Below are 55,987 nucleotides of genomic sequence, written 5' to 3' on the forward strand. Positions count from 1 at the left end.
CTTCTACCGCGTCTCCGACTTCCTCGAGCCGAAGCATTTCTTCGAGCCGATCCACCAGACCATCTTCGAGACCGCCGCGAGCCTGATCCGGATGGGCAAGATCGCCACGCCGGTGACGCTGAAGACCTTCCTGCCCGCGGATGTCGATATCGGCGGCATGACCGTCGGCCAGTATCTGGCGCGGCTCGCCGCGGAAGCGACCACCATCATCAACGCCCAGGACTATGGGCGCACCATCTACGACCTGTCGCTGCGCCGCGACCTGATCAATATCGGCGAGGACATGGTCAACGTGGCCTATGACGCGCCGGTGGATTTCACGCCGCGCACCCAGATCGAAGATGCCGAGCGCAGGCTCTATGAGCTTGCGGAATCCGGCCGCTACGACGGCGGCTTCCAGAAATTCTCCCAGGCGCTGACCATCGCCATCGACATGGCGGCCAAGGCCTTCCAGCGCGACGGCAAGCTGTCCGGCATCTCGACCGGCTTGCGCGACCTCGACGCCAAGATGGGCGGCCTGCAGCATTCCGACCTGATCATCCTGGCCGGCCGTCCCGGCATGGGCAAGACCTCGCTCGCCACCAACATCGCCTACAACGTCGCCCGAGCCTATGTGCCCGAATTGCAGCCGGACGGGACCAACAAGGCGGTCAATGGCGGCGTTGTCGGGTTCTTCTCCTGCGAAATGAGCGGTGAGCAGCTTGCCACCCGTATCATTGCCGAGCGCTCGGGCATCCCCTCCAGTCATATCCGGCGCGGCGGCATCAGCGAGGCCGATTTCGAGAAATTGCGGGAATGCTCCATCGAGCTGCAGTCCCTGCCCTTCTACGTCGACGAGACCGGCGGCATCTCGATTTCGCAGGTGATGGCCCGCGCCCGGCGGCTGAAGCGGCAGAAGGGGCTCGACCTCCTGGTCATCGACTACATCCAGCTTCTGGCGGGCTCCGGCAAGCGCGGCAACGACAATCGCGTGCAGGAAATCACCGAGATCACCACCAGCCTGAAGGCGCTGGCCAAGGAGCTCAACGTTCCCATCATCGCGCTGTCGCAGCTGTCGCGCCAGGTCGAGAACCGTGACGACAAGCGTCCGCAGCTGTCGGACCTGCGCGAATCCGGCTCGATCGAGCAGGACGCCGACGTCGTGCTGTTCGTGTACCGCGGAGAATACTACCTTGCCGCCAAGGAGCCGCGTCCAGGGACCGAGGAGCATGCCAAATGGCAGCTTGAGATGGACGCAGCTCTCGGCAAGGCCGAGGTGATCATTGGCAAGCAACGTCACGGACCGACCGGCACCGTCGAATTGCACTTCGAGGCATCGGTCACCCGGTTCGGTGACCTCGCTCACGATGGCACGGTGCCTTCGCATGATTACTGACGCGGCCCATGGTTGAACGCCGGCCGCGGCCCGCGTAAAAAGCGGATCATGACAGTTCCCCATCCGAAACCGGCCGATGAAGCGAGCGCGCCCGCGCCCGAGGCCGACCTCGTCCCGCCGAGCGCCACCGGCGTGCTGACCGTCGATCTCGACGCACTGGTGGCCAACTGGCGCAGACTCGAGAAAACGGCGGTGCCGGCGGAATGCGCTGGAGTCATCAAGGCCGATGCCTATGGCTGCGGCACCGCACCGGTGGCGCGCGCGCTGGCCGCCGCTGGCTGCAAGACCTTCTTCGTCGCTACGCTGTCGGAAGCGCGGGCCGCCCGTGCGGCGCTGCCGGATGCGGCCGCGCTCTATGTACTGAACGGCTTCTTCCAGAACACCGGCGACGACTACGCGAAACACAATTGCCGTCCCGTGATCGGCGACCTCCATGAGCTCGCCGAATGGGACTTGTTCTGCCGCCGCACCGGCTGGACTGGCGGCGCCGCCATCCACATCGACACCGGCATGAACCGGCTCGGCCTGACCGTCGACGCGGCACAGAGCATCATCCCGCGCATCCATGCCGGCGACCACGGTATCACGCTCGTCATGAGCCACCTCGTCTCGGCCGAGCAGCTCAACGCGCCGGTCAACGCGCGCCAGCTTGGTGCCTTCCGTGCGATCGCCAGCGAATTCGCCGGCGTGCCGGCCTCGCTTGCCAATTCGTCCGGCATCTTCCTCGGCGCGCCGTTCCAGTTCGACCTGGTCCGACCGGGAGCCGCACTCTATGGCGTCAACCCGACGCCCGAGGCCGACAATCCGATGCAGCCGGTCGCCGAGATCAAGGCCCGCATCGTCCAGCTCCGCGACATCGAGCGCGGCGAGACCGTGGGCTATGGCAGCACCTGGACCGCGCGCCGCGCGACCAGGATCGCGATCATCTCGGCCGGCTATGCCGACGGCTATTTCCGCGCGGCCAGCTCCAATGACGGCACCCGCGGCGCCGACGTCGTCATTGGCGGCAAGCGCTGCCCGATCGCGGGGCGGATCTCGATGGACCTGATCGCAGTCGACATCACCGACCTGCCGCCCAAGAGCGTCAAGCGCGGCCAGATGGCCACACTGCTCGGCGACGGCATCACCGTCGACGAGCTCGCGCATCATTTCGGCACCATCGGCTATGAGGTCCTGACCAGCCTCGGCAAGCGCTATACGCGGATCTACAAGGGCGGTCCGGTGGCGGCGGAGTTGGCGCCGACCGCTGGCGCGCAGCAAGTGTAAGAGCGCATTCAGCGGCCCAATCGTCCTTGCGAGCGCCAGCGACGTGTCCGCCCTAGCCCGAAGGGCGACAGCGGAAGCAAGCCGGATTGATGTGCGCAGCTCCGGATTGCTTCGTCGCCGAAGCCTGTCGTTGGGCTCGCCGGAGGCGAGACCCGTGGGCTCCTCGCAATGACGATCCCGAAACATGAGTAGTCTTTCTCGCGGTGCATAGCGCCCGAGTTGTGCATCTCGTATTCACCCTCTTGATCGTCGAGGGCGCAGGGAATGCCGGGTGCTGGCCGCAACCCATGGCCCGCCTGCAGCAAAGAAGCAGGCGGCAGTCACCACAGGTCCAGCCGGTCATCCGGCATTCCCTGCGCGATGGATTTACGCCTTATGCGTACTCTCCCCGGGGACCGGGCTTTCTTGCCCCCGTGACCGGCGGATCATCATCACCACCGGCGTAGCATCAGCGTCGGGATGCCAGGACCATACGTTTTCGACGTGCGCCTTGTGCCGTTCGTCCACACGACCCCAGGCCATGTTGCGATCCAAAACGCCCACCGCATCCCACCCCGCGTGTCGTGACGATCGCGATGCGCCCCTCGTGCCGAGGCGGGACGGCGAGAGAAAACCACAATTTCTGAAAAACAGAAAGAAGAATATTTTTGGCGGGAGGACTGGACAGGGTGAGTCGCCTTGAGATTGCTGGGGAAATTGGTGTTTTGCGCACGGAGTGCGCATGGAGTATGTCGGCTTTGCATGATCTCCGGCCGACGAATGCCATGGTTCATACGTCGTCTGACACGAGGCCATTGTGCTGTAAGCTCACTGCAGTGATCACTCCGAAGGAGCTCGCGACATGACGTTGGAACATCCGTACCCAAGAGGCCTTCTGCACAACGCGGCATTCTCGCAGGTCGTCGTCGCCTCAGGAGCGCGCACAATCTACACGGCGGGGCAGGTCTCCGTCGACGAAAGCGGCGCAACCATTGGCGTTGGTGATCTCGCCGAGCAGACAGCGCAGGCGATGCGCAATATCGGTCTCGCCCTCGCCGCAGCCGGTGCGAGCTACAGCGATATCGTCAAAATCACCACATATGTTGTGAACTATGAGCCCGAACACCGAGCCATCGTTGGCAAGGCACGAGCACCCTTCTTCGCAAAGAAAATACCACCGGCCAGCACCCTGATCGGTGTCACCGCGCTCGCAATGCCGGAGTGGCTCGTCGAGATTGAGGCTGTTGCTGTGATCGACTGAGATACGCGCGGACAGATGATGTCCGCACATTGAAACTGCTGCTCGAAGTCTCCACTGGACCGGACAATTTGGCTGGTCCTTGTTGCCCCCCGCCCCATGACGCTGAAGCAAGCGTAGCCCGGATGAGCGCAGCGACATCCGGGGCGCCAGCCCCGAGGCCATCCATCGGTCAGCAGACCCGCATATCGCTGCGCTTATACGGGCTACGCTCGTTGGACACGCCGAGTCGCATTGAAAACGCTGACTAACTTCGTGTTTCGGCGCGGCCGTTTAGAAGGACTTTTCTCCGGCCGTCCCCGCGATGTCGAGCCAGCAAGAACCACTGACGAGCCCACCGATGACATCGTCGGCCACGCTTGATACGCTCATGAAAGCCTGCACTGTCAGGCAGTAATAAGTAATAGGCGTGCAGCGATGAGTCGGATTGAGTCTGAGATTCTGGTGGCCCGCGGCAGGATACTCAAATCCGCGCAAGAGATGCTGGCTGGAACGCTGTCGTATATCGAAGGCGCACGGAATATCCTTGCGGCCTGGAAGACAGCACGATTTGATGAACGGGATCCCGACCTCCTGCCCTTGGTCGGAATCGATTCCGAGACAGACGCGCTACCCTTTGGGGAGATGAGGGAGCACTGGCAAGCGGCGGCGCTAGAAGCGCTTCAGCCGGAAATCGACCAAAAAGAAGCTTGGGCCCGCGGATTTGGCGAACCTCACTGCCGAAGTCTCGTCGAGCGCTTTTCAAATGGCTAAATCGAAGTCGGCACTCGGGTCCAGCAAGCGTAGCCCGGACGAGCGCAGCGACATCCGGGGCGCCAGCCCCGAGGCCATCCATCGGTCAGCAGACCCGCATATCGCTGCGCTTATGCGGGCTACGCTCGCTGTTTCATTTTTTAAGCGCATCACGAGTCGTTGTGTCGGCATGAGCCAGTTTCGATCGTCCTTGGATAGACACATCTCAGAGGAGCTGTGGATGGAACTGCACAGGTGAAGGGACACGGTCACTTGACTTGTCAGAATCGGATGAGGAGCAATGTTGATGAGGATCACTGTCGAAACCAGCGTAGCAGCCCCGATCGATCAGGTCTGGCGTGCCTATACGACGCCTGCAGACATCATGAAGTGGAACGCCGCGTCCGACGACTGGCATACGACCAAAGCCACGGTCGACCTGAGAGAAGGAGGCGCTTTCTCATCTCGCATGGAGGCCAAGGACGGCAGCATGGGCTTTGACTTCGCCGGCACCTACACGAAGATCGTTGAACACAAGCGGATCGAATACGCGTTCGGCGATCGGAAGGCCGAAGTGGAGTTCGCACCCGGTCCGAAGGGCATTGTCGTCCGCGTTGTCTTCGATAGCGAACCGACGCACTCGGTTGAGCAGCAGCAAGGCGGTTGGCAGGCGATCCTCGACAACTTCGCACGATACGTGGAGACGAAGCCGCAACCCTAGCCCGGATGAGCGCAGCGATATCCGGGCGCCAGCCCAGAGGGCATCTATCGACCGGCAGACCCGCATGTCGCTGCGCGCATGCTCATGCTCGCTAAGTGCACCCCAACGCCTCAGGGCGTAGGGATCGCGATATCATCGCCATAACCAAGGCGCGGCGATCAGCGCGACAATGACGATAGCAGCGAGGATCGCCATCCATCCCCGAGCGTCAAAGTCAAAACCTGGACCCTTGAAACGCAGCTGATGGTCGGACATTACATGGCTCTCCATTTGAAGTCATGGACAAGCCGAAACAGTCGTAAGGGGATGGATTTGGCCCACAGATTCCAAATCTGTGCAACGCACCGACACAGAGCGCAGAAAAAGCTCAATAACATCAGGTCCCCTGAGAATCATCACTGACACAGAGGGTTAGAACTTGCCCTGGCTATGTGGGTAAGTCCTGCTGCCGTCGAAGATCTTTGCGATTATTTTAGCGGCGTGGTTCCTTGGTAGAGAACCAGGGGATTTTCAAATTCCTCAATGATTTCATCGTTCGGCGCTCATAGGAGAAGAGCGCAGTACAACAAAAATTTCCGCCCAGCCTATGAGCGAAAGTGGAAGCTCTCGTCGCGAACTTGATACGAGCTTCGGAGTTTCAGGACGGCACGACTTGACCGTACACATCGTAACCGTTCGCTGGTGATCTAGGATAAGGTTACAAGCGGCCCACGGTCCTTTCGCGTGATGAAGGAATAGGAGTGTCAAGCCATGATCGTTCTCGGCCGTCATCGCGCGCTCGTCGACGAGGCCTGGAGCGACCTGGCAGCCCGGAACGCGATCGCCGACATCGTCAGCGACGCAGTCGCTGATTTCGATCCCGAGACGTTCTGGCCGGGCCACCCCGGCGATGATGGCGTCGGCGACGGTAACCCGAGTTTCTATTATGGCGCGGCCGGCGTGATTTGGGCGCTGGACTATTTGCATCGGATTGGCGCGACCCGCATCACTGCGGACTTTCGCCCAGTAATGCCGAAGCTCCTCGAGCGGACAATCACTCACTTCCAAACCCATTCGCCGACCGATTACGCCAAACATGGTTCTCTGCTGTTTGGCGACATGGGCGCGGCCCTTCTTGCCATGCGCATTGCTCCCATCTCGAGCCTGGCCGATCTGGTGCACGCACGCGCAGAAGCGAACAACGGACTTCCAGTCCGAGAACTGATGTGGGGCTTGCCCGGCTCGATGCTGGCCGCAATCCATATGGCGGAGATGACGCAGGAGCCGCGGTGGCGCCGGCTGTTCGAAATGCAGACAGCCCGGCTCCTGGCCGAATTGGAGGAGACGCCGCAAGGACCGCTTTGGACACAAGATCTCTACGGCACCAAAGATCGTTGGCTCGGGCCCGTGCACGGCTTCGCCGGCAACCTCATTCCGTTGTTGCGAGGATGGGACTGGCTGACGCCGATGCAGCAGGCGCACGTGGTCGACTTTGTGCCAAGAGCCCTCGCGGCGAATGCATGGCAATCTGACGTTGGGGCGACCTGGGGCGCGAGAAGCAAGCGCGAGACGCCGCCGACCTTGTGTCAGCATTGTCATGGTGCGCCGGGCATGGTGACGACCTTTGCGGAGGCGCCGATCGCGAGCCCTGACTTTGACGCGCTTCTGCTGGATGCTGGTCGATTCACCTGGTCCGCCGGACCACTCACAAAGGGATCCAATCTCTGCCACGGCACAAGCGGGAATGGGTATGCATTCCTGAAACTCTACCGCCGCACCAACGATACGATCTGGCTCGACCGCGCGCGCCAGTTCGCCATGACGGCCATCGTCCAGTATCGCAGCACGCGCGTCGCGGTCGGCCGCGGACGCTATTCGCTTTGGACCGGCGACGTCGGCCTCGCTATCTACCTGTGGGATTGCATCACGGGAGAGCCGCGTTTCCCGACGATCGACGTGTTCTGATCCCCTGTTCAAAGACAGCAAGCTTGGCCCGGCTGAGCGGGGCAATTTCCGGGACCTTCAACACTCCGGTCAATGCTCCCAGGGCCATTTGCTCAGCTCCTGGCGCACTCGATGAAGTCCGAGATCCCGCTGTTCAATAGGAGAAAGCTCGGACAGCCTGCGCCGTGCAGCTGCGCGTCGAACCATGTCACGAAGGCCCTCGGCCAGCCCGACCAGTGCTCGGCCCACCAAGCGTGGCACTCGTATCAGCACAAGATCGCGCACGACGTCGCCTCCTCGGTGCAACGCCGACTGAAAACATGCTGTCCGCATCCAAGCCACCCGATTTGCGGAAAGCCTCGGGCCACAAGATCCCGGACAATTCCGCCACAAGCAAGCTGAGCTCCGGCCGATCGGCGCGATATCCGGACAGGTCGCTCATCGATCCATTTAACGCTGGATAAACGCTGCAAGGTTAGGAGAGTGACGCAGACTTATTGGAGCAGAGCAGCATGTGGCAGCAGGCGCGACATCTCGGAATTGTTCTGACGGCAATATCGACCCTTTGCCCATTCGGCGTACGCGCCGACGATGCAAGCCCTGGGCGCGATCGCACCGAAGCGAACGCGGAGCGACGCGAGGAGCCGATCCGGATACAGGTCAGCGTCAATTTGCTGTTTCCTGGACCTGCCGGGGAGAGTGAAGAAGCGGTGAAGCTGAGGGAACGAGCACGGCGCTCAGTTTATGAAATGGCGGCTGGCGAGTGCGCTCTGGTTGAGCAGGTGCTCGCGAAAACCTGCCGCCTCGAATCCGTTAGCGTCAGCCTCAACCGACAGTCCGGTGGACCGGCCGAAGGTTACGTCGCCGCCGGCAATTTCGTCCTCCGAACGACGCTGAAATAGCTCAGTTCACATACGCCAGGGTCGCATCGCGGCGCACCTCGTAGACATGCGCCCGCAAGGTCCCGTCCGCTCCCGAGCGGTTGGGCCGGTCGACCAGCAGGCAGGCGGCATAATCCGGCGCTGGCTCGCGGTCGGTTGCAGCAACGCGCTGGAGCGCAATGGTTGTGAGCCAGCGGCAAATGCGCCGCGTGAACGGCCGCATCCAGGGATCGCCATCGGCCAGTGCCACGCCGATGAGCATCGAGCCGGGCGATGTGCCCTTCCAGAAAACAACGCAGAATGTGCCGCTCTGAAAACTAAGCTGTCGACCGATCCAACCGAGTTCAGCGGGCGACATCGTGATGCACGTATCGGTCACAGCATCACGATCATCGAACTCGAAATATTGGGCGGAGAGTTTCTTTCCAAAACGATCCCTCAAATAGCGGACGCTTGGCTCCCCTTGCCTGCCAAAGGCTGGCGCCTCGTGCGGATCGATCTGGAACGGAAAGGTGCTTTCCAGCCGTCCCTGCCGGCCAATGACAAACAAGCCCCTGGCGTCAGAGAACTGACCGGGCGCGCGCTTTTCTTCGACGATCTTGTCGCCCACGCGCGTGATCAATCGAGGAGGCTGGGTCTCGAGAACGGTCTGCGCATCTGCACCATATTTTGTCTTCATGGCTTCGACCGCACGGTCATAATCCGCGATCAGGATCGAGACGCTGGTGGTGATGGCATGAACCTCGGCCAGCGAGGCGCGCGGCATGCGTAGGTCGAAGACGAGTTCGCCAATGGCGGCCGCGGCCAAGGCGGCAACCGCTCCGGCAACAATCATCAATTTCCGTTGCAACCGCATGGGCCAAATCCGATATCGATCCCTTCATATCACCCGGGCGGTTTATAAATTCTCTGAGCATCCATCGGTTTTTCACGTTATCGGCGGACCCGCTTGGGTATGGGGGCATGCGGCGTGTACGGAACCGTCGTGCGAACAAACTGCATCGCTTGACGCATATAACGTCAGCGGGTTAGCGTTGATGCCGCGTCGGCAGGGCGCATCGTGTCCGCGGAAAGGGACTCTCCCACCTGCCCGATATCAATCGCTTCCACAGACGAACCTCTTTTGCCCCATACAGCGCGGACCAGGGCAGTTTTAAAGGAGGAGTCGTCATGTCCCAGTCTGTTCTTCCCAACCGCTCGACTGCGCTGCGTGGTGCGCCATGACGCGGTTTTCTGTGGAACCGCTGCCGCCCCGGCCAAGCCTGGAGCATCAGCAGAAGCTCGCCAAGCGCTTGTTGCGCAATTGCTGGGCGCGTGATGCCGACGCGATTGAACGCGCGCGCACATTCCTCCCCGGCTCGCCAGATCCCGACGCGCTCAAGCTGCACGACGCGCAGCTCATCATCGCGCGCGGTTACGGTTTCGACTCCTGGGCAGCGATGAAGCGCAAGATCGAATCGCTCACCACGTCGCCGCTCGAACAGTTCGACATCGCGGTGCGCGAAGGCGATGCCGAACTGGCACGCGCACTCCTGCAGAGACACGCTGACATCCGGGCGCGCATCAACGAACCGCGCTTCGACTTCGACGCTCCGGCCGTCCATCAAGCGAGAAAGAATCTGGCGCTCGTCGATGTCTTGCTGCAGCACGGGGCAGACATCAATGCGCGTTCGCAATGGTGGGCGGGTGGCTTCGGCATTTTGGAGTGGGATTTGACGCCGGCGCAGGCGGCGCCACTGATTGATCGCGGGGCGCGGATCACGCCTTGGGCGGCGGCCGGGCTCGGATTATACGACGAGCTGAAGTCAATCCTGACGGCCCATCCGCATCTCGTGAACGAGCGCGGGGGTGACGGCAAGACTGCACTGCATTGTGCAGCTACCTGTTCCGTCGCCGAGTTGCTGCTCGACAACGGATCGGATCTGGAGGCGCGGGATGTCGATCACGCCTCCACTCCGCTTCAGTACAGAATTGCAGACGAGCCGATCGCGCGTCTGCTGGTGGCACGGGGAGCTGATGTCGACATCTTTGCTGCAGCCCGGCTGGGTGACAAGGGTTTGGTCGAGCGGTGCTTGCGCAACGATCCACGATGCGCCGAATCCCGTGTCAACCGCGCGCCGTTCACCGCGCCCGGTCTCCACATCTACGGCTGGACGCTCGGCTTCGATCTCACGCCTGCCGACGTGGCGCGGAAATTCGGCCACAGCGAGATCGCGGAGCTGATCGTGTCGTCGCTATCGCCGAAAGCGCGCCTTATCGATGCGCTCTGGTGCGGCGATGGCGAGCGTGCCCGTCGCGAGCTGGACCGGCATCCGACGGCGCTGAGGGAGATCGAACCCCACGAGCACGCTCTCCTGGCCTCTGCTGCCTGGTGGTACCGACCCGACAGCGTGCGACTGATGCTGGACTACGGCTTCGATCCCCACGCCACGGGGGCCCATAACTCGACGCCGCTGGACCGCGCCAGCTTCCACGGCTACGCCGACATCGTTGCAACCTTGCTGTCACGGGACCCCGATCCGCCTCTGACCTATCAAAACGAGTTCGGCGGCATACCGCTGGGAGCCTGCATCTACGGCGCGCTGAACGGCTGGACAACCGGCCACCCGCAAGATCATGTCCGCACGGTGAAACTGCTGCTCGACGCGGGCTCTCCGCTGGACCCGACAATTCTCCCCACCGGCCATGATGAGCTCGACACGGTTTTGCGAGCGTGGCTGAAGAGCAGCGGGAGATCATTGGCGTAGCGGGAGCAAGCGTAGCCCGATCAGCGCGGCGACACCTGAGGCCTCCAAGCCTTTGCGTATATGCACGCCCGAGAGACCCGCATGTCGCTGCGCTCATGCGGGCTACGCGCGGCTGCATGATCTCTGACATTCACACGCCCTCGCCCCGGCATCGTCGAACCGTCACCAGATCGTCATTCCTGCTTCGTCGCTCATTGCTCTGCTCGCCGCGCGAACGCGAGGCCTGCAATGAATTTCTTGGAGACCATGACGTCCAACCGCCGCTCGGTCCTGCGCGGCCTTGCCGCAGCTGCGATCGCACCACTAGCCTCGCCGGCGATGGCAGCCGAAAACTCGTCAATATCGGGCTTGCCGCAGCCACCGACCGGGCCTGCGGCCGAGATTGCCACCGACACAGCGTATTGGAGCGCGGTGCGCCGGCTTTATGCGGTGACACCGGACGTGGTCAATCTGGAGAACGGCTACTGGGGCGTGATGCCCGAGCCGGTGCGGCTGGAGTTCGTCCGGCAGTCCGACATGGTCAACTACCAGAACTCGTACTACGCGCGGCAGCGCTTCGGGGCGGATTTCGAGGCCGTGCGCGTCAGGGTGGCGCAGGCGGTGGGGACAGCACCTGAGGAGATTGCGCTGACGCGTGGCGCGACCGAGGCGCTGCAGCTCCTCATCGGCGGCTACAACAGGCTGAAGCCCGGTGACGCCGTGCTCTACGCCGACCTCGATTATGATTCCATGCAATATGCCATGAACGCGCTTCATGCCCGGCGCGGCGTCGACGTGGTCAAGTTCAACATCCCCGAGCCGGCGACCCGACAGGCCGTGCTGGACGCCTACGCCCAAGCGCTCGATGCCAACCCGAAGACGCGCCTGCTGCTGCTCACCCATGTCAGCCACCGGACCGGTCTCGTGATGCCGATCGCCGAGATCGTGCGCATGGCCAAGGCCAGGGACATCGACACCATCGTCGACGCGGCCCATTCGTGGGGCCAGCTCGATTTTAGGGTGGGCGAGCTCGCGGCCGATTTCGTCGGCTTCAACCTGCACAAATGGATCGGCGCGCCGCTCGGCATAGGCTTCCTCTATATCAGGAAGGACCGGCTCGACTGCATCGATCGCGACATGGGCGACGAGGACTTTGCCGAGACCGACATCCGTTCGCGCGTGCACACCGGCACGATCAATTTCGCCACCGTGTTGACGGTGCCCACGGCCATTGCCCTTCACCAGGAGATCGGCGCGACGGCCAAACAAGCCCGTCTGCGTTATCTGCGCGACTATTGGGTGAGCCGCGCCAGGGCGTTCAAGGGCATTGAGATCCTGACGCCGGACGAGGTGGGCGTCTACGGCGCCATCACATCGTTCCGGCTGTCCGGCAAGACCAGCAAGGCTGACAGCGACGCCATCGTGGCGAAGCTGAGGGACGACTACAAGGTGCTCACCGTGCGCCGGGCGGGCGTGGCCAATGGCCAATGCATTCGCGTGACGCCGGCGCTCTATACCGACGAGGCGGATCTCGACCGCCTGGTCGCGGCGCTCGCCCTCCTGACTGGCACAAAGAATGGCTGAGCGCTCCGTCGCAGTCCTATTTCGCCGCTGTCCGTCGGTCTATTTGTTGGAGTCGCACAAAGGCCGCCCACGCCTTTCGATAGTCCATGTCAATGGGATCGATCGTCAGGAGCGCCCTGCAGGCCTCATTGATCTCTTCCGATGAAGGTCGCAGCTTCGGATCTGCTGCGGCCTCCGATCGCTTCCAGCGATCCTCAACATCTTTCGCCAGGGCGAGAGCTTCGGATGGGCCGCGTTTCCGGGTTGGCTTCGCCAAAGGGTGACCTGCAGGGAATGTTGGCCAAGCCGCCGGGGGCTGATCGCCCCGCCAATCAACGGGGTCGCTGACGGCAGCCTTTGCTATCGCAACGACTTGCGGCCCGCTCGCCTGGTCCGACGGGATCGCCGTCCGTCCGGCCAGTTCACGGATCTGCTGCTCCATGCTTTGGTTCCCAGACGTTCCGCCGGCCGCGGGCGCCAGCTTGGTCAGCGCCGACAGCGTGGATGGATCGCCCTTGGGGATCAGCTTCTGGGCCGTCTTCACCATCGCCAATGTGCCAGGCGATATCGCGAAATCCGTTTGCGCTATTTTTGGCGCGTCGTCAGCGACCGGACAGGGTCTGAACGACGACTGTTTGCGCGTCATTCGGCCGCCATCGTCGATGTGAGCGAAATCGACAGCCACGGCGTAGACAAAGCCGGCATCGGCAAGGTTGCCGCTTCTGTCTCTCGCCTTGACAACACCGCAGACATATCGCGCGGCGTCCGCCGTGACCGAGCGCAATCCGTCGAACTGCGCTGAACCCGGATCGATCAGCATATCCCGAACAGCGGCGCGCGCTCTCATATGGTCTGGCGACAGACTGCTGATGACCAAATCCGGATTGATGAATGAGGGCTGAAAATACCACTTGAGCTCTGCAGCCAAGAACGCCGCGCCAACGCCCACTGCAATCAAAAGGGCAGGTACATTCATGATGTTATTCCAGGTAGCGTCAAGTAAAGATTGTTATTATGAATACGAGTAATCTCTGGTAGTGTTTCCGAACAAACCTCTGACCGCTGAACTCCGGGCTCGCCGTTTACGAGAGAGGTGGAATTATACATCTACCGATGTATGTACCGGTAGCGTGATAATCTCTGAGAGCGGGATAGGGTTAATCCACCCTTAAGTTGATCGGCCTGAACTGCCCAGGTCTTCCTCCGGGCCGCTCTGAAGCGTCGAGCAGCGCGTCGCCGCGACGAAGGCGCGGCGATTGGCTTTGGTGCGCCGGCGCTATTGGCCGATGCCAAATCCGCCGGGCTCGATATCGCCCGGCGCGACAGGCGGCGCGTAGGGGCTGGTGTCGACCCGGTCGTCCTCCGGACGATAGCGATAGCGCGGAACGATATTGTAGTCCGGCACCCAAGACGGGTCTCGCATCACCACGGGCACGCGCACGGGCGCCGTGATGACGATCCTGTGCGTCGGCCTTCGAACATCAGCTCTCGATCTGGCTTCGGCGGCAGCACTCAGCGCCACCACTATCCCCAGCGCCACCGCGACGGTCATCGTTTTCATGGTCTTGGATCTCCCCTGGCCAACAGCGACGTCAACGAGCAATGGTCATGATCGTTCCAGAGCGCCAGGCCCGTTCAATCCGTCCACGATCGCTCGCTTAGGATGGCTCACCGCGAACAAATAACGGCCGATCAGATGCCGAGCACACCTTGGTAGGCGAACAGAGCGGGGGCTCCGCCGGTGTGGATGAAAATGACGTCCGTGTCGGGCTGCAATCGCCTCTCCCGAACCAGCGCGATCAGGCCGGCCAACGCCTTGCCCGAGTAGACCGGATCAAGCGTCAAGGCTTCGAGCGCGCCGGCAAGCTTGATGGCGTCGATGGTGGCCGCGTGCGGCACGCCGTAGGCAGGACCTGCGTGTCCGGCGACGACCTCGACGTCGTCCTCATCGAAGCGGGCGCCAATCATTTCGGCTGCGGCGCTTGCGTAGGCGATGACATCGGAACGCACGCGCTCAGGTTCGGCATCGATATCGATGCCGATGATCCGCGTCTTGGGCATCGCGACCGACGCGCCGACGACAAGGCCGGCCTGTGTTGCCGCGCTGCCAGTGCAATGCACGATCGCGGCAGGCAGAATGCCGAGAGCCTGCGACTGCGCCGCGATCTCCACGATGGTCGATGCGTAGGCGATCGCGCCAAGCGGATTGGAAACGCCGTAAGGAACGAAATAAGGCCGATGACCTTCATCCCTGAGCCGGTGTCCCAGCTCCTCGATCGCCGCGTTGCGATTTCCTGTCCAGGGCACATCATGCAGGTGCGCGCCGAACAGCCGATTGAGGAGCGCGTTTCCCGACGTCTCGTACTCGGGCGTCGGCGGGGCGACACGCCCGTGATAGACCGCCAGATGACACGCCAGGCCGAGCTTGGCAGCCGCGGCAGCGACCTGACGCTGGCTGTTGGACTGGACGACGCCGCCAGACACCAGCACGTCCGCCTTCGCTGCGAGGGCGTCGTGAAGGATATAGTCGAGCTTGCGCAGCTTGTTGCCGCCAAAGCCGAGCCCGGTCGCATCCTCGCGCTTCACCCATAAGCGCGGCCCACCCAGATGGTGCGTGAGCCGCCTCATAGGTTCGAGCGGCGTCGGCAGGCTGGCGAGCCCGATGCGCGGAAACGCCGACAGCTTGGAGGCAAGCATCGTTGCACCTTCGGCGGTCATGTTGCCCGACCTATTTCTTGGCGGCCTTCAGGACCTTCTTGCAGGCGTCAGCGAGCTGAGCGTATTGCTTGTTGAGACAGGCGATGATGCGTCCGCCGCCCGGCGTGACACTTGCGCAGTATTTTTCGTAGTCCGCTTTGCATGCCGTCCGCTGTTCCGCGGTCAGCGCCTGGGCAAAGGCTGCTTGTGGCAACCCAACAAGGAGCGTGAACAAAATGGCGGCTGCGAGCTTGGACATGGAAGCCTCCCCGATCGTTCTTATGTGCGTCCCGCCGTCATGAATACCGCCATCCCATGAAGATCGCCACCTTCAACATCAACAATGTCAGGCGGCGGCTGCCCAACCTGCTGCGCTGGTTGCGTAGTGCGAAGCCCGATGTCGTCTGCCTGCAGGAGCTCAAATGCACGCAGGACGAATTCCCGGCTGAAGCGATCGAAAAGGCTGGCTATGGCGCGGTGTGGCGTGGGCAGAAGACCTGGAATGGTGTCGCGATCCTGGCGCGCAAGGCCGAGCCGGTGCTGATCCGCACCGCCCTGCCCGGCGATCCCAAGGACAATGACGCCCGCTACATCGAGGCCGCCGTGCGCGGCATCGTCATCGGCTGTCTCTATCTGCCGAACGGAAATCCGCAGCCGGGACCGAAATTCGACTACAAGCTCGCCTGGTTCAAGCGGCTGCAGAAGCACGCGGCCAAATTCATCAAGGACGATCTGCCGGTGGCGCTTGCCGGCGACTATAATGTCGCGCCAACGCCACGCGACATCTATCCAACGAAATCATGGGACAAGGATGCGCTGATCCAACCGAAGAGCCGCGCGGCGTTCAAGGCGCTGGTCGACCAGGGCTGGTGCGATGCGATCCGCACGCTCCATCCGGAGCAGCCGATGTTCACCTTCTGGGACTACAAGCGCAACCGCTGGCCGCGCGATGCGGGCTTGCGGCTCGACCATCTGCTGTTGAGCCCGCAGCTGACGCAGCGGCTCATTAAAGGCGGCGTCGACCGCAAGGTCCGCGGCGAAGACGGCGCCAGCGATCACGCGCCGGCCTGGGTGGTGCTGAAGTGATTGCTGTCAGACGGACAGCCGCCTGGCGTTGGCGGCGACATAATCGCGGTAGCGATCGACGATCGACGCGGGCGTAGCGCCCGCCATGAGGTTCGCGGTGGCCTCGAGCGCGGCGACGATCTTTTCGGTCACCATCAGCTCGACTTCCTCGTTCGCATCCACTTCGGCACGGGCGAATTTCTCCAGCCGCAGTCGGATTACCTCGGCCGCTTCCATCGCGAGCAGCGCGCTCGCAAGCCAAGGGAAGCTGTCGGCCGGATGCGCGCATTTGTCCTGCGCGTCGTATGAATCGTCGTCCATCGTCGTATCGCTCTCCATAAGCTACGCGACGAATACGCTTCAAACTCTAACGATCGGCGCGATCATCAGCGGTGTTTTTTGCCGTCTCAAACACCTGGCGTTAACGATGCGGATCACGGCGCTTCAAATCCTCGCGGGGGCGGCCGGTCCCGGCGCGCCATCACGTTCAGACGCCTTGGCGCTCCGGCCAGACCTGCTCGAGGTTGGTCGAGCGCTCAGGCCGCCCCTCGGTGAGAAACGCAGCTCCGCCGCAAACCGGCAGATGGACGATGAGGCTCGCCGCGTCCGGCACATCGGGGCGTGACGTGACATTCAACAACAGGATCTCCTCGGGCGTCCGCCTGATCTCCTTGAACTCGTAGCTGAACGCCTCCGCGTTGCGCGGATATTCGTGCCAGATCTGGCCCTCCCGCCTGAAGCTGCTTTGCGTGCCGCCAAACGTGTCGGCGTAAGACAGGCAGGCGGGGATGTTCAGCGCCTTGAGCACGACCGTGCCGATATTCGAGACGGCGGGAACGGCGCTGTTCACCGCGCCGATGGCGGCGAACACGGTCGTCACCACGCCGGCCAGGAAAGCCAGACCCGATTTCGCCACGTGTGACTGTGCCTTGTTGGACGAAGGATGTGCCTGGGCCATGACTGCGTTCTCCGATGCTTTGGCAATCAGCAAGCCAGAGGACACTGCTGATTGGCCACCAACCGAGGTCCGTTCATGGAACGTTAATCTCGCGCAAATCGGCGCTGGCCGGTGTGATGCACGTCACAACCTTCGATATTTGCCGGGCAATGGCGGTCACGAGCGCGTGTCGCTCACGCACGCCGACGCACATTCCAGGACGCATTGCAGGACTCATCAGATCGCTGCTAACGCACGGCAACCGCCCGCCGCGCTCCTGGAGACGACACCTTGGGGTTCCTGTTCGTGCTGTCAGTCGGCCTGATCGCCGGCACCTTGTCCGGCATCGTCGGCACCGGTTCCTCGATCATGCTGATGCCGGTGCTGGTGTACGAATACGGTCCGAAGGAAGCGGTGCCGATCATGGCGGTCGCGGCTGTGATGGCGAACCTGTCCCGCATCTTGGCGTGGTGGCGCGAGGGGGACTGGCGGGCCTGCGCCGCCTATTCCGTCACAGGCATTCCGGCCGCCGCGCTCGGCGCACGCACGCTGCTGGTGCTGCCCTCGCACACCGTGGATATCGCGATCGGCACCTTCCTCATCGTCATGGTCCCGGCACGCCATTGTCTGGCGCGGCACCAGTTGAAGGCCAATCTCTGGCATCTGGCTGTCGGCGGCGCCGTGATCGGCTTTCTCACCGGCATCGTGGTCTCGACCGGCCCGCTCAGCGTGCCCCTGTTTCTGTTCTACGGTCTCGCCAAGGGCGCATTCCTGGCGACCGAGGCCGCCAGCTCGCTCGGCCTCTATGTCAGCAAATCCGTCACCTTCCAGCGCTTCGGCGCGCTGACGCCGGATATCCTGGTGAAAGGCCTGATCGCCGGCGGCTCGCTGATGTCGGGCGCCTTCATCGCCAAGCGCTTCGTGCTCAAGCTGGAGCCCGACGTGTTTCGCCTCGTGATGGATGGCATCATGATCGCTGCCGGCCTATCTATGTTATGGAACGCCACGCAATCCCCCTGAGAACTGATTCCCTCTCCACATGGCCAAGAACGCGCTCTCCTTCGTCTGCCAGAACTGCGGCGCGGCCTATTCGCGCTGGCAGGGCAAATGCGAGGCCTGCGGCGAGTGGAACACGCTGGCCGAAGAGGACACAACCGGCGCCACCTCGGCGCCGGTGTCGCTGCGCTCCAAGCGCAAGGGCCGGCAATTCCAGCTCGAAAGCCTGACCGGCAAGAGCCTCGATGCCCCCCGCCTCTCCTCCGGAATGACCGAGCTCGACCGCGTCACCGGCGGCGGCTTCGTGCGCGGCTCGGTGCTCTTGGTCGGCGGTGATCCCGGCATCGGCAAGTCGACGCTACTCACACAGGCGACCTCGATGCTCGCCCGCGCCGGCCATCGCGCAGTCTATATCTCCGGCGAAGAAGCGGTCGCGCAGGTGCGGCTGCGCGCCGAGCGCTTGGGGCTAGCGGACGCGCCGGTGCAGCTGGCGTCCGAGACCTCGGTCGAGGACATCATCTCCACGCTCTCCGAAGGCACGGTGCCGCGGCTGATCGTGATCGATTCGATCCAGACCATGTGGACGGATACAGTCGAGTCCGCGCCCGGCACGGTGACCCAGGTTCGGGCCTCGGCTCAGGCGCTCATTCGGTTCGCCAAGAAATCCGGAGCAGCCATCATCCTGGTCGGCCATGTCACCAAGGACGGCCAGATCGCCGGTCCGCGCGTCGTCGAGCACATGGTCGACGCGGTGCTGTCGTTCGAGGGCGAAGGCTCGCAGCAGTTCCGGATCCTGCGCGCGGTGAAGAACCGCTTCGGCCCGACCGACGAGATCGGCGTGTTCGAAATGACCGGTCTGGGCCTGCGCGAGGTCACCAATCCCTCCGAACTGTTCCTGTCCGAACGCGATCTCGGCAGCCCCGGCACGGCGGTGTTCGCCGGCATCGAAGGCACGCGGCCCGTGCTGGTCGAGATGCAAGCGCTGGTTGCGCCGACCTCGCTCGGCACGCCGCGTCGGGCCGTGGTCGGCTGGGATCCGAGCCGGCTGTCGATGGTGCTGGCGGTGCTGGAGGCTCATTGCGGGGTCAAGCTCTCCGGCCATGACGTCTATCTCAATGTCGCCGGCGGCCTGCGCATCCATGAACCAGCGGCCGACCTGGCCGCTGCGGCCGCTCTGGTCTCCTCGCTGGCCAATGCGCCTTTGCCGCCGGATGCGGTCTATTTCGGCGAAATCTCCCTGTCCGGCGCGGTACGCCCGGTGGCCCAGACCTCGGCGCGGCTGAAGGAGGCCGCCAAGCTCGGCTTCGGCCGGGTGGTGTTGCCGGAACAGGCGCGCGGCGAGACCAGTGGTGAGGCCGGCCTTAGTCTCAACACGGTCGGCGGCTTGACCTCCCTGGTCGCCGAAATCGCCGCGCGCGGCACGCCAAGGGCGCGGCAGGAGAGCGCGAGGCAGGAGAATGATCGCAATGGTGCGGAAAAAAATGCCACACCGGCGAGATTCCGCCGCCAGGACGGCTAGGCGGATCGTGACGTTCCCGTGACTCGCCGCTATACAACCCCGCATCGGGGCTACCCACAGGCTCGTGTGATCTTGCGGTCTTGCCGGGAACCCACGGCGCTCAAATGAGAGAGCGACCGTGCCGCCGATTCGAGACGACATTGACCAGTGAAGCGGACCTGACCAGCCGATGCCGATAACGATCCTCGATCTCATCCTGCTCGGCGTCATGCTGATTTCGGGACTGCTCGCGATGGTCCGCGGCTTCATGCGCGAGGTGCTGTCGATCGCGGCCTGGGGCGCAGCGGCCCTGGTAACGCTTTATTCATTCTCAAAGCTGTTACCGACCGCGAAGACCTATTTTAACAACGACACCGTCGCCAGCGTGGTCGTGGTGGCCGGCACCTTCGTCGGTACCCTGATCGTGGTCTCCGTGATCACTGTGCGCATCTCCGACATGATCCTGGACTCGCGAATCGGGGCGCTCGACCGCACACTGGGCTTCCTGTTCGGACTGGCCCGCGGCCTGCTGATCGTGGTGGTGGCGTTCGTGTTCTTCAGCTGGCTGGTGCCGGACAAGCAGCGCCCGGACTGGGTGACGGGGGCGAAATCCCGCGTCGTGCTGCAGGGAACCGGGGATTGGCTGATGTCGCTCTTGCCTGACGATCCTGAGAACACCATCTTAAAGAAATTCAAGAAGAACAAGCCGGACGACGAACAGACTGACACCGAGCCGCCTGCTGCCGGCGGCGATGGGTACTCAAAGCCTGCCCGTGACAGCCTGAAAAAGCTGATCGACAAGCCTGCAGCCAAGTAAGGCGGCAAGTGAGCGAGACCCAGAAGAGAGGCGCGATGGACGAGCATCAAGACCCTGCCGGCAAAGCCGACCCGAAGGCCAACCAATGGGATCTGGACTTCGGCGGATCGGCTGACCTGCGAGACCCGGACCTTGATGGAGACACGCTGCGCGAGGAGTGCGGCGTGTTTGGCGTTTATGGGCATAGCGATGCCGCCGCGATCACCGCGCTCGGCCTGCACGCGCTCCAGCATCGCGGCCAGGAAGCTGCCGGCATCGTTTCTTACGACGGCTCGCGCTTCCACAGCGAACGCAGGCTGGGCCTGGTCGGCGACACCTTCTCCCGCCGCGAGGTGATCGAGCGCCTGCCCGGCAATGCTGCCGTCGGGCACGTGCGCTACGCCACAACAGGCGCCACCATCCTGCGCAACGTACAGCCGCTGTTCGCCGAGCTGAATGCCGGCGGCTTTGCGGTCGGTCATAACGGCAATCTCACCAACGGGCTGACGCTGCGCCGCGAGCTGGTGCGCGCCGGCGCCATCATGCAGTCGACCACCGACACCGAGGTGATCCTTCATCTCGTTGCGCATTCCCGCCGCACCCATTTCATCGATCGCTTCATCGAGGCGCTGCGCGCCATCGAAGGCGCCTACTCGCTGGTCTGCATGACCAACAAGAAGCTGATCGGCGCGCGCGATCCGCTCGGCATCCGTCCGCTGGTGCTGGGCGAGCTCGACGGCTGTCCGATCCTGGCGTCGGAGACCTGCGCGCTCGACATGATCGGCGCGCGCTACATCCGCGACGTCGAGCCTGGCGAGATCGTGATCTTCGACGAACAGGGCGCACACAGTCACAAGCCGTTCCCGCCGAAGCCGGCGCGCCCCTGCGTCTTCGAATACATCTATTTCGCGCGGCCCGATTCCATCGTCGGCGGCCGCTCGGTCTACGAGGTGCGCAAGGCGTTCGGTGCCCAGCTCGCCCGCGAAAGCCATGCCGAGGTCGACGTGGTGGTGCCGGTGCCGGATTCCGGCGTGCCGGCTGCGCTCGGCTACAGCCAGCATTCCGGCGTGCCGTTCGAACTCGGCATCATCCGCAACCATTATGTCGGCCGCACCTTCATCCAGCCGACGCAGAGCATCCGCGAATCCGGCGTGCGGATGAAGCATTCGGCCAACCGCGCCGCAATCGAAGGCAAGCGCATCATCCTGATCGACGACTCGCTGGTGCGCGGCACCACCTCGAGGAAGATCGTGCGCATGATGCGCGACGCCGGTGCCACCGAGGTGCATTTCCGCCTGGCGTCGCCCCCGATCCTCTATCCCGATTATTATGGCATCGACCTGCCCGATCGCGGCGGGCTCCTGGCCGCCACGCATTCGCTTGAGGAAATGCGCGACCTGATCGGCGCCGACTCGCTCGCCTTCCTGTCGATCGACGGTATGTACCGCGCCATGGGCGAGCCCGCGCGCGACCCGGCGGCCCCGAAATTCTCCGACCACTGCTTCACCGGCAACTATCCGACCAACCTCACCGATCAGGCCCTGGTCGAGCCGCAGCCGCGGCAGCTGTCGCTGCTGGCCGAGGCGAGCTGACCCGCCCGCCAGCCGCATCACCTAGCGGCTCATATCGCCACACCAGGTCATTCCGGGGCGATGCGAAGCATCGAACCCGGAATCCCGAAGTTGTTTAACTGCCTCATCTCGAGATTCCGGGTTCGAGGCCTGCGGCCTCGCCCCGGAATGACGGCGATTGTGGCTTGTCCTAGCCGCCCACGCCTGTAAAACCGCGCAATTAAGACGTGGAAACAGGTCATGTCCCCTCCCCTCGCCTCCCGTATTGCCCTCGTCACCGGCGCCTCGCGCGGCATCGGCTTTGCGACCGCGCGCGCGCTCGCGCGCGCCGGTGCGCATGTCGTTGCAGTTTCGCGCACCCAAGGCGGACTCGAGGAGCTCGATGACGAGATCCGCAAGGAGACCGGCGACGGCGCGACGCTGGTGCCGCTCAGCATGACCGACACCGACGGCATCGCGCGGCTGGGCGCTGCGCTGCATGAGCGGCACGGCAAGCTCGATATTCTCGTCGGCAATGCCGGCGTGCCCGGACCGTCCTCGCCGCTCGGCCATATCGATCTGAAGCCCTGGAACGACGCGATCGCGGTCAACGTCACCGCCAACTTCCAGCTGATCCGCTGTATGGAGCCGCTGCTCAAGGCTTCCGACGCCGGGCGCGCGGTGTTCATCACCTCGGGTGCCGCCCACAAGGCGCCGGCCTATCTCGGCCCTTATGCCGCGTCCAAGGCAGCGCTGGATGCGCTCGTGCGTGTGTGGGCGCATGAGACCGCGAGCACGCCCTTGCGCATCAATCTGTTCAGCCCGGGGCCGATCCGCACCCGCATGCGCGCCACCGTATTTCCCGGCGAAGACCCGATGACGCTCGATACGCCCGAGCAGGTCGCCGAATTCATCGTGCCGATGTGCTCGCCCGCGTGGACCGAGACCGGCAAGCTGTACGAGTACGCGACCCGCAGCCTGAAGAGCTTCCAGCCGCCGGCGTAACCAATTCTTTCGTCATTGCCAGCGGAGCGAAGCAAGCCTGCGCGATGCATGCGTCACTTCGTGTCCTGCTTCGCGGGACGAGGCGTCTGATGATCACGCGCCTTCGTCAGCGCTTCCCGCAGCTTGCTCTGCTCTTCGGTGCTCATCAACGGTTCAGGCCGCTCGGCCGGCGGATCGTTCACCGGGAGATAGTTGTAGGTATTGCGGAAACCGCCCTCGCCGGTCTGCGTCCCTGCCGACGTCGCGCAGCCGCCGAGCAGCAGCACCGCGACCAGGAGCGGCGCGACGAAAAGCCTTTTCCTGCCCCGCTCCGTCATCGCGAGACGTCTCCGAGCATCGCGACGGGAAGCTTCTGCGTCTCGGGGTCGCGCCGGGCGGGCTGAAGCCCCGGCAGGCTCTTCACCCAGGGATAGCCGTGACGGCCCATCTCATAGCCGCGATCGAACAACGCGCTCATATAGGTCCGGTCGAACGGACCGTCGGGTTGGACCTGAAAATCCTTGGGGATGCTGGCGAGGTTGAAATCGATGCCGTTGAACTTCGAAATCGAGTAGATGCGGTACAGATCGCCCAGCCCCTGGTTCTTAATCAGCGTCGACAGCGAGCGCTGCGTGACCGAAAGCACGTCGGCCCCGACCCGCTCGCGTTGGGGATCGATGCGACCATTCCGGATCACGAACAGCCGTGCACCATTGGCGGTGCGGTGCGGTCCCTGCCCGGACACCAGGCGCAAGATCGACGGACCAATGAAGACCTGGCGCGTCACGCCGCCATCGACGTGGAGTTCGTCGTACTCCTTGTCGCCGACGCGCACCTTGATCCGAACCGGCGCGAAGGCGCCGGGAACGGTTGCGGAGGCCAGCAGCACTTGGCGGAACAGGCTGAGGGCCTCGAGGCTGTCCACGGACGCGATGCGTCCCATGTCCCAAAGCACCGGACGCTGAGCATCGAGGTCGGTCGTGCCGATCAGCAGGACCCGGCCCTTGCTGCTCTCGCGGGCGATCTCGTGCAGGAACTCGCGATCGACATACTTCTCGATCAGTTTCGACAGCGGTGAATTGTCGGCCAGCGCTGCGCCTTGCAGCAGGCCGGAGACGTTGACGGTGAAGATGTCCTTCCGGCCATAGGCCGTGAAGACCTCGCGCAGGCCAGTATCGCGCTCGCGGCCGACGAAGATGAACGGCGCGATCAACGCTCCCGAACTCACCCCGGTCACCATGTCGAAAGACGGACGCTGGCCGCCATCTCCCCATCCGACCAGAAGGCCGGCACCGAACGCGCCATCCTCGGCGCCTCCGGAGATGGCGAGGAAGTTGAGCTGCCGCGACACCACGGCGTTCATCGAGGCGCGTTGCACGAGCGTGTCGGCAAATCCCGGCGTGGCCTCGTCGCCCCAGTACCTGACATTCTGGAAGCCGACGGGATCGGCGTGACCGGCGACCAGCTCCGGCGGCACCACGCGCGTCGCGAACGCGGCGCAGCCCGCGACCTGGATCGACGCGAGCACGGCGATCACCGCACGCAGATTGGTCATGCCGCACCCATTGATAGACAGATCGCTCTAGTTATTACTTGCACACCAAAGGGAACTTGTCCATCAAAAATAGATTGATCTCTCTAATTATCAATTTCAGCTGAACTTTCTTTGTGTTAGAGGAGATTTTGGGCGAGGGAGCGGCGGCAATGAGGAAGATTGATCCCGTCAAGCATGAGCAGAAACGTCAGGAAATAATCCGTGCCGCATTGTGCTGTTTCGTGAGGCACGGCTTTCACGGCGCCAGCACGACGGACATCTGCGTCGCGGCGAAGATCAGTCCGGGACACCTCTATCACTACTTTCCAAGCAAGGACGCGATCATCGAAGCGCTGGTGCAGGAGAACCTCGCCCATGCAGCGTCGCGGTTCGAAGCGATCCTCGCCTCGCCCAACGTGATCGACGCCCTGCTGATCGAGATCGAGAACGCCAGCATCCATCGCCCCGAAGCCCAGGTGTTGAGCACCGAGGCTCTGGCCGAAGCCTGTCGCAATCCGGCCTTCGCCCACATCGTCCACGAGCATGCACGCGCGATGCGGGCGCTCCTCGTTGACTTCCTCACCAAGGCGCAGCGGCGGGGCGACGTCGATTCCGGCCTTGATCCCGGCGCCACCGCAAACATTCTGTTTGTCATCATCGACGGCGCCCGCGCCCTGCCGATCCGCAATCCCGCCGTCGACATCAAGCAGACCACGGAGCATCTGCGGACCATGCTGGCGCGCTTCCTGCAGCCGTCGGTGTCACGGACCCCTCCCGCCGCAGGCGCCAAGCGCCGGTCATGCGGTCCCTTGAGTCTCTTGAAAAAGAGGTGATGAAGAACACGTGAGCCGGCTCGGCAATCGAAACCGGCGAGTGGCGGAATGCTCATCTCAAACGAGAGCGTGCCGATTGACACCACTCCGAGCTCGCGATTGACTACATCAGCTAGCGGCTGACCGCAGCACACCAGGGAGGATGCCATGACGCGCACGTCGCGCCGGCCCGCGATCGTTTTCGCCCGGACCCTTTCGCTGATCATCGCCGCCGCCCGCCTCCTGCTGTCCTGCCTCGCCGCCGCGGCCGGCGAGATCCCGACCTTCGCCGTCGATCCATCCTGGCCGAAGCAGCTTCCGAACAACTGGATCATCGGCCAGGTCGGCGGCATCACCGTCGACTGGCAAGGCCATATCTGGATGATCCACCGTCCGCGTTCGCTGACCGATGACGAGAAAGGCGCGACCCTCAATCCGCCGCGCTCGAAATGCTGCATCCCTGCGCCGCCCGTGCTCGAATTCGACGTCGACGGCAATCTGTTGCGCGCCTGGGGCGGTCCCGGCGACGGCTATGAATGGGTCGGCCGCGAGCACGGCATCGAGGTCGACGAGCGCGGCTTCGTCTGGATCGGCGGCAATGCCGACAACGACAACGCGATCCTGAAATTCACGCTCGACGGAAAGTATGTCGGGCAGATCGGCACCATCGCCCCGAGCAAGGGCTCCAACGACACCACGCAGCTCGGCAAGCCCGCCGAGACCGCAATCGACAAGGCGGCCGACGAGATCTACGTCGCCGACGGCTACGGCAATCATCGCGTCATCGTGTTCGATGCAACGACGCTGGCCTACAAGCGGCACTGGGGCGCTTATGGCCATGTGCCCGATGACGCCAAGCAGCCGCCCTATGATCCCAAGGCGCCGGTCGCGCAGCAGTTCGGCAATCCCGTGCATTGCGTGAAGATCGCCGATGACGGGCTGGTCTATGTCTGCGACCGCATCAACGATCGCATTCAGGTATTCAAGAAGGACGGCAGCTTCGTCAAGGAATGGTTCTTCGAGAAGAGCACGCTCGGCAACGGCGCGGTGTGGGATCTCGCGATCTGGCCCGATCCGAAGCAGAGCTATCTGCTCTCGGCCGACGGCGAGAACAACGAGATCCGCATCATCGATCGCGAGAACGGCAATGTGGTCGGCAGCTTCGGCCATAACGGCCGCAATGCCGGCCAGTTTCACTGGGTGCACGCGATGGCCGTCGACAAGCTCGGTAACGTCTATACCGCTGAAGTCGACACCGGTAAGCGCATCCAGAAATTCAGGCTGACCTCGGACGCGCTGCGTTAACTACGTCACGCCAGAGGACTGGAGCCCGCGCCTTTTGGCGCATTGCCGCCGCGACGAAGAGAAGATATCCAACTGGAACCAGCCAAAGCCCCGCTCAAGAGGGCCGCGCTGGACACATCACCAGGGAGGATATCATGACGACGACCCATGCGCGGCGGCTTGCGATGCTGCTCGCAGCCACCACGCTCAGCCTTGCCGGCCATGCTTTCGCCGACGACAAGATCGTCAAGATCGGCGTGCTCAACGACATGTCGAGCCTTTATGCCGATATCGGCGGTCCCAATTCGGTGGCCGCGATCAACATGGCGGTCGAGGATTCCGGGCTCAAGGCCAAGGGCTGGAGCATCGAAGTCCTCAGCGGCGACCACCAGAACAAGCCCGATGTCGGCGTCAACATCGCCCGGCAATGGATCGACAATCAGAAGGTCGACGTGATCGCGGACACGCCGAACTCTGGCGTCGCGCTCGCCGTCTCCAATCTCGTCAAAGAGAAGAACGCGGTGCTGCTCAACTCCGGTGCCGCGACCGCCGACCTCACCGGCAAGGCCTGCAACGCCAATACGATCTCCTACACCTACGATACCTATATGCTGGCCAACGGAACCGGCAAGGCGCTGACCAAGGCCGGCGGCGACACCTGGTTCTTCCTGACCGCGGACTACGCGTTCGGCGCGGCGCTGGAGCGCGACACCACGGCCGTCGTCACGGCCAATGGCGGCAAGGTGCTCGGCAGCGTCAAGCATCCGATCAATTCCTCCGACTTCTCCTCCTTCCTCCTGCAGGCGCAATCGTCGAAGGCCAAGGTCGTCGGACTGGCCAATGCCGGCGGCGACACCACCAATGCGATCAAGCAGGCTTCCGAGTTCGGCATCGTTGCCGGCGGCCAGAAGCTCGCGGCCCTGCTGCTGTTCGTCACCGACGTGCATGCGCTGGGGCTGAAGGTCGCGCAGGGCCTCACTTTCACCGAGTCGTTCTATTGGGACCTCAATGATCAGACGCGCGCCTGGTCCAAGCGCTTCATGGAGGCCTCGCCCAAGCACACGATGCCGTCGATGACCGTCGCCGGCAACTACGCCGCTGTGCTGCATTACCTGAAGGCGCTCGAGGCACTCGGGGGCAATCCGCATGACGGTGCCAAGGTCGTCGCCAAGATGAAGGAGCTTCCGACCGACGATCCCTTGTTCGGCAAAGGCCCGCTGCGCGCCGACGGCCGCCGCCTGATCCCAGCCTATCTGTTCGAGGTCAAGAAGCCCGAGGAATCGAAATATCCGTGGGATTATTACAAGCTGGTCGCGACGATTGCGCCCGAGGATGCCGCCAAGCCCCTCGAGGCGAGCGACTGCCCGCTTGTGAAGAAATGAAGGCGTATCATTTCTGTATGTTTCGCTCACATTGAGTTGGAAACTCTTGAAGCTGCGACAACACGCTTGCGAGGTTCGCATGCTAGCGAACCTCGCCGTTCCTTTTCCCTGGAACCACGCATCCGCCGCGCCATCGATGAGCGCAGCACGACGGAGAAGCGCGGGCGATCAAGAGATAGTTACTGACTGATCCGCGACACACGCGAGCCCTCACGAGAACGACACATCGCTGTCACTGACCGCGACTAAACGCCGCAACGCGACAGCATACGTTTTTTCGGGGCAATTCGAATGAAAATCAGGCTTCTTTCCACGGTTGCAGCCTCCGCGCTCGCCGTGACGATGGCGTATATGACTCCGGTCTCCGCGGATCAGGACGACCATGATCGTCAGCAGGCGCAGCATGGCGACACGGCGACCCCAATCAAGCATCTCGTGATCATCTTCAACGAAAATCGCTCGTTCGACCACTACTTTGCGACCTATCCGAACGCCGGCAATCCGGCAGGAGAAATTCCCTTCAAGGCGAAGCCGCATACGCCTGAGGTCAATAACCTCGCCAGCGCCAATCTCCTGGTGAACAACCCGAACGCGACCAACACCGCCAACGGCACCGGCGCGACGGACCCGTTCCGTCTCGACCGTACCCAGGCCAACACCCGCTCGCAGAACCACGCCTACACGCCTGAGCAGCAGGCCTATGACAACGGCAAGGCCGACCTGTTCCCGAAATTCACCGGTCGCGGCACGGCCGGCGGTGTCGGCGCGTTCGGCACCAACGGCCAAGTGATGGGCTATTTCGACGGCAACACCGTCACGGCGTTCTGGAACTACGCGCAGAACTTTGCCATGAACGACAACGCCTATACCGACACCTATGGGCCGTCGACGCCTGGTGCGATCAACGTGATCTCCGGTCAGACCAACGGCGCACAGAACATCGTCGGCTCGTCGTCTTCGATCGCGGACGGCCAAGGCGGCCTGAGCCTGATCGGCGACACCGATCCGGCCTATGATTCGTGCTCGAGCACGACGAGCACGGTCCTGATGACCGGTAAGAACATCGGCGACATGCTCAATGACGCGAAGATCACCTGGGGCAGCTTCATGGGCGGCTTCGACCTCGCGCTGAGCAATGCCAATGGCACGACCGGCTGCGCACGCAGCACCTATGCGAGCAACGTGGCCAGCACCGTCACCGACTACGTCCCCCACCACGCCTGGTTCCAGTACTACAGGTCGACCGCCAACCCGACCCATGCGCGGCCGAGCTCGATGGCGGCAATCGGCCACACCTATAAGGCCGACGGCAAGACCGCCGATCCCGCCAACCACGCCTACGACCTCGACGACTTCTATGCAGCGGTCTCGGCCGGCAACTTTCCCGCCGTGTCCTACATCAAGATGCCGGCCTATCAGGACGGTCATCCCGGCAACTCCGATCCGCTCGACGAGCAGACCGGCAACGTCGATCTGATCAACTTCCTGCAGCAACGTCCGGACTGGAAGGACACCGCTGTCATCGTCACCTATGACGACTCCGACGGCTGGTACGACCACGCCTATGCGACGCCGACCAATGCCTCCTACGACTCCAGCGCCGACCAGGTCAACGGGCCCGGCCTGTGCGGCACCGGTCCGGCGACCCAGCCCCAGCCCAAGGGCCTCAACGGCAAGCCCGTGAACGGCCGCTGCGGTCCGGGCACCCGCGTTCCGTTCATCGTGATCTCGCCCTACGCCAAGCAGAACTACGTCAGCCACACCCGGATCTCGCAGGCGTCCGTGGTGCGCTTCATCGAGGACAACTGGTTGCACGGCCAGCGTCTCGGCGGAGGCTCGTTCGACGCCAGCGCCGGATCGATCATGGACCTGTTCGACTTCGACCGCGATCACGACGACGAGGCGAACAAGCTCTTCCTCGATCCGACCGCGGGCACCGTCATCGTGAGCGCACCCGAAGGTCACCATCACTAAGCGACCGAGCGGAGATATGAACGGTCGCATCTTTCAGCTCATCGGCGCCGGCCTGCTCTGCATGGCCGGCGCTGTCTTTGCGGATGAGAAGCAAGGAGAGGCCGGAGCCAATCCGAACCCGATCCACCTGATGCGTCCGCGCCCTGCCCCGCTCTCTGCCATGGCGCAGCTCGGTCGGCAGATCTTCCATGACGCCTCGCTATCCTCGTCGGGCAAGCTGTCATGCGCGTCCTGTCACAGTCCGAACCACGCCTATGGGCCGCCGAACCACGGTCCGGTCATGCTCGGCGGCTCAACCCTGTCTCAACAGGGCGCGCGCGCTGTTCCTTCACTGACTTATCTCGAGCGTCAGCCGAATTTCAGCATTGGGCCCGACAAGGGTGACGACGAGACCATCGTCGACCTGGCGCAGATGGCGGCGACCGCGAAGCAGGCGCCACGCGCCAAGAAAATCGCGACGCAGACCGCGGCTTCAGCGGCGAACATCGTGCCGCAAGGCGGCCTGTTCTGGGACGGCCGCGCCGACACGCTGCAGGATCAGGCGCTGTTTCCGCTGCTGGACCGGCGTGAGATGGACGGCGGCAGTATTGAAACCGTGGCCGGCAAGCTCCGCCAGGCTTTCTATGCCAACAGCTTCGTCAGCCTGTTCGGGGCCAACATCTTCAGCAATCCACGTCTGCTGGTCTCCGAGGCGATGTTCGCCGTGGCACGCTACCAGCTCGAAGAGCCGAGTTTCCATCCCTACAGCAGCAAGTTCGATTACTGGTTGGAAGGCAAGGCACAGCTGAGCCCGAGCGAGTTGCGCGGCCTGCAATTGTTCAACGATCCGGACAAGGCCAATTGCGCCGGTTGCCATCCGTCGAGCCCTACTCGCGACGGCCTGCCTCCGCTGTTCACCGACCATCAGTACGAAGCGCTCGGTGCCCCGCGCAATGCTGCGCTGGCCGACAACCATGACCCCAACTATTTTGATCTCGGCGCCTGCGGTCCGCAACGCACCGACATCGCCGACCAGACGCAGTATTGCGGCATGTTCAAGACGCCGACCTTGCGCAACGCGGCGACCCGACGCGCGTTCTTCCACAACGGCGTGTTCCACAGCCTGCAGCAGGTGCTCGATTTCTATAACTTCCGCGACACAAGTCCGGAGAAGATCTATCCGCGCAGCGCGGACGGCACCGTGCAGAAATACGATGACCTGCCCGCCAAGTATCACGCCAATGTCGATGTCAGCGATCCGCCATTCGATCGCAAGCTGGGCGAGACTCCTGCGATGACGGAAGAGGACGAAGCCGACATCATCGCGTTCCTGAACACATTGACCGACGGCTACCAGCCGAAGCCTTGAGCTGTGTTCGACACCGAGGCGCGGGCAAGCTCCGCCAACTTGTGCCTATGACGGACGCTTGCGCTTGTGCGCGAATGGATTGGCCTTCTCGCGCAGGGTGATGCGCACCGGCGTGCCCGGCAGCTCGAAAATCTCCCGCAGCGAGTTGGTGAGATAGCGCAGATAGGATTGCGGGATGGCGTCCGCACGCGAGCAGAACAGCACGAAGCTCGGCGGCCGCGCCTTGGTCTGGGTGATGTAGTTCAGCTTCAGCCGCCGGCCCGAGACGGCCGGGGGCGGATTGGCGGCAATCGCCTGCTCGAACCAGCGATTGAGCGCCGAGGTCGGCACGCGCTTGTTCCAGACAGCATAGGCCTTGACGATGGCTTCCATCAGCCGGTCGATGCCTTCGCCCATCAGGCCCGACACGGCCACGATCGGCACGCCGGAAACCTGCGGCAGCCAATGATCGGCATCGCTGCGCAAGGCGGAGATCTGACCGGGCTTGCCGTCCATCAGGTCCCATTTGTTGACCGCGATCACCAGCGCGCGGCCCTCGCGCTCGATCAGGTCGGCGATGCGCAGATCCTGCTCCTCGAAGCGGTTCTGCGCATCCATCATCAGGACGACGACCTCGGCGAAGCGCACCGCGCGCAGCGCATCCGCCACCGACAGCTTCTCCAGCTTCTCCTCGATGCGCGAGCGGCGCCGCAGCCCCGCGGTGTCGAAGATGCGGAAGCCACGGCCCTTCCAGTCGATCTCGACCGCGATGGAATCGCGGGTGGTGCCGGCCTCCGGGCTGGTGAGCAGCCGCTCCTCGCCGAGCAGATGATTGATCAGCGTCGATTTGCCGGCATTGGGACGGCCGACGATGGCGACGCGGATCGGCCGTCCCGCGCGCTCCTCGTCGGTCTCCTCGCGCTCGTCCTCGTCGTCAGGCTCGGTCGGCACCAGCTCGCTCACGGCGTCATAGAGCTCGCCCATGCCCTCGCCATGCTCGGCCGAGATCTGAATCGGATCACCGAGGCCGAGCGCATACGACTCCATCGCGCCGAGCTCGCCATGCTTGCCCTCGCTCTTGTTGGCGAGCAGCAGCACCGGCTTGTTGGCGCGGCGGGCGAAATCGGCGAAGGCGCGATCAGTCGGGGTCAGGCCGACGCGGGCGTCGATGACGAAGAACAGCGCGTCCGCCAGCTTGATCGCGGTCTCCGTCTGCTCCTGCATGCGCGCCGTCAGCGAGCCCTTGACGCCTTCGTCCAGGCCCGCGGTATCGATCACCGTGAAGGCGAGATCGCCGAGATGCGCCTCGCCCTCGCGGCGATCACGCGTGACGCCGGGCAGGTCGTCGACCAGCGCCAGCTTCTGCCCAACCAGGCGATTGAACAGGGTCGACTTGCCGACATTGGGCCGGCCGATAATGGCGATCGTGAACATGGTGATCCAATGCGCGTCCAGCGCGTCCAGGCGCAAGCTCTAGCGCATTCGGCCGGAAAACCGAAACAGCGGGCAGGAAAGCTTCGCGAATTGAATTAACGGCCGAAGGAGCCGCTCGGCATCGGCGCCGGGAAACCTGCGCCGGACGTGCTGGACTGCTGCGGCTGAGTGGTCGTGGTGTCGTCCGGCGGCGGCGCGGTGGTGCGGCGGCGGGCGATCTTCTTCGGCTTGGGCGCGGGAGGAACGGCCGCGGCGCCCTCCTCGACCGCGGCGGCCTCGCCGTCCTGCGGCGGCTGCTCGGCGGCCGGCGCCGCAGCGGCCTGCTTGCCCTTCTTGCCCTTCTTTCCCTTGGGCTCCTCGGCGGGCGGAGGCACGGGCTGGGCTGCGGCCGCCGCCTGGGCCGCCGCATCGTCCTGCTGCTGAGCGCCCTTGTAGAGATCCTTGGGGACGCCCTGTTCGAGCCCGGGCACGCCCTCCGGAAACACCGGCTTGCGGTCACCCGGCAGCTTCTTCTTGGTGTCGAGGAAGTCGAGCAGATCGCTCGGATCGAAACTGCTCAAGCCGCCGGCGCAGCCGCCGAGAAGCCCCGACAGCGCGATCAGGACCGTAGCAGCAATCAGGCGTTGGTGGCGGCGCATGGTCGGTCCCCCCGTCAAACGTGAAGTCTTGCCGTCAGCGCTTCAGCTTTTCGCCACCGGCGGCAGCAAAGCCTGCAGCGCTTCCGCACGCGAGCGCAGGCCCGGCGGCGTCTCGCCGTCCAGCGCGATCATGTCGAGCCACTGCCGTGCCGCAGCCGCGTCATTGGCGTGCCAGGCGGACAAGGCCAATAGCTCCCGGGCCGCATGGCGGAAGGCGGCGCCGGGCCCGGCTTCGCCCTCCAGGCGCTGCTTGATGTCCTGGTAGCCAGCGGTATCGACGAGCAGGCCAGCGGCGCGCAGGCGCGCCAGGGCCTGCTGTCCGGCGCCAATGCTGCGATCGGCTGCCAGCTCGTCATAGAGCTTCACCGCGGCCTGCTTGTCGCGGGTTGCGACCTCGGCCGCCTGCCGGAACCGGGCCAGCATGCGATAGCCGGCAGGCGCCCTGGCGGCCAGGTCGGCAAAAGCCTTCTCCGCCTCGGCATGCTTGCCCTGGTCGGACAGCTCGACCGCCTTGTTGAAGGCGGAGCCGGCTTCAGCCGCCTTTTGGCCCTCGACATATTGATAGGCACGCCAGCCGCCGACGGCAGCGATGATCAGGAGCGCGACCGCAATGATGAATAACGAATAGCGGTCCCACAGCCGCTTGAGCTGATCGCGGCGGACCTCCTCGTCGACTTCATCAAAGAATTCAGACACTTAACGATATCCCATGATATCTGCTGTGAGCCGCTTCAGGCGCGGTATCAGGTGCCGGCAAGCGCCCGACCCCGATATGCGGCGCGGATAGCGCGCCGATATGGCGGAGGCAAGGCCGGCCTCGCGGAATCAAGAGCTTAATACCGGCCGCTTCGGTCCCGCCGGAACGCGGCTATCATGCCACCACGGCTTCGCGCAACTGCCTTTCTGATGACCCTGCTCCTGGATCGCCCGGCAAGGGCCAAAGGCTCCTCTTCGAGGCTTGGCTTTCTCGTCCTGGTTCTCAACTCCCGGTTCTCAGCTCTTGGTTCTCAGGTCTTGGCCTTCATCTCGTAGACATGTTCGGCGGCCGGAAACGCGCGCGAGCGGACATCCGCCGCATAGGCCGCAACGGCCTCCTCGATTGCGGGTCCCAGGTTGCCATAGCGGCGGACGAATTTCGGCACCTTCGGAGACAATCCGAGCATGTCTTCCAGCACCAGCACCTGGCCGTCGCAGGCGGCGCTGGCGCCGATGCCGATGGTCGGAATGGCGACGGCTTGCGTGATCTTGCGCGCCAGCGGCTCGGCGACGGCCTCGATCACCATCGAGAAGGCGCCGGCTTCCGCGATCGCGCGCGCGTCGTTCTCGATCGGAGCCCAGCTTTCCGCCTCACGCCCCTGTGCGCGGAAGCTGCCGAGCGTGTTGATCGATTGGGGAGTGAGGCCGATGTGCCCCATCACCGGAATGCCGCGCTCGGTCAGAAAGCGCACCGTCTCGGCCATCCGCACGCCGCCCTCGAGCTTGACCGCGCCGCATTGGGTCTCCTTCAGGATTCTCGCAGCCGAATGAAACGCCTGCTCCTTGCCGGCCTCATAGGAGCCGAACGGCATATCCACCACGACCAGTGCCTGACGGGAGCCGCGCATGACCGCGCTCCCCTGCAGGACCATCATGTCGAGCGTGACCGGCACCGTGGTCTCGAACCCGTGCATCACGTTGCCGAGCGAATCCCCGACCAGGATCACGTCGCAATGCCGATCGACCATTGCCGCCGTGTGGGCATGGTAGGAGGTGAGCATGACGATCGGCTCACCGCCCTTTCGGGCACGGATATCAGGAGCCGTCTTGCGCCTGATCGTCGATTGAACGGACATCGTCAGCTCCCCATCACAGGAATGCCAAGCACGACCGGGTGGAAGGCGAAGGCCAGCGCCAGATAGGCGATGACGCCGACCACAATCGCAATCAGGTCGTTGCCGATGCCGCCGACCGGAATCGGCGGAGCGCCGGGGTCAGTACGCCGCTTCAGCGAGATGCGATCATAGACCGCCCAGGCCAGGATGGAACCGAACAGGATGATGCCGCCGAGATCGCCATTGGCAAGCAGATGGCCGAACGCCCACAGCTTCACGCCGGCAAGCATCGGATGCTTCACCGCCGTGTAGATGCGGCCGCGGAGATAGGCCGCGACCACCAGGATGACGGCCGGCAGCATCAGGGCGATGTTGATGTGCTTCAGAAATTTCGGAGGATCCCATACGGCCCGGAACTCGTCGGCGCGATAATGGGCAAAGCCCCAGACAATCAGGGCGAGGCCGGCGAGCGCGACCAGGCTGTAGACGATCTTGTAGGTCCCCTCGCCCATCGATGCGATGGCGCGTGCCCGCGCCTCGCGCCTGCTCGTGAAAACATGCGCTCCAAGAAAGAGCACCAGCCCCACCACCATCAGCAGAAGTCCCACGACACGCTCCCCTTCACACGCTGCGACGGAACCGAGGTATCATTTTGGAGGGCGGGCTCGCAATGCGGCAAGGCGTGGTTCAGCCAAGCCCCGTCATTCCGGGGCGCGCCGTAGGCGCGAACCCGGAATCCCGATGTTGTTACAATGAATCCAAACCGATCTCGGGATTCCCGGTTCGCACGCGTTCCGTGCGCCCCGGAATGACGAAGTGTGGGGTGGCCGCGCGCGTGTGCGCTATTGCTTGTCCGACGTCTTGCCGAGATCGCGATTATCGACATAGCGGATTGCGATCGGGCGACCTGCGAGTGCCCCGCCGAGGCTGGATGTGAACTTCAGCGGCAGGCAGGACTGCAGCGACGTATTGATCGCGTTCAGATAGGTATTGCGCGTGTCGGCGGAGACACCCGAGGTCGCGTAGGTCAGCCGCGGCGAGCCGATCATCCCGCCGTCGCGCTTGAAGCTGAAGCGCACGGTCATCTGCATGCCCTCGCGCGCAGCATCCGAAGCCGGCGGCGTCCAGCAGGATCTGATCGCTGCGAACAGATCGCCGATGGTGTCGAGATCATGGTCGGGCTTTTGGTACTTTGCCGCCTGATCCTTTGGCGGCACGCTCTGCACCGTGACCTGGAGATTCTCCCCATATGGGTAGTCCATCTCCGGAAAGCACGGCCACGGGCCAAACACGCCGCAATAGGACGGCGTGCACGGCCCTTCGTCGAGCACGCTGCAGGGCGTGTGCGCAAACGGCACCGGATTGGTCTGGCGATCGCGCGCCTGCGCGGCCGGGATTGCGGGCAGCAGAAGCAGCAGGATCAGACTGACACGCAGCATGGATGGCACCAAGGAGCTGATAGCAACAAGGTGGGCCCGGCAACCACCCGCACAAGGCCAATCCCGTTCACGTCTGCGCGTTCCCATCAGCGCACGGCGCCTCGCCCCCCTCGACCCTTGCGCCGGAACTTGGTTAGATCGCGGCAGCAGCGACCTCAAAACGGACGACAGATGAACCAGCCGCAACGCCAGACCGTGATCAACGTCATCAATCCCAACATGACGGAGACGATGACCGAGCTGATCGCCAAGGCCGCGCAGGCCAGCGCGAGTCCGGCGACGCGCATCGTTGGCCGCACCGCGCGGTTCGGCGCGGCCTCGATCGAGGGACATTATGACGAGGCGCTGGCAACCATCGGCATGCTGAAGGAGGTTGCCGAGGGCGACAAAGCCGGGGCTGACGCGCATGTGATCGCCTGCTTCGGCGATCCTGGCCTGCTCGCGGCCCGCGAGCTCTCCGCGGCGCCCGTGCTAGGCATCGCCGAGGCCGCCATGCATGCGGCAAGCTTCATCGCGACGCGCTTCAGCATCGTCACCACGTTGTCGCGCACCAAGGTGATTGCCGAGCATCTGGTGCGCAACTATGGCATGGAGCACATCTGCCGCAAGGTGCGCGCCGTCGATGTCGCCGTGCTCGATCTCGACAAGCCGGAGGCAAATGTGCGTGGCGTTCTGCTCGGCGAATGCCGCAATGCGCTAAGCGAGGATGGGATCGGCGCCATCGTGCTGGGCTGCGCCGGAATGGCGGATCTTGCGCAGGATCTGTCAGCCGAGCTGGGCATTCCTGTCATTGACGGTGTCGCCGCCGCGGTGCGCTTTGCCGAGGCGCTGGTCGGGCTGGGCTTGAAGACCTCCAAGCACGGCGATCTCGCTTTTCCGCTGCCGAAGGCGCGGTCGTCGCTCTGAGACCTCGTGAATCGCCTGCCCACCCGGGCAGTTCCGAAACGGCCGTCGACGCTCCACATTGAGTCCAACCATTTTGGAGCGTCCCATGTCCGATCTTTCAGCCCTCGCCTCGCTCTCGTCAGCCCTCACCGCGACTGTCGCGCAGGCCGCACCTGCGGTCGTCTCCGTCCATTCCCACCGCGCGCGCGCGACCGGCTTTCTCTGGAAGCCCGGCCTCATCGTGACTGCCGACGAGGGATTGGCCGACGAAGGCGAGATTGCACTGGTGTTTGCTGATGGCAGCACACGACCGGCCACAGTCGCCGGTCGCGATCATACCACCGACATTGCCCTGCTCCGGTACGACGCCATTGCCGGGGGCGCGACCCGCCTCACTGGCGAGCTCCCGGCGCTGGGATCGCTCGCGGTCGTGGCTGCGGCCGATCACGGCGCGCCGACCGCGGCGCTCGCGATGATCTCGAAATCCACCGGACCCTGGCGCAGCTTGCGCGGCGGGGAGATCGATGCGCGGATCGAGCTCGACACCAGGCTGCGCCACAGCCAGGAAGGCGGCCTGGTGTTGAGCGCCGAGGGCAAGGCGATCGGCATGGCGGTGATGGGTCCACGCCGGACGCTGGTCATCCCGGCGGCCACGATCGAACGCGTCGCGGGCAGGCTCGAGAGTCACGGCCGGATCGCGCGCGGCTATCTCGGTGTCGGCCTGCAGCCGGTGAAGCTCGACGATGGCGTCGGCGCGATGGTGATGAGCATCGACAAGAACGGACCGGCCGCGGCCGCCGGCCTGCGCCAGGGGGACGTCATTACCGCCCTCAACAATCAGACCTTCAGCGGGATGCGCGCGCTGATGCGCGAGCTCGGCCCGGCCAGTGTCGGTGCCGTGGTCGAGGTGGCGGGCTTGCGCGGCGGCGAGCCGATCCGTCTCACCCTGACCATCGGCGAAAGGCCGGCCGCGTGACGGCGGAAACGACAGCGCCGGTCGTGGTCGCGATCGAGCTCGACGATCCCGACCTCGCGGATCGGCTTGCCGCGCTGCTCGGGACTGTCAGTGGCCTCCGCCTGGCGGCGCCAGGCGAGCGCGCGGATGTCGCCGTCGTTGCGACCGAACCCGCCGCGCGCGGCGCGGCGAACGGCTTTCAGCTGACCGCGCGTGAGCGCGACGTGCTGGCCTTGCTCGCCGAAGGCGCCTCCAACAAGGAGATCGCCCGCAGCCTCGGGATTTCCGTGCACACGGCCAAATTCCACGTCGGCTCGCTGTTGGACAAGCTCGACGCCACCGGCCGCACCGACGCGGTGGCGCACGCCGCGCGGCACGGGATCATCAATTTGTAGAGCGGAAGCAGGCGTGACGTCGTAGACAGACGAGAAGGGGGTCGCGACCTAGAACCTCGGAGCAGGTGCCCCCTCTCCCCTTGTGGGAGAGGGTGGCTGCGCGTAGCGCAGCCGGGTGAGGGGTTCTCGCAACAATCATCTACGATCATGAGATCCGGGACGAACCCCTCACCCAAACGAGATCGTGGCGGATAGCGGTGATGCCCTCTCCCACAGGGGGAGAGGACGCATCGACGGGCACTGCCCCTGCGGCAGGACATCTCCACCTGCTGCGGGCACATGCAAAGACTCATCTCGCACGCGCCGACGGCAACTACCTGCGCAGACTGCCCGTCACCCTGGGCAACAGGGCGGCCGCCAACATCCGATAGCCGTCGGGGGTCAGGTGCACGCCATCCATCTGATGCGGCAAGCCGCGAAGCATCCCGTTCTCGACCATCACGACCCTGATGTGGTGCTGCGAGGCCTTGGCCAGAATGGCGCTGACGTTGCCGGCGCGCTGATCGCCGACGCCTTTGCGAAAATCATTCCCGCCGGGTTGCAACAGCAGGACGCGGGTGGATCCGTCAACCGCTCCGTCGAAGCGGGACAACATGCCGGCCGTGGTATCACCGTTGACACCGGCATTGGTCACGCTGACACGAAGACCCTTGGCGTGAAGCATCGCCTCGAGCTGGGCCGGAAAGTCCTCGCCACGATTGACGCCTTTGCCGTAGGTATTGCTGGCCCCGAGCGCCACGACCTCCGCGGCCTGCGCCGCTCCGATCGTTCCGAACGCGAAGCAACACGCAGCGAACAGTGCGGCCGCCTGTCGCCGGACCTGACGGCCAAAAGATCCCGTTGGCATTCTTTCCTCCCCCCGCTCATTGTGAGAGGGAGCGTAGCTTACCGGCGGTCCGACGAAAAGCACGCGGCACGTCGTCATTCCGGGGCGCGCGTAGCGCGAACCCGGAATCCATCGGGAGGCGGAACAAGAGGCAAGATGGTTTCCGGGCTCATCGCTTCGCGATGCCCCGGAATGACGAGAGGAAAGAGCTCCTAGCGATTGTTAGAGCGCTATCTCTGCAAGGCAGAGGATTGCTTCGGAGCTCACGTTCGCAATGACTAGCTTACGCCTTCTTCTTCACGTCCTTGACGTTGGAGAAGGTGATGCCCTCGGCGCGCTCCTTGGTGTAGCCGAGATAGAACTCGTTCTTGGCCAAAAACACCGGATCGCCGTCGACATCGTCGGCAACACCGGAGCCGTTGGCGGCGATGAATGCCTCCAGCTTCTTCCTGTCGTCGGAGGAGATCCAGCGCGCGAGCGAAAATTCGGACACCTCGAATTCGACCGGCAGCGAATATTCGGCATCGAGCCGCGCCTTCAAGACATCAAGCTGCAGCGGACCGACCACGCCGACCAGGGCCGGCGCGCCATCGCGCGGCCGGAACACCTGCACGACGCCCTCTTCCGACATCTGCTGCAAGGCTTCCTTCAGCTTCTTGGCCTTCATCGCGTCGGTGAGCCTGACACGGCGGACGATTTCCGGCGCAAAGCTCGGGACGCCGACGAAGGTCAGCTCCTCGCCCTCTGTCAGCGTGTCGCCGATCCGCAACGAGCCGTGATTGGGAATGCCGACCACGTCGCCGGCGAAGGCCTCATCGGCAACCGAGCGATCCTGGGCGAAGAAGAATTGCGGGCTCGACAGCGGCATGGTCTTGCCGGTGCGCACCAGCTTCGCCTTCATGCCGCGGTTCAGCTTGCCGGAGCACAGCCGCGCAAAGGCGATGCGGTCGCGATGGTTCGGGTCCATGTTCGCTTGGATCTTGAACACGAACGCGCTCATGCGCGGCTCGGCGGCATCGACCTTGCGCAGGTTGGAATCCTGGGCCCGCGGCGACGGCGCATAGCGGCCGAGACCCTCCAAGAGATCGCCGACACCGAAATTGCGTAGCGCGCTTCCGAAATAGACCGGTGTCAGATGGCCCTCGCGGAACGCGTCGAGCTCGAACGGCTTGCAGGCTTCCCTCACCAGCTCGAGCTCGTCCCTGATCTGGCCGATGTCGAGATTGGCGTTGATCTTGGCGAGCTCCGAGATCTCGATCTGCTGCGCCGCGCCGGTCTTGGCACCACCGCCTTCGAGCAGGCGCACGCCGCCGTCGCGGATGTCATAGGTGCCGACGAAGTCGCGGCCGCGGCCCACCGGCCAGGTCATCGGGGTGGTGTCGAGCGCCAGCGTCTTCTCGATCTCGTCCATGAGATCGAAGGTGTCGCGGCTCTCGCGATCCATCTTGTTGATGAAGGTGATGATCGGGATGTCACGCAGGCGGCAGACCTCGAACAGCTTGCGCGTGCGAGCCTCGATGCCCTTGGCGGCGTCGATCACCATGACCGCGGAGTCGACTGCGGTCAGCGTCCGATAGGTGTCTTCCGAAAAGTCCTCGTGGCCCGGCGTATCCAACAGGTTGAAGACGAGCCCCTCGAACTCGAAGGTCATCACCGAGGTGACCACGGAGATGCCGCGCTCGCGCTCGATCTTCATCCAGTCCGAGCGGGTGTTGCGGCGCTCGCCCTTGGCCTTGACCTGCCCGGCCAGGTTGATGGCGCCGCCGAACAGCAGCAGCTTTTCGGTCAGCGTGGTCTTGCCGGCGTCCGGATGCGAGATGATGGCAAAGGTGCGCCGGCGCGCCACCTCGTCGGAGAGCAGCGAGCGGGTCGGGCTTTCGGTCGTGACGGCAATATCGGACATGAGGCGGCGAGCGTCTTTGAGGCGTCGAACGTGATGTGTGACGGGAAAGCGCGCCGGATCACGGCCGCAGCGCACCCCCTCATATAGGGGTTTTGCACCGCAACTCCAACCGGCGAAATGCGGGCCGCCGGCCCGGATCAGTGCCGGAGCGCCGAAACCAGCCAATAGGCCAGCGCCGCGACCAATGCCGAGGCCGGAATCGTGAAGACCCAGGCATAGACGATCGATCCGGCAACGTTCCAGCGAACGGCCGAGGCCCGCCGGGCGGCGCCTACCCCGACGATGGCACCGGTAATGGTGTGAGTGGTCGACACCGGCACGCCGAGCGCGGTTGCCATGAACAGCGTGATCGCGCCCCCGGTCTCGGCGCAGAAGCCCTGCATCGGGGTCAGCTTGGTGATGCGCAGGCCCATCGTGCGCACGATCCGCCATCCGCCCATCAGGGTGCCCAGCGCCATCGCCGCCTGGCACGACAGCACGACCCAGAATGGAACGCCGAAGTCGCCGCCGAGATGCCCCTGCGAATAGAGCAGCACGGCAATGATGCCCATGGTCTTCTGCGCGTCATTGCCGCCATGGCCCAGCGAATAGAGCGAGGCCGAGGCGAATTGCAGGATGCGAAAGGCCCGGTCGACCGCAAAGGGGGTCGAGCGCACCGAGGCCCAGGAGACGATCGCGACCAGGATCATCGCCAGGACCAGCCCGAGCAGCGGCGACAGCACGATCGCAAGCACCGTCTTCGACAGGCCGCTCCAGACGGTGGCCGCCAGCCCCGCCTTGGCCACCCCTGCCCCGACCAGGCCGCCGATCAAGGCATGCGAGCTGGACGACGGAATGCCGGCCGCCCAGGTGATCAGGTTCCAGGCGATGGCGCCGAGCAGCGCGGCGAAGATCACCTGCGCATCGACGATCGAAGGCTCGATGATGCCGGTGCCGACGGTCTGGGCGACATGCAGGCCGAACACCCCGAACGCGATGAAGTTGAAAAAGGCGGCCCAGAACACCGCATATTGCGGCCGCAACACTCTGGTGGAGACGATGGTCGCGATCGAGTTGGCGGCGTCATGCAGACCGTTGAGGAAATCGAAGGCGAGCGCGACCGCGATCAGTCCGACCAGGACCGGAAGAGCCAGAGGAGCATCCATAACGGCCGCCCCTAGACCTGCTCGATCATGATCGAATTGATCTCGTTGGCGACGTCGTCGAAGCGGTCGGCGACCTTCTCGAGATGGTCATAGATCTCGGCGCCGATGATGAAATCCATCGTGTTGGCGTGGCGGTGCTTGAGGAACAGCTCCTTCAGGCCGATGTCATGGAGATCGTCGACGCGTCCCTCGAGCTTGGTCATCTCTTCAGTGATCGCGGTGATCATCGGCACGTTATGGCCGATCGCCTGCAACAACGGCAGGGCCTTGTTGATCAGATTGGCGCATTCGATGAGAAGCACGCCCATCTCGCGCATGGTCGGCTCGAATTCCTTGACCTCGAACATCATGACCGCCTTTGCGGTCTGCTGCATCTGGTCGATGGCGTCGTCCATCGAGGTGATCAGGCTCTTGATGTCGCCGCGATCGAACGGCGTGATGAAGGTGCGGCGAACGGCGGTCAGCACCTCGCGCGTGATGTTGTCGGCCTCGTTCTCGAACTGGCTGACGCGTTGGCAATGGGTCAGGACGTCATCGCCGCCCTTCAGCATGTCTTGCAGCGCCAGCGCGCCCTGGATGACCACCTTGTTGTGGCGGGCGAACAGATCGAAAAAGCGCTCCTCCTTGGGGAGGACGGCGCGAAACCAGTGCAGCATGGGACGAGGTCCATAGGTTCTGGAACGAGCCAAGGCCGACCCGTCACAAAACTGTCATATCCCGGATCGCGCGCCAGCAGAAGCGGCGACCGGATCATCCACCGCTTTATAAGAACAGCATAAAATCTATGTAGATCAACGGTCTACAGGGACCGCTTGAACAGATGGGCAATCTCGCCAACCACGCCGCGGCGGAAGGTCAGCACGCAAGCGACGAAGATCCCGCCCTGGATCACAGTCACCCACTGACCGAAGCCCGCCAGATATTGCTGCATGGCGATGATCACGAAGGCGCCGACCACGGGGCCGAACACGGTGCCGAGTCCCCCGACCAGGGTCATCAGCACGATCTCGCCCGACATCGACCAGTGCACGTCGGTCAGCGAGGCGTTCTGCGCCACGAAGACCTTCAGCGCGCCGGCGAAGCCGGCCAGCGTCCCCGACAGAATGAAGGCGAGCAGCTTGTACTGGTCGGTCTTGTAGCCGAGCGAGATCGCCCGCTGCTCGTTCTCGCGGATCGACTTCAGCACCTCGCCAAACGGCGAATTGATGGTGCGATAGATCAGGAGGAAGCCGGCCAGGAATCCGACCAGCACGACGTAATAGAGAACGGTCGGCTTGGAGAGATCGAGAAAGCCGAACAGGTGTCCCTGCGGGATGCCCTGAATGCCGTCCTCGCCATGCGTGAACGGCGTCTGTAGATAGATGAAGTAGAGCAGCTGCGACAGCGCCAAGGTGATCATGGAGAAATAGATGCCCTGGCGTCGGATCGAGATGTAGCCGGTGATGATGCTGAGCGCGCAGGCGCCGAGGACGCCGACGATGATGCCGAGCTCAGGCGACAGGCCCCACACTTTCAGCGCGTGCGCGCTGCAATAGCCGGCGGTGCCCAGAAACATCGCGTGGCCGAACGACAGCAGACCGCCATAGCCGATCAGCAGATTGAAGGCGCAGGCGAGCAGCGCAAAGCACAGCGCCTGCATCACGAAAAACGGATAGAGGCCCGTCCACGGCACGATCGCGAGCAGCGCCGCCATGATGACGAAGACGATCATCTCGTCGCGCATGGCGCGCGGGGTGATCGGCAAAGTCGTGTCGGTGATCGATGTCATGTCAGGCCGCCCGTCCGGTCAGACCCGTCGGCTTCACCAGGAGCACCAGGACCATCAGCACGAAGACCACGGTGTTGGAAGCCTCGGGATAGAAATATTTGGTCAGGCCTTCGATCACGCCGAGCGCGAAGCCGGTGATGATCGAGCCCATGATCGAGCCCATGCCGCCGATCACGACCACCGCGAACACGACGATGATGAGGTCGGCACCCATCAGCGGCCGGACCTGGTTGATCGGCGCCGAGAGCACGCCGGCGAGCGCGGCCAAGCCGACGCCCAGTCCATAGGTCAGCGTGATCATGCGCGGCACGTTGATGCCGAAGGCGCGCACAAGGGTGGGATTTTCGGTAGCGGCGCGCAAGTAGGCGCCCAGCCGGGTCCGCTCGATCAGGAACCAAGTGGCAAGGCAGATGACCAGCGAGAAGATCACGACCCAACCGCGATAGACGGGCAGGAACATGAAACCGAGATTCATGCCGCCGCGCAGCTGCTCGGGGATTGCGTAAGGCAGGCCGGAAGAACCGAAATAATTCTGGAACACGCCCTGCACGATCAGCGCAATGCCGAAAGTGAGCAGCAGGCCATAAAGATGGTCGAGCCCGGTGAGCCACTGCAGCAGCGTCCGCTCCAGGATCATGCCGAAGATGCCGACCGCGATCGGGGCAAGAAGCAGCGCCCACCAATAGCCGAGGCCGGCGATGTTCAGAAGAAAATAGGCGCAGAACGCGCCCATCATGTAGAGCGCGCCATGGGCAAAGTTGATGATGTTGAGCATGCCGAAGATGACGGCAAGCCCAAGACTGAGCAGCGCGTAGAACGAGCCGTTGATCAGTCCGACCAGAAGCTGAGCGTAGAGGGCTTGCATCGTCGTGTTCTGCGTTGTCTCGGCGTTTCCTTAAGGACAAGATCCGGCGGCACATCGCCGCCGGATCGCGGGCAGCTTACTTCTTCAGGAGCGAACAGCTGCTCTTGTCGAGCGGCGTGAAGGCCTGGTCACCGGGGACCGAGCCAACCAGCTTGTAGAGGTCCCACGGCGACTTCGACTCGGAAGGCTTCTTGACCTCGAACAGATAGGCGGTGTGGATGGTGCGGCCGTTCGGCTGGATCTCGCCCTTGCCGAACAGCGGATCGTCGGTCGGGATCGACTTCATCTTCTCCACGACCTTGACGCCGTCATGCGGGTTCTCGCCGAGCGCGTCCAGCGCCTTGAAGTAATGCATGAGACCCGCATAGACGCCAGCCTGCACCATGGTCGGCGGCGCGCCGTTCTTCATCCGCTTGGCAAAGCGGTCGGAGAAGGCGCGGGTCTGGTCGTTCATGTCCCAGTAGAAGGTCTCGGTGAAGTTGAGCCCTTGCGCGATATCGAGTCCGATCGATTTGACGTCGGTGATGAACAGCAAAAGCGCGGCGAGCTTCTGGCCGCTCTTGGTGATGCCGAACTCGGCCGCCTGCTTGATCGAGTTGGTGGTGTCGCCGCCGGCATTGGCCAGACCGATGACCTTCGCACCGGACGACTGCGCCTGCAGCAGGAAGGAGGAGAAATCGGAGGTGTTGAGCGGATGCTTGACGCCGCCGACCACCTTGCCGCCATTGGCAAGAACCACCGCCGTGGTGTCGCGCTCCAGCGCCGCGCCGAACGCGTAATCCGCGGTGAGGAAGAACCAGCTAGTGCCGCCCGCCTTCACCAGCGCCTGGCCCGTGGTATGCGCCAGCATGTAGGTGTCGTAGGTCCAGTGCACGGTGTTCGGTGAGCACTGCGCATTGGTGAGGTCGGAGGTGGCCGCGCCGGAATTGATGTAGACGCCGTTCTTTTCCTTCACGACATTGTTGACCGCGAGCGCCACACCGGAATTCGGCACGTCGACGACGGCATCGACCTTCTCGACGTCGAACCACTGCCGCGCAATCGAGGTGCCGATATCGGGCTTGTTCTGATGATCGCCGGAGATCACGTCGATCTTCCAGCCTTTGCCCACGAGGCCGGAGTCCTCGACCGCCATCTGCGCGGCCAAGGTCGAGCCCGGCCCGCCGAGATCGGAATAAAGTCCGGATTGGTCGGAGAGTGCGCCGATCTTGACCGTCTTATCGCCTGCGAATGCCGCACCGCTGACGCCGAGACCGAGCGCCGTGCCCAGCAATAATGACGTGATGAACTTGTTGGTCTTCATATGCTCTCTTCCCGTGACGTTTCTTAAAGTAAGGATGCTCGGCCGCCGTCAGACGCCGAGATAGCTATGCAGCTTGTCCATATTGGCCGGCAGCTCGGCATTGGAAAATCCGTCGATCACCTTGCCGTGCTCGACGACATAATAACGATCGGCCACCGTGGAGGCGAAACGGAAATTCTGCTCGACGAGCAGAATGGTGAACCCCTCCTTTTTCAGCCGCGCGATGGTGTGGCCGATCTGCTGAATGATGACCGGAGCGAGGCCTTCGGTCGGTTCATCCAGCATCAGCAAGCTGGCGCCCGTGCGCAGAATGCGCGCGATCGCCAGCATCTGCTGCTCGCCACCGGAGAGCTTGGTGCCTTGGCTCTTCAGGCGCTCCTTCAGATTTGGGAACAGCTCGAAGATCTGGTCGAGCGAAAGCCCGCCGGCGCGCACCACCGGCGGCAGCAGCAGGTTCTCGCGCACGTCGAGGCTGGCAAAAATGCCGCGTTCTTCGGGGCACAAAGCGATGCCGAGCCGCGCGATCCTGTCCGACGTCATGCGGATCAGCTCACGCTCGTTGAAGCGCACCGAGCCGGTGCGCTTGCCCAGGATGCCCATGATCGACTTCAATGTCGTGGTCTTGCCGGCGCCATTGCGGCCGAGCAGCGTGACCACCTCGCCGGCATTCACGTTGAAGTTCATGCCGTGGAGGATGTGAGATTCGCCGTACCAGGCTTCGAGATTCTTGACCTCGAGGATAGTGTGGGTCGCAGCTGTCCCCGCCTGCCGGGTCGCCATCATCACCTCAGGCATGACCGGCTCCCAGATAGGCTTCCTTGACCCGCTCGTCCTTGGAAAGTTCGGCGTACGGACCTTCAGTCAATACCTGGCCGCGCGTCAGCACGGTGATGATGTCGGAGAGATTGGCGACGACGCTCAAGTTATGCTCAACCATCAGGATGGTGTATTTGGCCGAGATCCGCTTGATCAGGGCGGCGATCTTGTCGATGTCCTCGTGCCCCATGCCGGCCATCGGCTCGTCCAGCAGCATCATTTCGGGATCGAGCGCCAGTGTGGTCGCAATCTCCAGCGCACGCTTGCGTCCATAGGGCATCTCGACTGCCGGCGTGTTGGCGAACTCGCTCAAGCCCACATCGTTCAGAAGCTCGAGCGCCCGGCCGTTGAAGCGGTTCAGCACCGTCTTGGAGCGCCAGAAGTCGAAGGAACTGCCATGCTGGCGCTGCAGCGCGACCCGCACATTCTCCAGCGCGGTCAGGTGCGGAAAGACGGCCGAGATCTGGAACGACCGAACCAGCCCGAGACGCGCGACATCCGCCGGCGCCATCGCGGTAATATCCTGCCCCTTATAGAGGATCTTGCCCGCTGAGGGCCGCAGGAACTTGGTCAGGAGATTGAAACAGGTGGTCTTGCCAGCGCCATTCGGGCCGATCAGCGCGTGAATGCTGCCGCGGCGGACTTTGAGCGAGACGTCGCGTACGGCAAAGAATCCCGCGAATTCCTTGGTCAATCCGTGGGTTTCGAGAATGAACTCATCAGCCAAACAAATTCCCCCCGGCCCCGCGCTCTTGGTGAGCGCTCGGCTCTTATTCGTTCCCGGCAGATCCGATGGATGCCCGGACATTTCCTTTTGGTGTCCTGGACTGCCGCCTCCGAGCGCGGAATATGCCGTCAAACGAGGGAGTTAGGCAAGGCGGAAAGGTGAGCATTCACATCGCCCCCGACCGACGCACATCTCTCGTTGAGCGTGACCAACATTGCGCGCTCCCGGGGAATGTGATCCCGCCACGCTGTCGGCCCAACCGCGACGCGGCCGATGGCCTCCGTAGCATCGATCGCTGAATCATTTTGCCGCACCGATTATTGCGAATCCCGGATTGAAGGATGTATGTGCTCTCGCAATTGCGAGGCCGGAGCCATCTCGAAGCGCCCGAGCCCAACTATCTATTTCAGGCTGCCCGCTATGGAATTCGAAAGTGCCAATCCATCCGTGGTCAAATCGATTAGACAGCGGGTCTTGCTGAACAGCTGGCTACGAGCCTGCCAGAATGAGCGGCCCCTGCCCGGCTTGGACCGCTTTCAGCCCGAGGATATCGCCGACGAACTGCCCGACATGATGGGCTTCGTGGTCGAGTCCTGCGGCGAAAGCTTTCGCTTCTTCATCACGCAGGAAGGCGCACGCCTCACCACGACCTATGGCGGGGAGCATTTGAAGCCGGAGCAGCGGATCAATCGCTATCTCGATGAAGCGCTCGGACCCGCGCGCTACGCCCGCGTGGTGCCGTGCTATCTCGCCTGCGTCAGCCACCGGCGGCCGACCTATTCGATCTCGGTCGTCCAAGACATCGACGGCAAGGAGGTCGCCTTCGAAAGGCTGCTGTTGCCGTTCGGCGGCGACGGGGTCGAGCACATCATCGGCTCCTACAAGTCCATCAGCATCGAGGGCGCCTTCCAAGCCGCCAACCTGATGGGAGCGGATGCACCTTGCGCGCCGGTGCCCGTGATCAGCACCGTCATCAGCCTCGAAACGGCCAGACAGTCCGCGATCCGGGCCGGCGACGAGGTCATCGAGGCGGGTTAGCTCAGCAGATGCGGGGCTGCGCGCTTACGCAGCCTTGACTTCCTTCGCATAGACGTCCGGTTTGAAGCCGACCACAAGCTTGCCTCCGAGATCGAGCACCGGGCGCTTGATCATCGAGGGCTGCGCGAGCATCAATGCCAGCGCCTTGGTCTCGTTGAGGCCCTCCTTGTCGGCCTCCGGCAGCTTGCGAAAGGTGGTGCCGGCCCGGTTGAGCAGCGCCTCCCACCCGAGCTTCTCGCTCCACTGCTTCAACCTGCCCTTGTCGATGCCGACGGTTTTGTAGTCATGAAAATCATATGCAACGCCGTGGGTGTCGAGCCAGGCGCGCGCCTTCTTCATGGTGTCGCAGTTCTTGATTCCGTAAATCGTGATGCTCATTCAACGCGCTCTCAAAATCCAGTGTGCTGCGGCCGGCGCATGCGACATGTTGCGACATCTTGTCCTGGTGCGCAGGCGTGAACTCACCCGCTTTTTGATGCTCGCAAGGTCGCTTGTTCCACGCGTAACATCATGGTCGAGCTTTGCCATGAAACTGTCCGCGGAGCATTACAATTTCTTCGCATCGCCCGCGTATCAGGCCCGCAGCAGGAGGCCGCGATGGGCAAGATCATGGTACGCTGTCCGCAAACCGGGCGGGCCATCGAGACGGGAATGGAAATGGATGCCGCGCGCTTTCAGCGCATGCCGGTGTTCTTCTCGCGTGCCTATTGCCCGCACTGCCGCATCTATCATGAATGGTTCGCAGCCCACGCCTGGGTCGCGGCCAGCCGTCACGGCGAATCGATCGAGGTGGCGTGATCAGCCGCGGGGGCTGTAGCGCCGAATCGGCGTGAGCGCGATTGACGTCACGACCCGTCGTTTGTCGCGCCTGCTCACTCGTCCTTTGGATCGTTCTTCAGCGGCTTGTTCGAATCGCCCGGCATCAGGCAGGGGAACAGCTCCTTGAACCTGAACTCCGTCTCGCCCGCTTTGCGGTCGAAACGCAGCACGGCATCGAAGCGCTTGCCCGACCAATGGGTCGGAAGATCCTGCTTGTTGCTGACAGGAAGCCGCGGAAGAATATCGGAAATGATGGCCTTGTGCTCCCAGGCGACCAGCGCGACGCCCGACAGATTGAGCAGCGCTCCCACGAGCGCAGCCTCCTGACCCTTTCCGAACGAGATATCCGGCTTGGAGAGTCCGACGCGCACAGCGAGCGTTTCCACCGTCTCATAGGGCCGGCGGCTCGGCTCGGATTCCTTGGTGCCGCTGTCGGGATCTGCGGCATAGACCGCCTGGGGCGTGGGATAATCGGTTCCACCAAAGCCGCTGCCGAACAAAGCGGTCCAGGCGCCGGCGCGCTCCCAGCCGCTGATCACCAGCGCCTTGGGGTCTTCCTTGCCCTTGTGCGTGAGCCCCGGTCCGGTCGCATCGCCGTCGGGCTTCTCGGCATGACGGATGATCAGGATGGTCAGAGCGTTCATCGTCCCCTCCCTTCTTGCTGCCGCTGCTTCCGCGCTCGCGACGTTCGGCTGTTGGATGCTCACGGGACGTCAACGAGCCAGACCGCCAGCTTATGAAATTCAATCCCAGGCTGTAAATGGCCGCGAGATCTCAGTTTGGCGCGGACCGATGGCGGCTCCGGCCGGATGCGGGGGTCATGACGGGCTGGCCGATCCAGGCGCGATTGAGCAGCCGCGTGGCGAGCGGTGGCACCGGCTCACCGTTGATTCGCGCCTGCGCCTCCTGGTACGGCCCGACGGTCCGCAGGCGATCGGGCAGTGCGGGATAGATGCGCCGCAGCCAGCGCACTGCACGCTCCGCACTGCGCTGCTCCGCCGCGCCGAACGGCAGATCGAAGGCCACGCGCAGCCGCTCCGGCAGGATCTGCGCGGTCAGCGCGCGATACCAGAATGGGATAGCGAAACTTGTCGCTCGACCGGAGAAGATGCGATGGGCGATGTCGCGCGCGGCTAACGTGACGGTAAGAACATCGGACTCGACCATCCCGGCGGCATAGGCCTGAAACGCGCACCAGTCCGGCGGCAGCGTGCCTTGCGGAATGCCGAACAGGCTCGCAAGCAGCTTCTCCTCAGTCCAATAGCGCTCCCTCTCCGCGTCGTGTAGCGGCGGCAGGACCAAATCATGCGCCATGATGGCCGTCTCCACCAAGGTGGCATGAACCCAGCGCAACGCATTCACTTCGTTGGCACAATAATGCGAACCTTGGACAAATGGCCCGGCCGTCTCGGGCATCTCGCCAGCCACCGCGGCGTGACGCCGGTACAAGCGTTGCGCCACCGCGATGGCCTGATCGCGGGTGCCGAATGCCATCGTGAAAACGATGTTGAAGGTGCGATGGAAACGCCCAAGCGGATCGGCAAACACGTTCGACTGGTCAGAGATTCCAGCAGCCACCCAGGGATGGGCAAGCTGCAACAGCAGCGCGCGCCCGGCCCCGAGAAAGATCGCAGCCTCCCGGTTGACCTGCCAGGTCGCGCTATCAGGTCCGAATATACCGCCGCCCGACGCCGCAGGCACAGCGCGCACCGCATCCAGGCAACGCTCGAACTCGGTTTCGGAGACGATCACGGCCGCTTCGGGATCTCCAGCCCGCGCTGGACTGCCGGCCGCGCCAGCCCTCGCTCCAGCCAAGCCGGCACGTGCTTCAGATCGTCGAAGGCAACGAGCTCGCGCGCGCCATAGAAGCCGATGAGATTGCGAACCCATCCGAGCGAGGCGATATCTGCGATCGTATACTCATCGTCCATGATCCATTGCCGGCCGGCGAGCTGGCCTTCGAGCACGCCGAGCAGGCGTTTGCTCTCGGCGACATAGCGCTCCAGCGGCCGCTTGTCGGCGATCTCCTTGCCGGCGAATTTATGGAAAAAGCCGAGCTGGCCGAACATCGGCCCGATGCCGCCGATCTGGAAATGGACCCACTGCAGCGTGTGCCAGCGCCGCGCCGGATCGGACGGCAGCAGCTTGCCGGTCTTCTCGGCCAGATAGTGCAGGATCGCCCCGGACTCGAACAGGCCGAGCGGCTTGCGACCGAGACCATCGGGATCGATGATCGCCGGGATCTTGCCGTTCGGATTGAGCGACAGGAATTCCGGCGTCTTCTGGTCGTCCTTGCCGAAATCGATCGTGTGCGGCTCGTACGCGATGCCGGTCTCCTCGAGCATGATCGAAACCTTCACCCCGTTCGGGGTGGGCAGCGAATAGAGCTGCAGGCGGTCCGGATGCTGCGCCGGCCAGCGCCTGGTGATGGGAAAGCTGGAGAGATCGGCCATCTTCTGTCGCTCGCGCAAATGGATCAACGTTCAATCTATGACGCGGGACGCAACGGACAAGGCCACCATGTTCGGAACGGAACAACTACAAAGCGAGTTATGGCGTTAGGACAGGAGGAAGAGCCATGCCAAGCCCGACTTATGAGCTGATCGTAAAGGCCATGGCCGAGCGCAAACAGGTGCTCTGCATATACAACGGTTTTGCGCGCGGTGTGCCCGATCATCCTCGGTCACAAACTGCGTCAGGAGCGGACGCTGGCTTTTCAGTTCGCAGGGGGCGCCAGTAAAGGTCTGCCCCCTGGAGGCGAATGGAAGTGCCTGGAGCTGGCTAAGATGAGCCACGTGGAGCTTCGCAGCGGCCGATGGCACTCCGGCAAACGTCACCGCAAGCCGCAACACTGCATTGACAACGTCGACGTCGATATGAACCCGGACAGCCCCTACGAACCCAAGCGCCCACTTAAGCCCAAGCTCAAACCCGTACGACCGCGAAGGCGACCGCGCAGGCGGCCCGCGAAATCGCGGCGGCCCTAACGAATCCTATTGCGGCTCTCGCGCACGCACACGCAGGAGCGCCGGGATTTTCGAGGTGGCCTCGTACTGCTTGAGCTTTGCGACGATCCAGCCCGTGCCCGCGATCGCGCCCTGCTTTGCCAGCACCTTCATGCCGCGGAAGCTGAAATCGATCACCACCTCATGATAGCGCATCCCCTTGCCGCCCTTGACCAAGCCAAGGTCGCGCACAAGGCAATAATGCCCATCGCTCATCCGCGCCAATCGCGTGTTCTCGAACATGGGCACACCATGCATCGCGTCGCCGATCCGTCAATCTTGACAGGAACGACTCATGAACCCAGCACTTCAGCGACCGGGCGGCGCGGTGCATAAGGCAGCGTCGGGCCGTAGCCGAAGCGCAGCACCAGATCCGGGCGCTTGGTTGTGCCAATAAGCCTCGCAAGCTCCGGCCGCAAGTCGGCAATTTCGACCGGCTGGTTGATGAAGGCGAGCTTCAACCCAAGCCGGGTCGCTTCGAGCGCAAAGCGCTGGCAGGCCTGTCCCACTTTGATCCAGTGCAGCGGATCGGCCTGGTCGCCGACGAAGACCGCAATGCCGGCCGAGGACGCGATCTGGCGCGCATATTTGTCGTTCTCCGAGCCAGCACTGACGACATAATCGAAGGCGATGCGGCCAAGCGCCGTCGGCAGAGACGGATTGCCGCTCGCCGCCGAGAACAGCCCGTCGCCGGTCTCCATCGCGCTGCGCGGATTGAATCGCACCCACTGCTTGAGCTCGCGCATGAAGGCAGGATCGGCCATCTGTGCGGAATTGCCGGCCACGACGAGTTCGCCGATTGTCGCCATCTCCGCGCGTGCGGTGACAATCACAAGATTGACGCCGGGCGCGGCGCCTGCGGTTTGTAGTCGGGTGACGTCTGCAGTCGAGATTGCGCGGCCATCATACTCCGCACGCGTGGATTGGCGCTTGGTTATTGCTTCGAGCAACGGCTCGGTCCGCGGCTGATTGGTTGTGAAGGTGTAACGCACCTCCGCGCCGTCGGCGGTCAGGACTAATTCGCCGGGCCGCCCGCTCGCGGATGCAGCGATGGCAAGATTGGCTGCGGCGCAGCCGAGGCTGACAAAGACATGATGATCGTCCGGATCGACAACCGGCGTGCGCCGCGCAAAATCCGGCAGGACCTCGATCGCATCGCTCGTCACCCGAAAGCGCCACGGTTGCGTGTTGTGGCTGTTGGGAGCGAGCGTGGCATAGCGGATCACATCGGCGATGTCAGGCGTGAGCGCGGCGCGAAGTCGCGCAGAATAGGCTTCGTAGTCCGCCATCGAGCCGGTTGCACCGCGCCAGGCGGCGACACCTGTGCCGGCAGCGATCAGAGTGCCGGCGCCTATGAGCAAAGTTCGTCGGTTCATGCGGTGTCGCGCTGAAGATGAAAACCGACGCAAATTCTGCGTCGGCTATGCCGCCGGTGTGTTGCCGCAGATCAAATACTTCCGCATGTCTAGATCTTTACGTTCGGCAAAGCTCGAATGCGCGATGCGACTCCCAAGGCGGTAACGGTCCGGATTGCGGCTTCGGAAGCGACCCGGCATCGATAAAATGAGACCCGGACGCGCACGCCGCGCCCGGGCTTTTCTTGTTCATGGAGAAACGCTTTGGTGTCCTGCTCAGATGCCGAGTGACGCCAGAGCTAACCGCCCTTCTCATCATCCAGGCTGACCAGCACCGCGGCATTGGCGATGATGATGGCGTCGACGCCCTGCTCGGCGGGAATCTCCAGCCCGCCTTTCACCGCGGTGACCTTCACCGTGCCATAGGGCAGCTCCTTGGCCACCGCATCGGTGTCGACACTTTCCGGATTCGGCACCGCGATGGTGACGTCGACGAACATGTCGTGCGGCGTCTTGCCTAGCAGGCGGAAGAAGCCCAGGCTTGAATGACGGATCGCGTCTGACACCGCCCGCTTCGCCGCCTTGGTGGCGTCGCGTCCATGCACGTCGACGCCCATGCCCATTTCGGTGATACAGCGCACGCGTGCCATCGACGTCTCCTCAAGGCCGGTTCATTCCGCGGGAACTGCCGCGATGCTCTGACGCGCGCGATAGTCCAGCGCCTTCACGGCGAGCGCGACCACGACGAGCGCTCCGCCAAGCAAGGCGACACCGTTCCAATGATGCGTGGTCCAGACCAGCGTTGCAACCGCCGAACCGAGAGCGCCGCCCAGGAACATGCCGGTCATGAAGACCGTGTTGAGCCGGCTACGCGCCGCCGGATCGAGCGCAAAGATGATGTGCTGATGGGAAATCAGCGCACTCTGAATGCCGAGATCGAGCAGCACGACGCCCAGCGCCAAGGCGGCGAGCGTCGCCGACAGGCCGAAAATGACCCACGCCACCAGCACCAACGCGGCCCCGAGCCAGATCATCACATGCGGGCCGCGTCGATCCGCCGCCTTGCCGGCGAACGGCGCAGCGAGAACGCCGACCGCGCCGACAACTCCGAACAGCCCGGCGACATCGGCACCAAGATGGAATTGGGGTCCTTGCAGGTAGAGCGCGAGGATGGTCCAGAACGCGCTGAACGAACCGAACAGCGCCGCTTGCGCCAGTGTCGCCATGCGCAGTGAGGGCTGCTGCGTCCACAGCGTCGCGAGCGACCGCAGCGCGGTGTGATAGCGCATCCGCGACGCGGCCTCATGATCCGGCAGCGCGCCGGCCATCAGCAGCGCCGCACCCAGCGCGAGCGGCACGCCGAGCCAGAACATATCGCGCCATCCGGCATGCTCGCCGACGAAGCCCGACAAAGTACGGCTGAACAGGATGCCGAGCAGAAGGCCGGACATCACCGTGCCGATGGTGGCGCCACGCCGCTGGGGAGATGCCAGCGACGCCGCGAACGGCACGATTTGCTGTGCGACCGTGGCGCTGGCGCCGGTCAGCAGCGAGGCGACCGCCAGCCAGATCGCAGACGGCGCGACCGCCGTTGCGGCCA

General features: G+C 63.6%; 58 protein-coding genes (1 of these 58 cut by a window edge). 25 read left to right on the forward strand and 33 right to left on the reverse strand.

Annotation, left to right across the window (positions count from 1 at the left end):
• The 5 genes from BRAS3843_RS20055 to BRAS3843_RS20080 all read left to right on the forward strand — a co-directional run.
• The coding region (locus BRAS3843_RS20055; RefSeq protein WP_035982275.1) for a replicative DNA helicase at positions 1–1,375 on the forward strand (1,375 nt) is incomplete at its 5' end.
• Between the two features lie 48 nt (positions 1,376–1,423).
• A complete protein-coding gene (alr, locus tag BRAS3843_RS20060; RefSeq protein ID WP_008970838.1) occupies positions 1,424–2,641 on the forward strand; it encodes an alanine racemase in 1,218 nt (405 codons plus the stop codon).
• Between the two features lie 841 nt (positions 2,642–3,482).
• A complete protein-coding gene (locus BRAS3843_RS20065) occupies positions 3,483–3,881 on the forward strand; it encodes a RidA family protein (RefSeq protein WP_008970839.1) in 399 nt (132 codons plus the stop codon).
• Between the two features lie 414 nt (positions 3,882–4,295).
• Positions 4,296–4,631 (forward strand): hypothetical protein, encoded by a 336-nt coding sequence (locus BRAS3843_RS20070; protein ID WP_008970841.1) that lies wholly within the window; start codon positions 4,296–4,298, stop codon positions 4,629–4,631.
• Between the two features lie 286 nt (positions 4,632–4,917).
• On the forward strand, positions 4,918–5,331 hold the full coding sequence (locus tag BRAS3843_RS20080) for an SRPBCC family protein (RefSeq protein ID WP_008970843.1): 414 nt from the start codon (positions 4,918–4,920) through the stop codon (positions 5,329–5,331).
• 132 nt (positions 5,332–5,463) lie between these two features.
• Here BRAS3843_RS20080 and BRAS3843_RS42525 read toward each other — a convergent pair whose 3' ends face one another.
• Positions 5,464–5,586 (reverse strand): hypothetical protein, encoded by a 123-nt coding sequence (locus tag BRAS3843_RS42525; protein WP_277996485.1) that lies wholly within the window; start codon positions 5,584–5,586, stop codon positions 5,464–5,466.
• A gap of 495 nt (positions 5,587–6,081) precedes the next feature.
• Between BRAS3843_RS42525 and BRAS3843_RS20085 the strand changes: the two genes are divergently transcribed.
• Together BRAS3843_RS20085 and BRAS3843_RS42225 are read left to right on the forward strand one after the other, a co-directional pair.
• A complete protein-coding gene (locus BRAS3843_RS20085) occupies positions 6,082–7,275 on the forward strand; it encodes a LanC-like protein (RefSeq protein WP_008970844.1) in 1,194 nt (397 codons plus the stop codon).
• 491 nt (positions 7,276–7,766) lie between these two features.
• Entirely contained in the window at positions 7,767–8,156 is a 390-nt protein-coding gene (locus BRAS3843_RS42225; RefSeq protein WP_008970845.1) for a hypothetical protein, read from the forward strand.
• Between the two features lies 1 nt (position 8,157).
• Here BRAS3843_RS42225 and BRAS3843_RS20095 read toward each other — a convergent pair whose 3' ends face one another.
• Entirely contained in the window at positions 8,158–8,943 is a 786-nt protein-coding gene (locus BRAS3843_RS20095) for a hypothetical protein (RefSeq protein ID WP_139024929.1), read from the reverse strand.
• A 412-nt stretch (positions 8,944–9,355) separates the two neighbouring features.
• Between BRAS3843_RS20095 and BRAS3843_RS20100 the strand changes: the two genes are divergently transcribed.
• The gene (locus tag BRAS3843_RS20100; protein ID WP_008970847.1) at positions 9,356–10,882 is read left to right on the forward strand and encodes an ankyrin repeat domain-containing protein; all 1,527 of its coding nucleotides are present in this window, start codon (positions 9,356–9,358) and stop codon (positions 10,880–10,882) included.
• A gap of 228 nt (positions 10,883–11,110) precedes the next feature.
• The gene (locus tag BRAS3843_RS20105; RefSeq protein ID WP_008970849.1) at positions 11,111–12,445 is read left to right on the forward strand and encodes an aminotransferase class V-fold PLP-dependent enzyme; all 1,335 of its coding nucleotides are present in this window, start codon (positions 11,111–11,113) and stop codon (positions 12,443–12,445) included.
• A 16-nt stretch (positions 12,446–12,461) separates the two neighbouring features.
• Here the strand turns inward: BRAS3843_RS20105 and BRAS3843_RS20110 are convergent, their stop codons facing one another.
• The 4 genes from BRAS3843_RS20110 to BRAS3843_RS20125 form a co-directional block, all read right to left on the reverse strand.
• Complete coding sequence (locus BRAS3843_RS20110; RefSeq protein WP_008970850.1) at positions 12,462–13,400, reverse strand: hypothetical protein; 939 nt, start codon at positions 13,398–13,400, stop codon at positions 12,462–12,464.
• 300 nt (positions 13,401–13,700) lie between these two features.
• Positions 13,701–13,985, reverse strand: coding sequence for a hypothetical protein (locus BRAS3843_RS20115; RefSeq protein WP_008970851.1), 285 nt, complete (start codon positions 13,983–13,985; stop codon positions 13,701–13,703).
• A 131-nt stretch (positions 13,986–14,116) separates the two neighbouring features.
• The gene (locus BRAS3843_RS20120; RefSeq protein WP_008970852.1) at positions 14,117–15,142 is read right to left on the reverse strand and encodes a D-cysteine desulfhydrase family protein; all 1,026 of its coding nucleotides are present in this window, start codon (positions 15,140–15,142) and stop codon (positions 14,117–14,119) included.
• 10 nt (positions 15,143–15,152) lie between these two features.
• A complete protein-coding gene (locus tag BRAS3843_RS20125) occupies positions 15,153–15,380 on the reverse strand; it encodes a cysteine rich repeat-containing protein (RefSeq protein WP_008970853.1) in 228 nt (75 codons plus the stop codon).
• 56 nt (positions 15,381–15,436) lie between these two features.
• Here BRAS3843_RS20125 and xth point away from each other — a divergent pair, with 56 nt between their 5' ends.
• The gene (gene xth, locus BRAS3843_RS20130; RefSeq protein ID WP_008970854.1) at positions 15,437–16,207 is read left to right on the forward strand and encodes an exodeoxyribonuclease III; all 771 of its coding nucleotides are present in this window, start codon (positions 15,437–15,439) and stop codon (positions 16,205–16,207) included.
• A 6-nt stretch (positions 16,208–16,213) separates the two neighbouring features.
• Here the strand turns inward: xth and BRAS3843_RS20135 are convergent, their stop codons facing one another.
• Both BRAS3843_RS20135 and BRAS3843_RS20140 read right to left on the reverse strand, forming a co-directional pair.
• Entirely contained in the window at positions 16,214–16,507 is a 294-nt protein-coding gene (locus BRAS3843_RS20135; RefSeq protein WP_008970855.1) for a hypothetical protein, read from the reverse strand.
• Positions 16,508–16,673: 166 nt separating this feature from the next.
• A complete protein-coding gene (locus BRAS3843_RS20140) occupies positions 16,674–17,144 on the reverse strand; it encodes a hypothetical protein (protein WP_008970856.1) in 471 nt (156 codons plus the stop codon).
• A 270-nt stretch (positions 17,145–17,414) separates the two neighbouring features.
• Here BRAS3843_RS20140 and BRAS3843_RS20145 point away from each other — a divergent pair, with 270 nt between their 5' ends.
• The 5 genes from BRAS3843_RS20145 to BRAS3843_RS20165 all read left to right on the forward strand — a co-directional run bounded on the left by BRAS3843_RS20145 (position 17,415) and on the right by BRAS3843_RS20165 (position 22,968).
• Entirely contained in the window at positions 17,415–18,143 is a 729-nt protein-coding gene (locus BRAS3843_RS20145; RefSeq protein ID WP_008970858.1) for a sulfite exporter TauE/SafE family protein, read from the forward strand.
• 19 nt (positions 18,144–18,162) lie between these two features.
• Positions 18,163–19,638, forward strand: a complete 1,476-nt coding sequence (radA, locus tag BRAS3843_RS20150; protein ID WP_008970859.1) for a DNA repair protein RadA — start codon at positions 18,163–18,165, stop codon at positions 19,636–19,638.
• A 169-nt stretch (positions 19,639–19,807) separates the two neighbouring features.
• On the forward strand, positions 19,808–20,434 hold the full coding sequence (locus BRAS3843_RS20155; protein ID WP_008970860.1) for a CvpA family protein: 627 nt from the start codon (positions 19,808–19,810) through the stop codon (positions 20,432–20,434).
• A gap of 35 nt (positions 20,435–20,469) precedes the next feature.
• Entirely contained in the window at positions 20,470–22,005 is a 1,536-nt protein-coding gene (purF, locus tag BRAS3843_RS20160; protein ID WP_008970861.1) for an amidophosphoribosyltransferase, read from the forward strand.
• 219 nt (positions 22,006–22,224) lie between these two features.
• Positions 22,225–22,968: an SDR family NAD(P)-dependent oxidoreductase gene (locus BRAS3843_RS20165; RefSeq protein WP_008970862.1), complete on the forward strand. Its 744-nt coding sequence runs from the start codon at positions 22,225–22,227 to the stop codon at positions 22,966–22,968.
• Positions 22,969–23,021: 53 nt separating this feature from the next.
• Here the strand turns inward: BRAS3843_RS20165 and BRAS3843_RS20170 are convergent, their stop codons facing one another.
• Entirely contained in the window at positions 23,022–23,285 is a 264-nt protein-coding gene (locus tag BRAS3843_RS20170) for a hypothetical protein (protein WP_008970863.1), read from the reverse strand.
• Positions 23,282–24,502: a patatin-like phospholipase family protein gene (locus BRAS3843_RS20175; protein WP_008970864.1), complete on the reverse strand. Its 1,221-nt coding sequence runs from the start codon at positions 24,500–24,502 to the stop codon at positions 23,282–23,284. The genes BRAS3843_RS20170 and BRAS3843_RS20175 overlap by 4 nt, the downstream gene beginning before the upstream one ends.
• Before the next feature lie 149 nt (positions 24,503–24,651).
• Here BRAS3843_RS20175 and BRAS3843_RS20180 point away from each other — a divergent pair, with 149 nt between their 5' ends.
• The 5 genes from BRAS3843_RS20180 to BRAS3843_RS20200 all read left to right on the forward strand — a co-directional run bounded on the left by BRAS3843_RS20180 (position 24,652) and on the right by BRAS3843_RS20200 (position 31,281).
• Positions 24,652–25,314 carry a TetR/AcrR family transcriptional regulator gene (locus BRAS3843_RS20180; protein WP_008970866.1) on the forward strand — a complete coding sequence of 221 codons (663 nt, stop codon included), beginning with the start codon at positions 24,652–24,654 and terminating at the stop codon, positions 25,312–25,314.
• Between the two features lie 147 nt (positions 25,315–25,461).
• Positions 25,462–26,598: a hypothetical protein gene (locus BRAS3843_RS20185; RefSeq protein WP_008970867.1), complete on the forward strand. Its 1,137-nt coding sequence runs from the start codon at positions 25,462–25,464 to the stop codon at positions 26,596–26,598.
• A 134-nt stretch (positions 26,599–26,732) separates the two neighbouring features.
• Positions 26,733–27,959 (forward strand): ABC transporter substrate-binding protein, encoded by a 1,227-nt coding sequence (locus tag BRAS3843_RS20190; protein WP_008970868.1) that lies wholly within the window; start codon positions 26,733–26,735, stop codon positions 27,957–27,959.
• 351 nt (positions 27,960–28,310) lie between these two features.
• Positions 28,311–29,933, forward strand: coding sequence for an alkaline phosphatase family protein (locus BRAS3843_RS20195; RefSeq protein ID WP_244425414.1), 1,623 nt, complete (start codon positions 28,311–28,313; stop codon positions 29,931–29,933).
• A gap of 16 nt (positions 29,934–29,949) precedes the next feature.
• Positions 29,950–31,281, forward strand: a complete 1,332-nt coding sequence (locus BRAS3843_RS20200; protein ID WP_008970870.1) for a cytochrome c peroxidase — start codon at positions 29,950–29,952, stop codon at positions 31,279–31,281.
• A gap of 45 nt (positions 31,282–31,326) precedes the next feature.
• Here the strand turns inward: BRAS3843_RS20200 and der are convergent, their stop codons facing one another.
• The 6 genes from der to BRAS3843_RS20230 all read right to left on the reverse strand — a co-directional run bounded on the left by der (position 31,327) and on the right by BRAS3843_RS20230 (position 36,582).
• Positions 31,327–32,694 (reverse strand): ribosome biogenesis GTPase Der, encoded by a 1,368-nt coding sequence (der, locus tag BRAS3843_RS20205; RefSeq protein WP_035982296.1) that lies wholly within the window; start codon positions 32,692–32,694, stop codon positions 31,327–31,329.
• Between the two features lie 95 nt (positions 32,695–32,789).
• A complete protein-coding gene (locus BRAS3843_RS20210) occupies positions 32,790–33,332 on the reverse strand; it encodes a hypothetical protein (RefSeq protein WP_008970872.1) in 543 nt (180 codons plus the stop codon).
• A 42-nt stretch (positions 33,333–33,374) separates the two neighbouring features.
• On the reverse strand, positions 33,375–34,028 hold the full coding sequence (locus BRAS3843_RS20215) for a tetratricopeptide repeat protein (protein ID WP_008970873.1): 654 nt from the start codon (positions 34,026–34,028) through the stop codon (positions 33,375–33,377).
• A gap of 311 nt (positions 34,029–34,339) precedes the next feature.
• Complete coding sequence (gene panB, locus BRAS3843_RS20220; RefSeq protein WP_008970874.1) at positions 34,340–35,164, reverse strand: 3-methyl-2-oxobutanoate hydroxymethyltransferase; 825 nt, start codon at positions 35,162–35,164, stop codon at positions 34,340–34,342.
• A 2-nt stretch (positions 35,165–35,166) separates the two neighbouring features.
• A complete protein-coding gene (locus BRAS3843_RS20225) occupies positions 35,167–35,751 on the reverse strand; it encodes an NnrU family protein (protein ID WP_008970875.1) in 585 nt (194 codons plus the stop codon).
• 234 nt (positions 35,752–35,985) lie between these two features.
• Complete coding sequence (locus BRAS3843_RS20230; RefSeq protein WP_008970876.1) at positions 35,986–36,582, reverse strand: hypothetical protein; 597 nt, start codon at positions 36,580–36,582, stop codon at positions 35,986–35,988.
• Between the two features lie 171 nt (positions 36,583–36,753).
• On the opposite strand from BRAS3843_RS20230, the gene BRAS3843_RS20235 reads away from it, so the two are divergent.
• From BRAS3843_RS20235 to BRAS3843_RS20245, 3 genes are all read left to right on the forward strand, one after another.
• A complete protein-coding gene (locus BRAS3843_RS20235; RefSeq protein WP_008970877.1) occupies positions 36,754–37,488 on the forward strand; it encodes an aspartate/glutamate racemase family protein in 735 nt (244 codons plus the stop codon).
• Between the two features lie 85 nt (positions 37,489–37,573).
• Complete coding sequence (locus tag BRAS3843_RS20240) at positions 37,574–38,443, forward strand: S1C family serine protease (protein ID WP_008970878.1); 870 nt, start codon at positions 37,574–37,576, stop codon at positions 38,441–38,443.
• The gene (locus BRAS3843_RS20245) at positions 38,440–38,817 is read left to right on the forward strand and encodes a helix-turn-helix transcriptional regulator (RefSeq protein ID WP_008970879.1); all 378 of its coding nucleotides are present in this window, start codon (positions 38,440–38,442) and stop codon (positions 38,815–38,817) included. The genes BRAS3843_RS20240 and BRAS3843_RS20245 overlap by 4 nt, the downstream gene beginning before the upstream one ends.
• Positions 38,818–39,130: 313 nt before the next feature.
• On the opposite strand, the gene BRAS3843_RS20250 is transcribed toward BRAS3843_RS20245, so the two are convergent.
• From BRAS3843_RS20250 to BRAS3843_RS20290, 9 genes are all read right to left on the reverse strand, one after another.
• On the reverse strand, positions 39,131–39,664 hold the full coding sequence (locus BRAS3843_RS20250; protein ID WP_008970880.1) for a GDSL-type esterase/lipase family protein: 534 nt from the start codon (positions 39,662–39,664) through the stop codon (positions 39,131–39,133).
• A 262-nt stretch (positions 39,665–39,926) separates the two neighbouring features.
• Positions 39,927–41,546 carry a peptide chain release factor 3 gene (locus BRAS3843_RS20255; RefSeq protein WP_008970881.1) on the reverse strand — a complete coding sequence of 540 codons (1,620 nt, stop codon included), beginning with the start codon at positions 41,544–41,546 and terminating at the stop codon, positions 39,927–39,929.
• A gap of 137 nt (positions 41,547–41,683) precedes the next feature.
• A complete protein-coding gene (locus BRAS3843_RS20260; RefSeq protein WP_008970882.1) occupies positions 41,684–42,691 on the reverse strand; it encodes an inorganic phosphate transporter in 1,008 nt (335 codons plus the stop codon).
• 11 nt (positions 42,692–42,702) lie between these two features.
• The gene (locus tag BRAS3843_RS20265) at positions 42,703–43,347 is read right to left on the reverse strand and encodes a DUF47 domain-containing protein (RefSeq protein WP_008970883.1); all 645 of its coding nucleotides are present in this window, start codon (positions 43,345–43,347) and stop codon (positions 42,703–42,705) included.
• A 143-nt stretch (positions 43,348–43,490) separates the two neighbouring features.
• Positions 43,491–44,459 (reverse strand): branched-chain amino acid ABC transporter permease, encoded by a 969-nt coding sequence (locus tag BRAS3843_RS20270; protein ID WP_008970884.1) that lies wholly within the window; start codon positions 44,457–44,459, stop codon positions 43,491–43,493.
• Between the two features lies 1 nt (position 44,460).
• Positions 44,461–45,324: a branched-chain amino acid ABC transporter permease gene (locus BRAS3843_RS20275; RefSeq protein ID WP_008970885.1), complete on the reverse strand. Its 864-nt coding sequence runs from the start codon at positions 45,322–45,324 to the stop codon at positions 44,461–44,463.
• A 76-nt stretch (positions 45,325–45,400) separates the two neighbouring features.
• Complete coding sequence (locus tag BRAS3843_RS20280) at positions 45,401–46,627, reverse strand: ABC transporter substrate-binding protein (protein WP_008970886.1); 1,227 nt, start codon at positions 46,625–46,627, stop codon at positions 45,401–45,403.
• Positions 46,628–46,675: 48 nt separating this feature from the next.
• Entirely contained in the window at positions 46,676–47,422 is a 747-nt protein-coding gene (locus tag BRAS3843_RS20285) for an ABC transporter ATP-binding protein (RefSeq protein WP_008970887.1), read from the reverse strand.
• Entirely contained in the window at positions 47,415–48,170 is a 756-nt protein-coding gene (locus BRAS3843_RS20290) for an ABC transporter ATP-binding protein (protein ID WP_035982284.1), read from the reverse strand. Before BRAS3843_RS20290 ends, BRAS3843_RS20285 begins: the two co-directional genes overlap by 8 nt.
• A 525-nt stretch (positions 48,171–48,695) precedes the next feature.
• Here BRAS3843_RS20290 and BRAS3843_RS20295 point away from each other — a divergent pair.
• Positions 48,696–49,208 carry a hypothetical protein gene (locus BRAS3843_RS20295; protein WP_139024930.1) on the forward strand — a complete coding sequence of 171 codons (513 nt, stop codon included), beginning with the start codon at positions 48,696–48,698 and terminating at the stop codon, positions 49,206–49,208.
• A gap of 24 nt (positions 49,209–49,232) precedes the next feature.
• Here BRAS3843_RS20295 and BRAS3843_RS20300 read toward each other — a convergent pair whose 3' ends face one another.
• The gene (locus BRAS3843_RS20300) at positions 49,233–49,586 is read right to left on the reverse strand and encodes an ArsC family reductase (protein WP_008970891.1); all 354 of its coding nucleotides are present in this window, start codon (positions 49,584–49,586) and stop codon (positions 49,233–49,235) included.
• A gap of 219 nt (positions 49,587–49,805) precedes the next feature.
• Here BRAS3843_RS20300 and BRAS3843_RS20305 point away from each other — a divergent pair, with 219 nt between their 5' ends.
• Positions 49,806–50,006, forward strand: a complete 201-nt coding sequence (locus BRAS3843_RS20305; RefSeq protein WP_008970892.1) for a hypothetical protein — start codon at positions 49,806–49,808, stop codon at positions 50,004–50,006.
• Between the two features lie 74 nt (positions 50,007–50,080).
• On the opposite strand, the gene BRAS3843_RS20310 is transcribed toward BRAS3843_RS20305, so the two are convergent.
• From BRAS3843_RS20310 to BRAS3843_RS20340, 7 genes are all read right to left on the reverse strand, one after another.
• The gene (locus BRAS3843_RS20310) at positions 50,081–50,671 is read right to left on the reverse strand and encodes a hypothetical protein (protein ID WP_008970893.1); all 591 of its coding nucleotides are present in this window, start codon (positions 50,669–50,671) and stop codon (positions 50,081–50,083) included.
• A gap of 130 nt (positions 50,672–50,801) precedes the next feature.
• Entirely contained in the window at positions 50,802–51,779 is a 978-nt protein-coding gene (locus BRAS3843_RS20315) for an oxygenase MpaB family protein (protein WP_008970894.1), read from the reverse strand.
• Complete coding sequence (locus BRAS3843_RS20320; protein WP_008970895.1) at positions 51,776–52,480, reverse strand: glutathione S-transferase N-terminal domain-containing protein; 705 nt, start codon at positions 52,478–52,480, stop codon at positions 51,776–51,778. The genes BRAS3843_RS20315 and BRAS3843_RS20320 overlap by 4 nt, the downstream gene beginning before the upstream one ends.
• 540 nt (positions 52,481–53,020) lie before the next feature.
• Positions 53,021–53,248, reverse strand: coding sequence for a hypothetical protein (locus tag BRAS3843_RS20325; RefSeq protein WP_008970897.1), 228 nt, complete (start codon positions 53,246–53,248; stop codon positions 53,021–53,023).
• Positions 53,249–53,325: 77 nt separating this feature from the next.
• The gene (locus BRAS3843_RS20330; protein WP_008970898.1) at positions 53,326–54,408 is read right to left on the reverse strand and encodes a nitroreductase family protein; all 1,083 of its coding nucleotides are present in this window, start codon (positions 54,406–54,408) and stop codon (positions 53,326–53,328) included.
• A 278-nt stretch (positions 54,409–54,686) separates the two neighbouring features.
• Entirely contained in the window at positions 54,687–55,037 is a 351-nt protein-coding gene (locus BRAS3843_RS20335) for a Lin0512 family protein (protein ID WP_008970899.1), read from the reverse strand.
• A 21-nt stretch (positions 55,038–55,058) separates the two neighbouring features.
• Positions 55,059–55,987 carry the 3' portion of an MFS transporter gene (locus BRAS3843_RS20340; protein WP_008970900.1) on the reverse strand. It continues 289 nt past the right edge of the window, so the window shows 929 of its 1,218 coding nt (coding positions 290–1,218); its start codon lies off the right edge, out of view — the gene reads right to left on this strand; the stop codon is at positions 55,059–55,061.

Origin of the sequence: Bradyrhizobium sp. STM 3843 (assembly GCF_000239815.1) — a bacterium.
In the GTDB taxonomy this organism is placed as follows: domain Bacteria; phylum Pseudomonadota; class Alphaproteobacteria; order Rhizobiales; family Xanthobacteraceae; genus Bradyrhizobium.

Coding starts and splice junctions, on each gene's coding strand:
- alr (WP_008970838.1), top strand. CDS start 1,424: ATGACAGTTCCCCATCCGAAACCGGCCGATGAAGCGAGCGCGCCCGCG.
- BRAS3843_RS20065 (WP_008970839.1), top strand. CDS start 3,483: ATGACGTTGGAACATCCGTACCCAAGAGGCCTTCTGCACAACGCGGCA.
- BRAS3843_RS20070 (WP_008970841.1), top strand. CDS start 4,296: ATGAGTCGGATTGAGTCTGAGATTCTGGTGGCCCGCGGCAGGATACTC.
- BRAS3843_RS20080 (WP_008970843.1), top strand. CDS start 4,918: ATGAGGATCACTGTCGAAACCAGCGTAGCAGCCCCGATCGATCAGGTC.
- BRAS3843_RS42525 (WP_277996485.1), bottom strand. CDS start 5,586: ATGTCCGACCATCAGCTGCGTTTCAAGGGTCCAGGTTTTGACTTTGAC.
- BRAS3843_RS20085 (WP_008970844.1), top strand. CDS start 6,082: ATGATCGTTCTCGGCCGTCATCGCGCGCTCGTCGACGAGGCCTGGAGC.
- BRAS3843_RS42225 (WP_008970845.1), top strand. CDS start 7,767: ATGTGGCAGCAGGCGCGACATCTCGGAATTGTTCTGACGGCAATATCG.
- BRAS3843_RS20100 (WP_008970847.1), top strand. CDS start 9,356: ATGACGCGGTTTTCTGTGGAACCGCTGCCGCCCCGGCCAAGCCTGGAG.
- BRAS3843_RS20105 (WP_008970849.1), top strand. CDS start 11,111: ATGAATTTCTTGGAGACCATGACGTCCAACCGCCGCTCGGTCCTGCGC.
- BRAS3843_RS20110 (WP_008970850.1), bottom strand. CDS start 13,400: ATGAATGTACCTGCCCTTTTGATTGCAGTGGGCGTTGGCGCGGCGTTC.
- BRAS3843_RS20115 (WP_008970851.1), bottom strand. CDS start 13,985: ATGAAAACGATGACCGTCGCGGTGGCGCTGGGGATAGTGGTGGCGCTG.
- BRAS3843_RS20120 (WP_008970852.1), bottom strand. CDS start 15,142: ATGACCGCCGAAGGTGCAACGATGCTTGCCTCCAAGCTGTCGGCGTTT.
- BRAS3843_RS20125 (WP_008970853.1), bottom strand. CDS start 15,380: ATGTCCAAGCTCGCAGCCGCCATTTTGTTCACGCTCCTTGTTGGGTTG.
- xth (WP_008970854.1), top strand. CDS start 15,437: ATGAAGATCGCCACCTTCAACATCAACAATGTCAGGCGGCGGCTGCCC.
- BRAS3843_RS20135 (WP_008970855.1), bottom strand. CDS start 16,507: ATGGACGACGATTCATACGACGCGCAGGACAAATGCGCGCATCCGGCC.
- BRAS3843_RS20140 (WP_008970856.1), bottom strand. CDS start 17,144: ATGGCCCAGGCACATCCTTCGTCCAACAAGGCACAGTCACACGTGGCG.
- radA (WP_008970859.1), top strand. CDS start 18,163: ATGGCCAAGAACGCGCTCTCCTTCGTCTGCCAGAACTGCGGCGCGGCC.
- BRAS3843_RS20155 (WP_008970860.1), top strand. CDS start 19,808: ATGCCGATAACGATCCTCGATCTCATCCTGCTCGGCGTCATGCTGATT.
- purF (WP_008970861.1), top strand. CDS start 20,470: ATGGACGAGCATCAAGACCCTGCCGGCAAAGCCGACCCGAAGGCCAAC.
- BRAS3843_RS20165 (WP_008970862.1), top strand. CDS start 22,225: ATGTCCCCTCCCCTCGCCTCCCGTATTGCCCTCGTCACCGGCGCCTCG.
- BRAS3843_RS20170 (WP_008970863.1), bottom strand. CDS start 23,285: ATGACGGAGCGGGGCAGGAAAAGGCTTTTCGTCGCGCCGCTCCTGGTC.
- BRAS3843_RS20175 (WP_008970864.1), bottom strand. CDS start 24,502: ATGACCAATCTGCGTGCGGTGATCGCCGTGCTCGCGTCGATCCAGGTC.
- BRAS3843_RS20180 (WP_008970866.1), top strand. CDS start 24,652: ATGAGGAAGATTGATCCCGTCAAGCATGAGCAGAAACGTCAGGAAATA.
- BRAS3843_RS20185 (WP_008970867.1), top strand. CDS start 25,462: ATGACGCGCACGTCGCGCCGGCCCGCGATCGTTTTCGCCCGGACCCTT.
- BRAS3843_RS20190 (WP_008970868.1), top strand. CDS start 26,733: ATGACGACGACCCATGCGCGGCGGCTTGCGATGCTGCTCGCAGCCACC.
- BRAS3843_RS20195 (WP_244425414.1), top strand. CDS start 28,311: ATGACTCCGGTCTCCGCGGATCAGGACGACCATGATCGTCAGCAGGCG.
- BRAS3843_RS20200 (WP_008970870.1), top strand. CDS start 29,950: ATGAACGGTCGCATCTTTCAGCTCATCGGCGCCGGCCTGCTCTGCATG.
- der (WP_035982296.1), bottom strand. CDS start 32,694: ATGTTCACGATCGCCATTATCGGCCGGCCCAATGTCGGCAAGTCGACC.
- BRAS3843_RS20210 (WP_008970872.1), bottom strand. CDS start 33,332: ATGCGCCGCCACCAACGCCTGATTGCTGCTACGGTCCTGATCGCGCTG.
- panB (WP_008970874.1), bottom strand. CDS start 35,164: ATGTCCGTTCAATCGACGATCAGGCGCAAGACGGCTCCTGATATCCGT.
- BRAS3843_RS20230 (WP_008970876.1), bottom strand. CDS start 36,582: ATGCTGCGTGTCAGTCTGATCCTGCTGCTTCTGCTGCCCGCAATCCCG.
- BRAS3843_RS20235 (WP_008970877.1), top strand. CDS start 36,754: ATGAACCAGCCGCAACGCCAGACCGTGATCAACGTCATCAATCCCAAC.
- BRAS3843_RS20240 (WP_008970878.1), top strand. CDS start 37,574: ATGTCCGATCTTTCAGCCCTCGCCTCGCTCTCGTCAGCCCTCACCGCG.
- BRAS3843_RS20250 (WP_008970880.1), bottom strand. CDS start 39,664: ATGCCAACGGGATCTTTTGGCCGTCAGGTCCGGCGACAGGCGGCCGCA.
- BRAS3843_RS20255 (WP_008970881.1), bottom strand. CDS start 41,546: ATGTCCGATATTGCCGTCACGACCGAAAGCCCGACCCGCTCGCTGCTC.
- BRAS3843_RS20260 (WP_008970882.1), bottom strand. CDS start 42,691: ATGGATGCTCCTCTGGCTCTTCCGGTCCTGGTCGGACTGATCGCGGTC.
- BRAS3843_RS20265 (WP_008970883.1), bottom strand. CDS start 43,347: ATGCTGCACTGGTTTCGCGCCGTCCTCCCCAAGGAGGAGCGCTTTTTC.
- BRAS3843_RS20270 (WP_008970884.1), bottom strand. CDS start 44,459: ATGACATCGATCACCGACACGACTTTGCCGATCACCCCGCGCGCCATG.
- BRAS3843_RS20275 (WP_008970885.1), bottom strand. CDS start 45,324: ATGCAAGCCCTCTACGCTCAGCTTCTGGTCGGACTGATCAACGGCTCG.
- BRAS3843_RS20280 (WP_008970886.1), bottom strand. CDS start 46,627: ATGAAGACCAACAAGTTCATCACGTCATTATTGCTGGGCACGGCGCTC.
- BRAS3843_RS20285 (WP_008970887.1), bottom strand. CDS start 47,422: ATGCCTGAGGTGATGATGGCGACCCGGCAGGCGGGGACAGCTGCGACC.
- BRAS3843_RS20300 (WP_008970891.1), bottom strand. CDS start 49,586: ATGAGCATCACGATTTACGGAATCAAGAACTGCGACACCATGAAGAAG.
- BRAS3843_RS20305 (WP_008970892.1), top strand. CDS start 49,806: ATGGGCAAGATCATGGTACGCTGTCCGCAAACCGGGCGGGCCATCGAG.
- BRAS3843_RS20310 (WP_008970893.1), bottom strand. CDS start 50,671: ATGAACGCTCTGACCATCCTGATCATCCGTCATGCCGAGAAGCCCGAC.
- BRAS3843_RS20320 (WP_008970895.1), bottom strand. CDS start 52,480: ATGGCCGATCTCTCCAGCTTTCCCATCACCAGGCGCTGGCCGGCGCAG.
- BRAS3843_RS20325 (WP_008970897.1), bottom strand. CDS start 53,248: ATGAGCGATGGGCATTATTGCCTTGTGCGCGACCTTGGCTTGGTCAAG.
- BRAS3843_RS20330 (WP_008970898.1), bottom strand. CDS start 54,408: ATGAACCGACGAACTTTGCTCATAGGCGCCGGCACTCTGATCGCTGCC.
- BRAS3843_RS20335 (WP_008970899.1), bottom strand. CDS start 55,037: ATGGCACGCGTGCGCTGTATCACCGAAATGGGCATGGGCGTCGACGTG.